Source organism: Chitinophaga sp. (assembly GCF_039596155.1).
Taxonomy (GTDB): domain Bacteria; phylum Bacteroidota; class Bacteroidia; order Chitinophagales; family Chitinophagaceae; genus Chitinophaga.
This window is the reverse complement of record NZ_JBCNKF010000015.1, coordinates 1-57,671: the sequence shown is the minus strand read 5'-3', so window position 1 is coordinate 57,671 and position 57,671 is coordinate 1. Positions and strand designations below refer to the sequence as shown.

Sequence of the window (57,671 nt, the reverse complement as noted above, 5' to 3'; positions counted from 1 at the left end):
TCAAACATACATTACCAAAGATCCAACGTACAACCGCGGAAATTTCGAACCTTCTCCATGGTTTAGATGCAGGTTATGTTCCAAGCGGTAGTTCTGGTGCCCCTACCCGGGGTAGAATGGATGTGCTGCCTACAGGGAGGAATTTTTATTCAGTGGATGTACGTGCCATACCAACACAGGCAGCTTACAGTCTTGGTGTAAAAAGTGCTAACCTGATCATCAATCGTTACCTGCAGGAGCAGGGAGACTATCCTGAATCAATTGGTTTATCGGTATGGGGAACCAGTACAATGCGTACCGGGGGAGATGACATTGCGCAGGCATTGGCATTAATGGGTGTACAACCTTTGTGGCAGGCTGCCAATAGGAGAGTGGCTGATTTCGAGATCATTCCCCTGATTCAGTTACGACGCCCCCGGGTCGACGTAATGCTCCGGATCTCCGGGTTCTTCCGCGATGCCTTCCCCGATGTGATCTCTTTGCTGAATGCAGTTGTAGAAAAGGTCGCATCACTGGATGAACCTCCGGCGCAGAATCCTATCCGGAAGCGATATCTGGCAGAAAAGGCAGAATGGATCAGCAAAGGATTGGATGAGGCGAAAGCACATAGAAGATCTCTCTTCAGGGTGTTCGGCTCAAAGCCCGGTGCTTATGGTGCCGGCTTACAGGCCGTGATAGATGAGAAGAACTGGCAGACCCGCGAAGATCTTGCTAAAATATATATCAACTGGAGCGGATATGCATATGGTGCAGACCGTACGGGTGAATCAGCACATGAAGTATTTGAACGGCGTTTATCCGATTTGCAGATTGTCATGCATAACCAGGATAACAGGGAACATGATATCCTGGACTCGGATGACTATTACCAGTTCCAGGGTGGACTAGCAAACGCTGTGAGAACTGTCAGAGGCGAACAGCCGTCTATATATTTCGGGGACCATGCGCGCCCTGAGACGCCGCGTATCAAGACCTTAAAAGAGGAATTGTTAAAGGTATACCGGTCAAGAGTAGTGAATCCGAAATGGATAGCGGGCGTGAAGCGGCATGGTTATAAAGGAGCGTTTGAAATGGCGGCTACAATGGACTACCTCTTTGCATACGATGCAACGACCAATATGGTGGATGACTTCATGTACGAAGGGATTACCCAGGAGTACCTGTTCAACGAAGAGAATCGTCAGTTCATTGAACAGGCAAATCCCTGGGCATTAAAAGATATGACGGAGCGCATGCTGGAAGCTATTCAGCGCGGTATGTGGCAGTCGCCAAAGCCCGCAACGCTGGAGAAACTGCAAAGCATGTTCGTAGATATGGAGTAACTCATTCAGGCTGTTTCTTTCTTTTGTAAAGGAACAGCTGCCATTTTTCTTCTGCCACCCCGGCTTTGTCCATTTCTGCTCTGGCAAGAATAAAGAACAGATCGGAGAGGCGGTTGATATAAGCTGGAATATAATCTTCGATCATATCTACCTTCATAAGGGATACGAGTCTTCTTTCTCCTCTTCTCAACTGAGTTCTGACTACATGACACAAGGCGGAGATTTCATTTCCACCTGGTAATAAGAAGTAATCTGACTTTGATGTCATGGCTGCTTCCAGTTCATCGATCCATTCCTCACAAAATGACGCGCCATCTGTTGGTTTCGGATTCGGGTTTTCCTTTTTACAATCAGAAGGACGGGCCAGGTGAGACATCATATCCATCATGTCTTTCTGGATTTTGTGCAGGCGGGGTTGCCATGGGTGTTCTGGCCCCAGTTTTGCTCTGAGCAGACCAATGGTAGAATTTACTTCGTCCAGTGTACCATAGCTTTCGACTCTTACATCGTCCTTATCGACACGACTTCCGCCGAACAAAGCAGTTGTTCCCCGATCTCCTTTTTTTGTGTAGATTTTCATAATAAGTTGAATGTATAAATTCCTCCGTAGGTAATTTTCTCTGACATGATTTCATGCAGGAGTTTATTTTCCAGCAGATGTCTTGCTGCACGAATGATCCCTGCGTGTGTGATGATAGCTATTTTATTATATGATGGCAGTTCCGATAAAAATGCCCGTAATCTATTTACTAAATCCAGCAAAGACTCGCCTCCTGGTGGACCTGACAGCATGTAATGCTCTCCCCAATGATCCATCAATGTCCTGTCAATCTCATCCCATTTCATTCCTTCCCATTCGCCGAAGTTTAATTCTTTTAACCGGGCATCTACGATATAGTTCTCAGAAAGCCGTGCTGCCAACAACTGGCATCTTTGCAATGGGCTGGTATATATTATGTCAGTTCGAGGTAAACCCGCAACGATCTGATCGTGTACAGCCTCGTATCCTTCCATCAAAGGCACGTCCAGTTGCCCATAACAAGTACCTGCCGCTACCGCTGTCTGCACATGTCTTATAAAGTATAATTCCATATTGCCAGTAAACACAGGTAAAAGATCAGTTCATTCACTTGTTGTGCAGCACCTAAGCAATCTCCCGTATATCCATCTATCCATTTCTGAAAATACCAACCTAAATACAGCGTCACACTTGCACAGGGTATCGCGCTGATCCATGCTGCTTCTACTCCTAGTATGGCCAGCGGTACAAAGCCAATGATCATAGCAAACACCAACGCTCCAGTACTCACCGGGCTATTCACTGTACCGATCTTACTGGTACCATCCAGTCTTGCATACGCAAGGAAGCGCATCAGAAACAGGGGAGTTACCCGGCTAATCGTATGTCCACATACGTAGATCAGGAAGAACTGGTCAGGCAGTAACATGCCCAGCTTTACGAGTACAAAGATCTTCAATCCTATGCTACACACCAGCGCCATCACCCCATAGGCCCCTGTGCGGGGATCCTTCATGATCTCCATTATCTTTTCTTTGGTCCATCCACCTCCGAATCCATCAGCTACATCTGCCAGGCCATCTTCATGAAAGCCACCTGTCATCAGCAAGGTGGCGACAATCGAGAGTACCACTGCCACATATGGATCTTTGAATAGCAAATGTCCAAGATAATACACCGCCGCCCCTGTCGCACCTACCAGTATCCCAATTAACGGAAGGTATCTGGCAGCATGATGTAAAGGTACTTGAATGTTATGCCCCGCCGGCAGACGGGTGAAAAACATCAATGCGGCCCTGAAGTACAGGATCTCTCTTTTGATCATGTTAGTCTTTATTTGAAACACCCGCTGACGCAAAGCTGGCCATTTCATTCAGGAAGGCTACCGCTGACTGTACCAAAGGGTATGCTACAGCTGCACCGGTACCTTCTCCTAAACGCATGCCCAGTTGCAATAACGGATCTGCTTTTAAGTATGCCAATAATTGCTGATGTCCCTGTTCGTTAGATTGATGAGCAAATACACAATAATCTACCACAGCAGGATGTAAAGCCGCTGCTACCAGCAGTGCCGATGTGGTGATGAATCCATCGACCAGTATTACCATTTTCAATTCAGCAGCTTTCATCATAGCGCCGCAGATCATGGCTACTTCAAAACCACCAAACGTCCTTAAGATCTCTAAAGGCGATTTGTCTGCCGGCGCTTGCGTACGCAGGGCTTCACTGAGAATCGTTTTCTTTCTCTCCAGTCCTTTATCATCCAGTCCGGTCCCTCTGCCTATGCATTGTTCCAACGGTAAATTACACAAAATGCTCATTAACAATGCTGCAGAAGAAGTATTGCCGATACCCATTTCTCCAAAACCGATCACATTACAGCCGTCTTTATGTAATTGTTCTACCAGCGTTGCTGCACGACTGATGGCAGTATTGCAATCTGCTGCACTCATGGCTGGTGCGTGCAGGTAACTCTGCGTACCTGGGGCGACCTTCAGATCAATGAGGTCAGGATGTGGGGCAAAGGTATAATTCACGCCGGCATCTACGACTCTGATTGCTATCTGGTGCTGACGGGCAAACACATTGATGCCCGCTCCGCCCTGCAGGAAGTTGTAAACCATCTGCCAGGTTACCTCCTGCGGATAAGGGCTTACACCTTCTTTTGCGATACCGTGGTCACCTGCAAAAACAACGATGGTAGGTTTTGTTAATACTGGCGAGAGCGTATTTTGAATTTTACCGATCTGTAAAGCTATTTTTTCCAGTTTACCGAGTGCTCCTAATGGTTTTGTTTTTAAGTTTATCTTTTCAGTCAATGCAGCCTCAAGGCTGTTATCCAGTGGTGTGATGTTAAAACCCGTCATGTCTTTTTAATTATAATGGGAAGGGCTGCTACCCTCCAGCCTGGCGGCTTTATTAGTAAATGGAGCTGGCGCTCCGGTTATTTTTATTTAATGGTAACTGGCAGTCCTGAAATCATCAGTGTTGCCTTATCCGCTTTTTGTGCGATATACTGATTCATCCATCCCTGCAGGTCTACAAACTTCCTACCCATCTCAGTATCCGCATGCACGCCCATTCCTATTTCATTCGAAATAATGATAAGGTTGAACTCCTGCGCCGCAAACAGGTCAAACTCAGCCTTCGCCTCTTTCAGCGCCATATCTATATTATAATGGGCATCCGTGAAGAAATTGGTCAACCACAACGTCACGCAATCAAATACCACTGTTCTGTTGGGTAATGACAACTTACTCACCTCTTTTTCTTCTTCAATATTTTCCCACTGATGATCCCGTTCTTGTTTATGCAGAGCAATCCTTGCCTGGTGTTCGGTATCCCAGATGCGGCTGGTAGCAAGGTAAACAGGGTTTGGTGACAGTTGCGAGGCTGTCTGCATGGCAAACTTTGTTTTGCCGGACCTTTGTCCGCCTGAAATGTAATGGATCATCTTTTATAAGTTTAAATAAGTAGCACCAATTATCTTTGCCAGTTCAGCTGCCCGGCCCAGTTTCACAAAACCGGTTTCAATATTCACCACCGTCGTCGTATGCAGGCTCCTGAGATGCTGCCTGAAATAACTGGCAGCTTCCTGCAAACTTCCGCCTGTATTGACCTTTCCATCCGTAAAGATGTAGAGTTGTGTCTTGTCAGATGGCTGCATTTGCTGTATTAGCTGTAACCCTGCCTTCAGATTTGTTTTGCCACCTGAAGATAACCGGCTGATGCTTTGAATAAATTTGCCCGTGTCCGTTGTATAATGCGAAACCAGTTGTGCATCACCCTGAGCAAGGGCTATAGCCCCGTAGCGAAGGCGCCGGTGCTGATGTTGTGTAATGGTTTCGGTTATGATGCCTTTTATATAAGCAATCTGCCGGTCTTTGATCATACTACCGCTGCTGTCAATTAAAAACAGCAATGACAGGCTCGCTTTTGATGCCTTTCGCTGGTATTTAATGTCAGTACTGCCTGTCATTAAGTGATTTGTCACAGTGCCGAGCAGATCACGTGTCTGGTAGTTATTGCCACTGACAGGTGTCGTTTTTACTGGTAACGGCAGGCCTTTTTTACGGTTATTGGCTCCGCCGGTCTTTAATTGCAACTTCTTCTCAGTCCCTGCGGTCTGTACCAGATAATTTTCTAAATGCGATTCACCTTTTTCGGCTCCCCCTCCTTATCACCTGCGCCGGAAGGCTTGCTCTCCCGGGAAGAAGGCTGTGAACCAGGTGTTTGCTTTGATCGGTGTGACAGTACAAATGCCTGTATAGCATCCACATCAGCCGTTGTCACCCTGGCTTGTCCGTGATATGCTGCATGTGCCCTGGCTGCTTTCATTAATAATATATCTGCACGCATGCCTTCCACCTGATGCTGTATGCACAATTCACTGACCACCTCATAAATATCGGGTAGGATCTTCACCGAAGCCAGCATTGTTCTTGCCGCAACAATCCTTGCCGACAGTAATGCTTCTTCATCCCTGAAGTGTTTCGCAAATGCCGCTGCATCCGTATCAAATGCCACTCTTCGCTGCACGATCTCCATACGCAATGCTTTATCTGTTGGTGTACTAATGTGCACACTCAATCCGAATCTATCCAACAGCTGCGGACGCAGATTGCCTTCTTCAGGGTTCATAGTTCCAACCAGGCAGAACCTGCTTTCCATCCATTGGGAAACGGTATCGCGTTCCAGGTAATATCCCCCTGTAGCAGCAGCATCCAGTAATACATCCATGAGGTAGTCGCTGAGCAGGTTCACTTCATCTATATAAAGTACACCATGATGGGCTGCGGCCAGCAAACCGGGTTGTATTTCCAGCCGCTTTTCATTCAGGAGTACGTCCAGTTTCACTGTGCCTAATACACGATCTTCAGTAGCGCCGATCGGTAGGTTTACAAAAGGAATGTCCTGCAGCAGATGACTCAGGCCTCTTACCGTCGTTGTTTTTCCCGTGCCCTTGTCGCCCAGTGCCAGTACTCCACCTAATCCCGGATCGATCATACACAGCGTCAGCGCCAGTTTAAAATCTTCCTGTCCGCAGATAGCGGTAAACGGATACGTGATCATACAAAACAATTATATATCCACACACAGCCTACTCCGATTGAAAATAGGCCAACAATAGCATTCATAGATTTAAATGCTACCTGATTTCTTTCTATAAAACGCGATACAGAAAATGCCAGCACACAACTATACGTGGTCATGGCAATGACAATCCCCAGACTCTGTAATACAATAATCCACATGGCTGTTCCTGCATCCTCTGCGGCCAGTATCAGGGCAATCGCACAGGCACCTCCTGTACCGGCTAATCCATGCAGCATCCCTACCCAAAAACTACGGCTCAGGGGATTCATGGCGATTTCCTGTCCCTGCTTTCCATGGATGTGCAAGGCATTCGTCAGATGTTCGTGTTCCGCAAATTCCTTGTGAGTTGCCATGAGCTTTTTCAACTGATGGTTTCTGCGGATTGCAGATATCCCCAGCCAGATCATGACAGGGCCGACCGCCATTTCTGCATAAGCAGAGATATTTACTGGTAAAGCTGATTTCAGTAATAAGGCAAAACAGCTGAACAGGATCAGGGAAACTGAATGTCCTAACGCCCACTGCGAAGAACGCCAGATGAGTCTGCGCAGGTTTAACCTGTTGTTTGCCTTTTCAGATGCCAGGACAGATACAGCCGCCATATGATCCGGTTCAAAAGAATGTTGCACACCTAATAAAACAGAATCCGTAAATAAAAATCCAATCATATTATATTATCATTCGCATCAATCAATAATATTTCCAAACTTACAGCCGGTATAATTGCTTTACATATAGCATAACACCGGTCCCTTAACTCGCTGTAAAATGGTTCCCCGGCATTAAAAGGAAACAACTCTGTCAGTCTCCTTGCCATGTTCAACGCCAGTATCGGTTGACACTGTTCTTCTGTATACCCACAACTCCTGGCCATTTCATAAATGAATTGCTTATCCCAGCTCGACTTACCGCTATGGGTATCCAACTCACCCTGTGCCAGTTTACATGCTTTCCCCAACATAATTCCCATCTTTACCTGCCGTAAGGGAGTCGTCTTAATTTTGTCCAGTGTTTCGCCAATCCAATTGCCATACTGTACAAAAGCAAACTCCGGCAGGTGGGCAAACCGTTTCCGCAATATCGTCTCAGATCGTCCGCCTGAATTGATCACCACCGTATCGCAACCATTGGCGATAGATACATCAATGCCCTGAGTAATACTGGCAATATAGGCAGCAGCACTGAATGGCTTTACTATTCCGGTTGTGCCTAAAATTGAAATACCTCCCAGAATCCCAATTCGTGCATTCAATGTCTTCTTCGCAATTTCTTCCCCGTTCACTACAAAGACCTTTACATCCACTCCCTGTGAAAGCTGATACTGGTGCCGGACAAAGTTTACTGCATCCTGCATCATCTTCCGTGGCACAGGGTTAATAGCGGGCTCACCGACGCCAATAGCCAGCCCTGGTAGTGTAACCACACCTACTCCTTCGCCTCTTAAGAAAACAACCTCGTTCCCCGTATTCAGCGAAACGGTGCTGCCGATAGTGGCTCCATGTGTAGCATCCGGATCATCACCGCCATCCTTAATGGTTGTACAGGTTGCATTTACCTGATTAAAAGAACAGGTGACCTTAAATAATACTTTTTGACCCAGCGGCAATGTGATCTCTATCTCTTCAACCGGCCGTTGCGTCAGCAGTGCCGTCAGTGCCGCCTTTGTGCAGGCTGTAGCACACGCTCCGGTGGTATATCCGGTTCTCAGTGACATACCACGTAGTCCTTTAAATGATTCAATAAATTATGCTCATTCACGGACACAAATTCAGCCGGCATGGCAGGTCTTGAAATAATGAAAATAGGAATACCTGCCAGCAGCGCTTCCCGGATCTTGACGGATAACAGACCGAATTCACCACTTTCTTTTGTCAGTATACCTGAAATGCCATGTGTGGCTATCAGGGCCGCTTCGTTGCCCGGCATCCCGCTGATCAGCTGTTCCGCAGGAAAGCCAGCTGCCAGTGCCTGTTCCATTGAACTCTCCCTGGGCAGGATCCTGAAAATGGTTTCGTGCTTTATCCAGTAGCTATTGAGTAAAGGGATGGTTTGTACACCGGTTAAGGCCAGTAACCTCTTTACCGGATGCTGGGATAAGTATGCTAATGCGGTATCATAATTATCAAAATAATGTACGAGCGGATGTGCTGTACGTACCGGGTATTCTCTTTCAAACCGCAATACAGGTAAGCCGGCATCTGCAATCGTCTGATGTAAAATGGTTGCAAACGGATGGCTGGCATGTACGATTACTTTGATTTGATGTGATGTACAGAACGCTTTCAATGCAGCCGCTGTCAATGCACCAGATCTATACGTACCATAAGTCTGCGATGGTATTTCAACTTCCGATTTAGTGGAATAACAATAGGGTAGGCCTGCCTCTTCCAGCAGTACCATTGCTTTTCTTCCCTCCGTTGTTCCTCCAAATAAGAGTATCATAATATATTAATTTATACCCTGATCGCTTTTCCGGTTCTAAACGTATGCTTCCATTCGGGACTGTATAAATGCGATCTGTTCTTCCTCGCTCCAATTGCATCCCCCACAATTACCAGCGTTGTCAGTGTCAGTTTATTATCCCGGATAATCTGCGCCAGGTCTTTCAGCTGACCGGTAAACACCGCCTCGTCTTTCCACGTGACCCTGTACAGTACAGCCACTGGTGTGTCTGGTGCGTAATGTTCCAGCAATTGTGCCTGCACTGACTTCGCGATGGTCGCGCTTAAAAAGATACACATGGTCGCCTTGTGTTTCGCCATTTCGTTCAGCTTCTCGTGCTCCGGCAATGGCGTCTTGCCAGCCCCACGTGTGAGAATAATACTCTGCACCACTTCCGGAATCGTAAACTCCGACTTCAGGTAGGCGGCCGCTGCCTGGAACGATGAGATGCCTGGCACAATAGAATAGTCCATTCCCTTCTCGTCAAAGATGGTCATCTGCTCCTGTATAGCTCCATATATAGATGGATCGCCGGATTGCAACCGCACAATGAGATGCCCCCTGGCATAATGTTCCTCCATCAGCAGAATCTGATCTTCCAGCGTCATACTCGCGGAGTTACGCACCACAGCACCTGCTTTCGCATAGTGTGTCAGCTCCTCCGGTACCAGGCTACCCGCATAGAGGATCAGGTCTGCTGCTTCCAGCAACTGCTTTCCTTTAATGCTGATTAACTCCGCGTCTCCCGGTCCTGCACCTACGATCACCACCTCTGCACTACGTACCGCCATCTTATCAATCGCAACCGCCAATGTATGTTTCTTACCAGAGCGAACTGTGATCTTTTGTTTCTCCAGCAATAAGCTGGTATTCCCGGCCAGCAGCATGGCAGATGCCTCAGATACACTATGTACACCTAATTTAGATCGCACAACTTCTGATCCGTTGGGCACCGTCTGCGTATTTAATTCTGCTGCTGTAAAGGTAACCAGCGGAACACGCAGCGCTGCCGCCAGATCGATAAATGCAGTTTCGTCTGCTTTAATATCAATAGACCCAATGGCTTTCAGCGCCGCTACTGCCAGGCCATGTGCCTGGAACTGCTCACGGAATGATTGTTCCAGCAGGTCACTTTCAATATCTCTTGAACATCCCATCCCGATATTCAATACCGGTGCATGATAATGTAATACCGGTATGGGGGCCTCATATATCTTATATGTCACTGCAATCAGTAGTGCATACTTTGAAAAGTCAATTTCCTCATAAGCGTAATAGATGTCAGCAAAGCCTGGCTTCGTTCTTTCCAGGTATTGCGTACCCTTATCCTTGAGATCTAATAAAATAGCTGTTGGCTGATTATTAACAAACAAAGAGATCAACGTATTATTAACGTCTGTCTTCCAGTTAAACCGGGTTGCCAGTGTATCTAATGCCCACAACTGTTGCAGATCGCTGCTGGTGGTAATGACAGCATGGCCTGCCGTAGCTCTCGCCAGTTTTGTAGCCAGTGCATTCGCACCACCTTCATGACCAGATAATACTGATTGTACAAATTGCCCGTGATCATCCAGATTAATCACTGCAGGGTCGCTATGCTTATCCTGTAAGTAAGGAGCAATACTCCTGACGCAAATTCCTAATGCACCTATAAATACGAAGGTGTCAAACTTTGTATAATTGTCCTGCAGGAAATGTGCAATACTTTGGATGTGCGTTGCCTGCTCATGTACGCGCGTACTTACCACTACAGCGTGAGGAAACTCCTGCCTGATGCGCAAGCCCAATTCCACGCCCCTGTCTGTACTGGCTATAATCGCTGTTTTATTCATGTTTATATTTTTTCTGCCGTCAGGACAGTTATTGGATTATGTTCATCTATTGTTATGTCTACAGGCGTATGCATACGATATCCCAATGCAGCTACGCCGTATTCAAATTGCTCCCTGCTTTCGGGTTTCACCGCATTCATGACGATACGTCCGCAATGTCTTAAGCAGGCATCTATTCGCAGGATCAATTCCTGTAGCCTGTTTCCGTGCCCACCAATAAAGACAGCATCGGGCAGGGGGTAAGCTGACAGCTCCTGCTCAAATATGTCGCCTATTACTTTAGTGATACCGGGTACCCCAAACCTGCAGGCATTTATATCCAGTATGGTATCGCACAGTGCTCTTTTCTCAAATGCGATTACCTGCAATGCCGGAAAGTTGTTCTTTGCTTCGATCGCAACAGATCCGGTGCAGAAACCAATATCCCAGAATACCTCCCGTTGGAACAGGTCTAATTGCGTCAGACTGAGTAACCGTACAGGCATCTTAGTGATCATATTAGGCCTGTTGGGCAAACCTTCAAAAAACATATCTGGTATACCCAAAAACTTTTGCCGTGGTATATTCTCAACCAGCAGTACGCAATTTAATGGATGAAATAACCCCTCCTTAGCGGCTGATAATGAGAGTTTTCTGATTTTCTCATCCACTCCCTCCAATGCCTCGCCTACGATCATTGTATAGTTGTCATACCCATATTTCAATAGCCTTTCTGCGATTGCAGCTGGTGTCTTTGTTCCATCCGTCAATACACCTATGAGCTTCTCTCTTTTGATCAGTGCTGTATCTAACTCATTCCATCCTCGTCCATGCACAGAGGTATTGTATAATCCTGCATATGCAATATTGCTCCGATGGCATAGCAACTGCAAACTATTAAAATAGGGGAATACCTGCATTCCAGCCTCCGGATCATACTTGCGGATACTATTTGCAAACCCATAAAATAACGGATCGCCCGAAGCAAAAATCACTATGCTATTATCCAGTTGCTGATATTGCCGTATCAATGCTGGAATGTCTCCCGTAATATCAATCCATTTATATCCTGCAGGTAGATGGTGTCGGACCCTTTGGTGATGTCGCTTACCTCCTGAAAAATATTGATGTTGTGTTAATAAGGATTTCGCTTCATCTGGTAAGATGAAATGTTCATGATCTGATATCCCTATAACTACATATTTACTCATAAGTAAATGCTGCGTTTACAATACTCGCCGCCACATTACTGCCGCCCTTACGCCCTTTGATGATCACGTAGGGAATCTGCTTCATTGCCTGTAATTTCAATTTAGACTCTACTACGTTTACAAAGCCTACCGGTGCGCCAATGATCCCTGCGGGTTTAAAATCCACATTATCCAGTTGATCACACAATTCAAATAATGCGGTCGGCGCATTTCCCACTACAAATAACGCCCCCGGATGCTTCTCTATCGCCAGTCTCATTCCTGCCTGGCTCCTCGTTAATCCCTCCCTGGCCGCAAGTTCCGATACTCCTTCTGCATTCAGGTAGCAATGCACCTGTGACTGGTATTTCTCTAAGAAAGATTTGCTAATCCCCGACTGTACCATCGTCACATCTGTTACGATCGTACCTCCCTGGTGCAGGTAGGCCTGCCAGCGACTGATCGCGTTCTCATTAGAATGATACAGCTCTTCATATTCAAAATCAGCTGTCGTATGTATACATCTCATTACCGCCCACCTGTCAGCAGGGGACAGGTCGGTACGCTGCATCTGTGCTGATATTTGTCTGAAACTTTCATCCTGGATCTCCTGTCCGCTTTGCGGCTTTCTGTCCAGGTACCCGCGCGGAGTCACGAGGAAGTTTTTAAACTGGTAAGTTTGAGAATTCCCTATCATGACCAATGAAAACATATCTACTGCTTCTACCGGAAGTTCTTTTAGTGTCGTTATCAGGATCTGCTCTTCCGGACGGGTTACCTGTCTGATAACTGCCACCGGTGTATCAGGAGAGCGATGTTCAAGGAAGATCTCCCTGAAGCGTTCCAGTTGCCAGAAACGTTTCTTACTTCTTGGATTATATAACGATGTTACGAAGTCCCCAAATGCAGCCGCTTTAATACGCTGCTCGATTGTAGTCCAGGGGGTCATCAGATCGGAAAGTGAAATACAACAGAAGTCATGGCCCAGTGGTGCACCTAATTTTCCCGCCGCAGCAATAAATGCGCTGATCCCCGGAACGGCCTGCAGTTCAATTTCCTTTTCAGGATGCCTGCTGGCGTATTGGTACACGAGTGATGCCATCGCGTAGATACCGGCATCACCAGAGCTAATTACGACTACATGTTTACCGGGAGCGCAGCTGTTAACTGCCAGTACAGCACGGGCTTCTTCTTCTGTCAGGTCTTTGCCGATGCATTCGCAGGCAGGTTTCAGCAAATGACTGATAAACTGGAAATAGTAGCTATATCCAATTACAATATCTGCATCCGCCAATACCTGTTGCGCGATGGGTAATATATAATCAGCACCGCCGGGACCTATGCCCACTACACTTAATCTCATAGTAATTTTTTAGGTGAAACCACAGTTACAATCTCTTCAATATAATCAGCGAAAAATAAGGTAACTCCCTGTTCCTGATGGCTTCTATATCCGTTGTAATAAACTGATCCGGTGTTCCCAACCGCTCACAATACATCATCCGCAACGCTTTATTATGCAGGACCGGCAGTAGTGTTTTGATGACACTTCTCACTTTAATCAATACCACGGTATCAAATGAATCCAGCAAATGCTCCAGCTGTCGCGCATTCTCCATTCTTGGCAAGATCGCAATTCTCTCGTTCAATACCCCCAGTGGAAAATGATGTGCAGCTGCCCCGTTCAGGAATGAAGGCACTCCGGCAATCACCTCTACATCCAGTTTATATTGCTGAATATGTTCCATCAGGTAGGCAAACGTGCTATAAAATGAAATATCTCCCTCACTCACAAACGCCACCTGCAATCCCATTTGATAATCTTCCCACATTTGCAAAAACGTGTTCGCATACGTAGCCGCCACCTCACGTCTATCATCACTCATCTTCAGGAACATTCCCCTAAGCTTATGCTCATCCAGCTGATGATACTGCAGGATACCCAGCGAATAACTGCTGGTGGTTCCATCCTCCAGCAAAGAGCCGGGATAATATATCCTGTCTGCTGCCTGCAATACCTGCAGCCCCTTTACGGTTATCAGTAAAGGATCGCCGGGCCCAAGTGATACGCCATATATTTTACCTTGCTTTGCCATAACTCAGCTTACCAGATCTTTTTAAAATTGGTAAATACAACTATCCATTCTTCACCTTCAGTTGACTTACACTGCTCAAATCCCCAGTATTTTTTTTACCTTCTTTATAACTTTACTGCCTCCCTCAATCTTTTCATCCTCCTCGAACAGGATACCTTTCACTGACAGGTGATGTCCGACCTGCTCTTTTCCAACTTCCTGCTCAAATCCTATAATCTGCGTTCTATATTTACACAACTGGCAATTCATCTCCGGTCTGCCGGTTTCCACCTCTTTAATCCGCTCATCAATCGTTTCCAGCAGCAACTCATCGCACTCAAATCCCGGCGTATACAATATTTCTTTATCTGTCTGTGCCCTATACTCATCCAGTTGCCCGTAAATCTTTTTCAGTAACACACCTGTAAACAGAAACACAGGTACTGCTATTACCCGTCTGAACGGTAGCAAATTCACCAACGGTAATGCCTCCTGCAGCAATGGCTTCGTGACGCCGATATATGCTGTCGTCGCAAATCCAAATCCCATTCCTTCCCACAACATCCGCGTCATCTTTGCCACATCTGCATTCGCATCCGGGTCAGAGGTACCTCTTCCTACTACCAGCAAACAGGTATCCGACAGATCTCCTGTTGCTCCTGCCTCTACAATCAGCTTCCGGGCCAGTTTCAATATCGAAGGCGTAATCCCGATATGTCTCCCCAGTCGAATGGTCAGTCCTTCATACTGACTTTGCAGCGTATTCATTTCATAAGGAATGTCATTCTTCGCATGTGCGCCGGCAAACAATATCGCAGGAATAGCAAGGATTTCCCGGACACCAGCCAGGTACATCCGCTCTACTGCCGCTGCATATACGGGATGGGAAAATTCCAGGAACCCGTAATCTACCATATAGTCCGGATACCGCTCTTTCAACAACGCCACCAGTTCCTTAAAACCACGTACCCCTTCCGGGTCCCTGCTGCCATGTCCGCATATTAATATTCCTTTCATAATAATGCCAGAGGATTTGGATATTTGAATGTATACTGCAAACGACGCTTGATCTTATCAGAATTGATGATCTTGAAGCATAATGGCTTGCCTTCCGCAAAGGTGGGTACTTCGAGTCCTGCTTTCTGTGCTGCCAGCGTATAGTAAACCTTGCGTGTAGGATGTTCGTCTGCTGCGGCATGGAAAATATCCTCCCAGACAGCTTGTTCTATCAGCGCACTAATCAGTCCTATACAATCATCCTGGTGAATGACATTGATAGGAGCATCTCCATTCTCGACATCCTTTTTACCTGCCAGGAAACGTGCCGGCATCCGGTCATAACCGATCAAACCGCCTAATCTGAGGATGGTAGTTGTAAATTTCGTTTGTGCCAGCAGTAGGTTCTCTGCCTGTATTAGCGCCTGCCCACTTCCTTTTGTAGGCGGCATGACGTCCTTCTCAGTTATCTCCCGGTTCAGGTCAGGATATACGGAAGTAGAGCTGATAAACAATACATGCTGCACTTTACTTGCTTCAATTGCCTTTATCAGCAATGCAATCTGGGCAGGGTGGTAGCTATTTATATCCGGCCTGCGGCTGGGAGGAAAGTTGATAATCAGGATATCACTATCCAGGAATCCCTGTATATCATCGCAGTCGATCGCCTGGTTCGTAATGGTCACCCGGTAGGGGAGTATCCCTCGTTCGAACAGGGCCGCCAGTTTCTCTTCACTGGTCACAGAACCCTTCACCCGGTACCCCTGTTGAACAAAAAGCCCGGCTAATGGTAAGCCGAGCCAGCCACAGCCTAATATGCTGATGGAGCGATCCTTTGTATACTCATTCTGTTCCATGGCTTGCTTTGCTATATTTGTGCCTCAAATATAAATCAGCATACAATGCAATGATGATACTTATGAAAATTATTCCCACAATATTGTTTTGTGTATCGCTCAGTTCCAGCGATGCATTCCATGTACTGAGGAGTTTGTAGATCGGAATGGCAAAACACATGATTGTGATCAGTACATTTAATTTGAACCGGTGACTCTGGATCTTTTGCTGATCAAATGTCCTGAGCAGCTTGCTCAGTAGCATGGAATCGCAGGTGCCCGTAAGGATCAGTCCCAGCGAGAACACCACGCCACCCAGGATAGCGTAGATCCATTGGTTCGATACAGCTACTGCATATCCAAAAGCCGCAATTTGCGAAGAAGTGTCGAAGATAAATCCGAAGATAATACCTGTAAGTACTACTGTAAAAGGATTCAGACTTTTTTCAAAGGATCTTGGAAGTAGTCTTTTCCGAATCCCTGTCATTTGTACCTGCCCTCTGCTCAAAAAGATCAGGTTTGATATACCCATAAAGAACAGCATCAGGGAAGCCGTCCACTCTACTACAATATCCAGCAATGGGGGAATATTAAAATTGTTCTTTAGTATACAAAGGAACAACGCGATGGCAGTCACCATGATGCCGTGACCAAATGTGAAAAGGGTTCCGACCCACCGGCTCCAGGTACTTTTGTTCATGTGAAGACGGTAGGTGTAACCATCAATCACCGTGATGTGATCCGGGTCCAGCCCATGGCGAAGACCGAGGACGGCCAATACGATAAATCCTGAAATATCGGTTCCCATAATTTGTTTGTTCTTCTGTATGAAAAAAGCCTTCCCGCTCCATATCATCCCCACAATGTCTCTCTCTTTGCAGGCGTCCTGCCTATCAAAAAAAGAGAGCATACCATTTGTCAAATGGTGTATACATGCTGCTGTAACGTAGCGTTAATCAGCTTTCGCTGCATTAAAAGTAACAGGTTGTAACTGCATGGCCTCTGCTTCGGGAAAGCAGAGCTGTGAGGGCAGTAATGTATTTTGTAAGAGATGTTGTGTTACAATATCGCGTGCCACCTCCGTGGTTACACCGCCATACCAGGCACCTTCCGGATGAATAAAAACAATTGGTCCATTCGTGCATTGGCCCATACATTTAGTACGTATAGTATGAATTTCATCATCCATACCATGTTGGGTGAGATGCGCCCTCAGCGCTAAGGTGTTTTCGTCAGCACCGCCTTTCGAACAGGTTCCGCCATTACAAATAAAAACCATCTTCTGAACTTTGGTCAGATCCTTAATAGCCATACGTTAAAACATTTAATACAGTTAATTACCCGTTAACGATTAAACAAGCAGACAGGTGAAAAAGCGGAAAGGACAAACACCACGCATGTTGTTTGCAATCCCTGTACTTTTTTCCCGAAAGCATTGGATAAGTAGTTATAGTTTTTGGCAGGTCTTCTGACTTGTTCCACTTTTAACGCCTTCCCGTTCCGGAATGAACAGTGGCTTTGCAGATGTTAAAAGCGATTGATGGAACTTACAGCAGCGGGAACTGTTCCGGATTTACACCGGATTCCCTTTTAATTTTAGCCACCAGGGAGGTGGATAAAAACCATAAACCGGGGTAAAAGTAGTAAATTAATTTAACATTGCTGTATCGGGGCTAATAATGTCACAGGCGGGTCCACACAATCAGTACAACTACAATGAACGTCACTGCGTGATTGATAAACATCACTTTCCGTAGTTCCCCGTGTTGAATTACCCGCTGCTGCCTGCCGATATAGGGTTTCTCCACCAGTACACCATGATACACATTGGGGCCGCCAAACCGGCAATTCAGGATACCTGCCAGCGCGGCTTCCGGATAGCCTGAATTTGGACTGGCATGCCGGTGCCCATATTTAAAGATATACTGCCATCCCCGCCGACTCCCGGCCACAATTACCATCAGGAATGCTGTAATACGAGCCGGTATAAAATTCGCCACATCATCCAGTCTCGCCGCAAACCGTCCATAATACAAATACCGCTCATTCTTGTAACCGATCATCGAATCCAGTGTATTGATCATCTTATACAACATCATCGCCGGCACACCCCCCACGGCATAAAAGCACAAAGGCGCTATTACCCCGTCACTCAGGTTCTCTGACAACGTCTCCAGCACCGCTACCCGGATCTGGTTTTCCTCCAGCTTCGAAGTATCCCTGCCAACGATCCAGGAGAGCCTCTTCCTGCCCGCTTCCAGGCCCTGTAGATATAATGTGTCATAAACGGCAGCACCTTCCTGTAATAGGCTCCTGTTAGCCAATCCGTAAAAGACAAAAACACTGTTGAATATATACCTGGCCCACATGGGTAATACTTCCTGCATGTAATAAAAGAATGCATACACACCCAGACATAACACCACGGTCATAATCGCTCCCTTCAATAAACGGTGACTTCCCTTATTCCACCTTTTTTCTCCCAGGGCGATCATATTTCCGAACAGCCGAACCGGATGGGGGAGCCATCTTGGATCGCCCAACAGCAAATCCAGCACATACCCAACCACCAGGGGAATCCAAATCATTTTGCCATCCATGCATTAATGCCTTTGATCAATAATGCGTTTTTATCCGGTGTCTGGGTCGCTACCCTGAAATGCTGTTCACCCAGGCTCTTAAAATTACTGGCATCTCTGATCAGTAAACCATGTTCTTCTATCAGGTATGCTTTTAATCCGGCAGCTGTACCTTTTGTCAGTTCGCACAGAAAGAAATTGGTTTTTGTCGGCATCACATTGACATGAATACTCAACGCGGCCATTAAAGCCGCTGTATCCTGTAATAACTCCCCGGGCTGGAATGTCAGTTGTTCCTTATGTGCAGTAATATACAAACCAGCTTCTATCGCCAGGGCATTGACTGACCATGGCATTTTGGAAGTAGTGATCTTCTCAATCGTTGCAGCATTACTCAATAAGTACCCCAGTCGTAAACCCGGTATTGCATAAGTCTTTGTGAGAGATTTTATAATAATTAAATTCGGAAGATCCTCCAGCGAAGCTACCAATGATGCTCTTTCCAGTGTAAAGTCTACATAAGCTTCATCAACCACAAACGTTACGTCGCCATTTTTCTGCAATAGTTGCCGCAGGAAATTTACTGTCAGTAAAGCTCCCGTTGGGTTATTAGGATTTCCTATGAACACCAGCTCCGTCCTGAAGGTGCTATCTTCTTTCAACTCGTTCCAGGGCAGGTAAGATATTGAAATGTCATTGATCCTGCAGGCATCCTCATACTCTGCAAATGCAGGAATCACAATCGTCGCCGTTTGTCGCCTCCACGCATGTGCTACCAGGTAAAATGCTTCCGTAGCGCCATTCGTCGCGAGTACACCCGCTGGTGTGATTCCGTGCCACTGCGCAAGGGCCTCCTGCAGACTCTTTGCGTTTGCTTCCGGATAGTTTTTTAATCTGAAAAGTTGCGTGCTCAGGTGTTGTACCAAACCAATGGAAAGTCCCTTGTAATAAACGTTCGAACTAAAGTCAGCAAGAATTTCCCGGGAATACAGATACCTGTCATCTCCATGACCTAATATCATTGTTCACTTTTTAATTGACTGTAAATGTAGGCAATATCAATATGTTCGCGCAAATGTGCTGCCAGTTTATTGTACTGCTCCTGTTTATATTTATTGTAATCGAAAGGCGCTGCCGCCGCCAGACTGAAGGGCGATAGCAGGTCGTCTATGACTACAGGGTTATCCAGAATTCCATGTATATAAGTGCCCCAGCAGCGATCGTTTAATAAATAACCGTCTACATGGCCGTGAGACATTGTATTGAGAGGCGTATTCACTATATGCAACGGGTCTTCCTGAACACTTGGCATTGTGATTCCCATATGAATCTCGTATCCCTCACAAACCGAAGCCATATTCTTATAGCGGAAACTGCATTGTTTTGTTGTTTTCTCTTCCGTCAGCACTGTCGTTACCGGTAGCAGGCCCAGCCCGGGCATAAAAGAAACAGTCCCTTCCACTCCCTTCGGATCTTCCACACGCTGTCCCATCATTTGATAGCCCCCGCAAATCCCAATCACAGTCTTCCCATTTTTAAACGCCTGCATGATGGCCGTTGCCACGCCATTGTTCTTAATATCTACAAGATCAGCAATTGTATTCTTACTGCCCGGTATGATCACAATATCTGCCTGCGCAATTTCAGCAGCATTATTACTGTAATATAAATGTACCCGTTCATCTTTTTCCAGCACTGTAAAATCTGTAAAATTAGACAACCGGTTCAGTAATACCACCACTATATTTACCTTTCCGCTGCCCGCCTGTTGTTGTTTACGTGCAAGCGCCACTGAGTCTTCTTCCTCTATATAGATATCTTTCCGGTAAGGAATGATACCCACGACAGGCACCCCGCAAAGTTCTTCCAGTAAAGTCTTCCCGCTTTCAAATAAGCGCGCATCCCCTCTGAATTTATTGACAATGATTCCTTTCAATAATGCTTTTTCTTCAGGAGGAAGAAGGGCAATTGTACCATACACACTCCCGAATATTCCGCCCTTGTCGATATCCGCAATCAGATACACATCAGCACCTGCATGCAGTGCCATCCTCATATTGGTAATGTCCCGGTGCTTCAGATTCAGCTCACTGATACTACCTGCACCTTCCATTACCACCGGGTTATACCGTGCCTGCAACCGGTCGAACGCTCCTTTGGCTGCATTGAACAACTCGAGCTTATTATTTCCCATGAAGTAGTCGTATGCTGACTGGCTCCCTACAGGCTTTCCCATCAGCACCACCTGGGAAGTTTTATCATTGGTAGGTTTCAGCAATACAGGATTCATATCTGCGCTGCAGGGCAACCCGCAGGCCTCCGCCTGCACTGCCTGCGCACGACCAATCTCCAGCCCGTCCGGTGTAACGAAGCTGTTGAGCGACATGTTCTGCGCTTTGAACGGCGCGGGTTGGTAACCATCCTCCCTGAAGATGCGGCAGAAACCGGTATTGATAAAACTTTTCCCTACGTCTGAAGCGGTGCCTACAAACATGATGGGTTTTAATTGCTGCATAGCGTTGGGCCTATAAGATAATTTTGCAAATGTACTATCTTTGGACAAATGAAGAAGCCTCAGTTTTTAATTGCAGCACCATCCAGCCATTCGGGCAAGACTACACTCACTTTAGGATTGTTGCACGCATTGCGTGAGCGGGGCATGCGGGTGCAATCCTTCAAATGTGGTCCTGATTACATAGATACCTTCCATCATAGCCAGGCTTCATGGCGGAGTGGTATCAACCTCGATACTTTTATGATGAGCGAAGCACATGTGAAAGAGATATACAGCTATTACAGCCATGATGCAGACGTTGCGATCGTGGAAGGTGTAATGGGCTTGTTCGACGGTGCTGTGAAAGCGGAGGGTAGCAGTGCTGCTGTTGCCATGCTGCTGGATATACCGGTGATACTGGTAGTGAATGCAAAATCAATGGCCTATTCTGTGGCACCGTTATTATACGGTTTAAAGCACTTCAACCCCGATCTGAAGATTGCTGGTGTGATCTTCAACTTCGTGAATACGGAGAGTCATTACCAGTTCCTGAAAGATGCCTGTGCAGATGTAGGGATTACCCCGCTGGGTTATATTCCCGTGAATGAAGAAATCAATATCCCTTCCAGGCATCTCGGTTTGATGATTTCCCCTGAAAATGATTATAAAGCCATTATCGCCCGGGCAGCGGCTCATATCAGTAAATCAGTCGATCTCGATCAGTTACTCGCAATGACGACTCAGGAAACGCCTGCATACAGGGATATATCCATACAGCCGTCCGGAAAATTAAAAATTAGTGTAGCCCGCGATCTCTCTTTTATTTTTACCTATGAAGAAAATTTTCGTGCACTGAAGCAACTCGGCAGCATTAATACCTTCAGTCCGGCAGATCTGTCCTCTTTGCCCGAGACGGATCTGCTCTACTTACCCGGCGGTTATCCTGAATTAAATCTATCTCTTTTAGAAGAGAATGTTTCAATGCGCAACGCTATCCGCGAATATTGTGCAAAGGGTGGTCGTGTAATAGCCGAATGTGGAGGTATGATGTACCTCGGAAAAGGGATCACCGATGCTGCCGGCCGGCGTTATGAAATGTGCGGCGTTCTTGATATCGAAACAAGTATGCAGAATAGTCGCCTTTCACTCGGTTACCGCAACGTACAATTTGGCAGTACCGTATTGAAAGGACACGAATTTCACTACTCACATGCTACAGAAAATACACCGGTTCCCACTATTGGCCAGGTAACGAATGCCCGTGGCAAGGCTGTAACAACACCCATTTATAAACAACAAAACGTGGTCGCTTCTTATATACATTTCTACTGGGGCGAAAACATTGAAATATTTTCATCACTATGGAACAGTTAAAACTCTTCATGATCCTGGCAGGATGCAAGCCTGCCGGCAGACATACTGAACAACATGACGTATTCTTCGGGATCGGTTCTTCCTTAAAAGAACTGGTACCCGCGCTGAAAGCCTTCTGGCCCGAAGCCAGGGGCAACCTGCACATTGACGGCTTCAGAGAAGTGACGTTGGTGGAAGATATGCAGGTACAGGTGATACCTCGTGAAGAAAAAGTAACAGGTGGTACACAACTCTACTTTATCAACCTCGGCGGGTACAAAGAAAATGAAATAGAAGAGTTTCATTACAAGCTTCTCTCTACCGGGAAGGAAAAAAATGAAGCATTAAAAAAAGCAAAGGCTACTGCATTTTTTAAGCATACCTCATTTCCCGGCGCTACCTCCCATATTGATGATAAGTATGGAGTAGATGTAGATGATTTTGCACTGATAGAAGAAATCCTTCCTGAAAATACCCGCGCAAAATATGCCCTGCAGTTATCACCCGCTGCCCCGGATGCAAAACCCGATCAGTTACACCTGGGATACTTCAGATTGGAACGCATTGTGAAAGGTGAGTACATGACTGACTAATGATTGGACAAAGAAAATGATCATAATATACGTACTGCAGGATTAAATAACAGCAATGAATGCATGCTATATTTAACCTTGACAATTCAATAGACCGCTGAGACGAATAAATTCGCTTTCAGCGGTTACATGTTGCTACCCTTTTCAGATAAAATAATAACAGGTGTAAGAATGAGCGGTGTTGGTCCAGAGCCTGTTGATGACTACCCGCACCTGGCATAAAGCAAACCTGCCCCTCTTTTAATCGTAGAATACCCCTTTGCAATAATTTTCCTGTTTTAAAATCCGCCGGAATTAATTTTCCGTATCTGATCATGTAGCCATCTACAATTGTCAAATAAGGAAGCTAATGGGCAATAACCCAACTCTTAATTAATTACATTTTATCTATGATAAGGAAAGCTCTTAAAATCCTGCCATGGGCAGGCGGTATCCTCGTGTGCCTGATCCTGGTGTTGGTCGTTCATATTTATCTCGTGACCAGACCTAAAGCACCTGACGCACATACACGTATCATGGCGAGAATGGATATTCAACAGGCGCTTACTCCTGAAGCAGGTGAGCAGATACAAGCGTGGTTGTATGCCCAGCCAGGTGTAGATCACGTTCTGGTAAATCCAACTTCACGTATTGCTGTATTTACCTATTCACCGCTGCAGGCCGATGCCAATGACATCATCAGCAGATGTAGCCAGTCTCTGCATTATACGACTACACGATTTGTGCCCAGCGCAGAAGATATGCAGAAAGGTTGTCCTGCAATGGCACAATCATTCACCGGAAAGATTTATCAACTCTTTCTAAGTAAAAGATAAATTTCATCAGTAAAAAATAGAAAATGAAAAACAACGCAGCACTGTTATTATTGGCTGGTATCTTCGGCACAGGCCTGTTCCTCACTTCCTGCAAGAAAGATTCAGACAAAACGGAAACAACAAAAACATTGTACGACTCTCTGGGAGGTTCTGTTATGGTGAATGACCCTGCTAACCCAGGTACTAAAATTCAACAGGGCCGTCTGGGCATTCGCTCGGTAGTAGATAGCACTATCTTCGTTATTGCAGCCGATCCGGAAATCAATGGTTTCTTTACAACCCTGCTGGCTGAAGTAACTGCCGGAAATACGAGTGGTTTCCAGGCTCTGAGCAAGAACCTGACTGATTTTGTATGCGTAGGTACCGGCTCTACAAGCTACACTTACGGCGGCAAAAGCATGACCGCAGCACATGATCCCGCTCAGAATTCACGCATGAATGGGAAAGCAGACAATGGCGATTTCGATGCTTTCCTGGCTGATCTCGTAAAAGGTGCAAAGAAAAATGGCCTGCCTGATCAGTTGATCGGTAGAGTAGGCGCCCTGGTAGAAAGTCTTCGTACACAAGTTGTACAGAAATAATCTGTTTTAATTAAACAAACAGGTGTCTCAACTGCGGTTGGGACATTTGTCGTTAAGGTCATCGGGTAGCTGGGAAGGCCTTCTCGCACGCAACATTTCCCGCTTACCCGAAGGTCCGGCTAATTTCTCTACTATAAAACCTGCTGCCAGCATCGCTCTTCTCACATCTCCCTTACTACAATAGGTAACCAATATCCCACCCGGCTCTAAAAATGAATATAATTTTTCAAATACCTCCTTCGTCCATAATTCGGGTTGTGCCGCTGGTGCAAATGCATCATAATAGATCAGATGAAAAGTTTGTAGGGGTGTTATTGCTAACAAAGATCCATGTGCTTTGTGTAAAGTAAACTGCTCAGAGATTTTTACATCCTCATTCCATGGATACTGATGCAAGGTATTACCATAACTTAACCCTGCTACTTCTTCGTCCGTCAGAGGAAACCGCTCTACCGAATAATAATATACAGGTGTCGTTGCATACTTCATCGTTAATAAGGCATTTAACCCTGTACCAAATCCCATTTCAAAAATTCTCACCAACGGTGCCTGCATTACCTGCAATCCTGCTTGTATAAATACATGCAGACTCTCCTGAATAGCACCGTGTGTACTGTGATACGTCACCTTCAGATCCGGAATAGCTATTGTATGTGATCCGTCTGCCGTGAGCAGTAACTCCCTTTTCATACCGTAAAGGTCTAAAAAAACGAGAAAAAACGATCTTCACATGTATTAAAAAATTCGCCACTATCCTCTTACTTTTGCCTCCGTCTATCGCCTTAAAAACCCCTTAAAAACAAACGCCTGCTATCCGTCCGCATTCCTACAGGTTAACTTCAGAATGACACGCTCATTATAACCTAAGAAAACCCAATCAAGCATGAAACACACTTACATCGGCGCCCTGATGCTCGTCAGTGCCCTTTTCTTTGCTGCGTGCGGCAAGGAGACCACCCAATCTGCCCCGGACACTCATTCCGCCACCTCCGCTATTGCTGCCACCGCTGATGCAGACCATACCGGTATGGTACTTACACCCGGCGGTTGGCGCCCATCCGAAAAAGTGAGCAGGATCGAACCCAACCAACACCTTGATGTTCAGGATGGCCGGTTAAGAGCCATCGACAACGCGACCGGCAAAGTGGCCAAAGACTTCGGCACTATCCACAGGGATGTCAGCGCTTTACCCGATTATCCCGGCAACGTGAACAGTGCTTCCCCCTTTGCCAGGGCGGTAAAACCCCTCAGCTCCGGCTGGATCGCTTATACCTACTGGAGTAACCCGGTGTCTACCCCCATTTCGTATTTCTCTACTACCTGGACTGTGCCGCCAGTACCGTCTACTTCTAATGGGCAAACCATCTTCATGTTTAACGGCCTTCAAAATAGTTCTTACATCCTGCAGCCCGTTTTACAATGGGGGCCTTCTGCCGCCGGAGGCGGCAATTACTGGGCCATTGCGAACTGGTACGTGGATGGCTCCAATGGTACCGCTATCTTTAGTAACCTCGTGAGAGTAAGTGCAGGCACTTCCCTTACAGGTATCATGACCCTCACCGGTAGTAATGGCAGTACTTACAGCTATACCTCCGCATTTTCCGGTTACCCCGGCATCAACATCTCTGTAAGCAATATCCAGAAGTTATACTGGGCTGCTGAGTCGCTGGAAGTATACTATCCCGTGGTTTGTACTGACTATCCCAATACCGCAAAGACCAGGTTCAGTAATATTCAGATCCAACTGCAGGGAGGTACACAGGCCGCGCTGTCATGGACAACAGCCAATGCCGTTACCGACTGCGGACAACATGCTACCGTTGTCTCCAACGGTACCCCCAATGGCATCGTAGATATCTACTATTGAGTCGTTAACTGAAAAGACGCCAAAGAGGGTGTACACGATCGTGTACACCCTCTTTTTTACCGGTAGAAGTTGTAACTCCTAACTAAAGACAGATCTAACCTCCTGTAAACCAATGTTTACTTATTTTTTCCCACTACGATTAAAACTTTTCCTTTTTGCGTAAATCAATACGCCTGTGTCTGGGTTAGTTTTGCTGGCCAAAAACCAAAGATATATAAACAGGACCCTTATGACGCAATCCTTTATTCGTTACACTTTTACTACAACACTACTCTTCTCGCTGCTACTCTGTTCCCTTGGGAACACGGCCAAAGCGGAAGAGTTCCTTTCCGCTATCAGGGGTAAAGTCATTACCGCCGACGGACAAGCTGCTCCCTTCGTTACAGTACAGATCAAGGGTACCGGTCGTGGTGTTGTAACAGATCAAAATGGCGAATTCATTTTCAAAAAAATAAAACCCGGCACATATACTGTACAGGTATCCCTGATCGGATATGAAACCGTAGAACAGGAGGTATTCGTAGAGGATGATAAGGTGGCACACGTTTCCATTCAGCTCAAAGCTACCAACCAGCAAATGAAAGAAGTGGTAGTTGTGGCGGATGCAAACAACTACAAGGTAAGCCAGCCTTCGCCGACACTCCGCATCACAACGCCCATCAAAGATGTGCCGCAAAGTATCGAAGTACTCACTGCCGATGTGATCCGTGACCAGGCAAGTTTTGATATGCAGGAAGATGTATCCAGGAATATCTCAGGTGGTATGCGCATCGGTCACTGGGACATTTATACTAAAATGCAGGCCCGCGGTTCCCAGCTTACCGCTTTTCGTAACGGGATGAACGTAGTGAGCAGTCCCTGGAGTCCACTCACCGAAGATATGAGCATGGTTGATCGTATAGAGGTGATCAAAGGCCCGGCCGGCTTTATGCTCTCCAGCGGTGAACCTGCCGGTCTTTACAACGTAGTCACCAAGAAACCTACCGGTTTGAGAGATAACAACGAAGTGTCACTCACCGTTGGTAGCTTTAACGCATATCGTGGCACACTGGACCTGGATGGCAAACTCTCGAAAGATGGCCGCCTGCTTTACCGCCTCAATGTAATGGGTACCCAGCGCGACTCTTACCGTGATTACGAATTTAATAACCGGTATTCTATCGCGCCGGTAGTAAAATACCTGATCGACGACAGAACAGCTGTTACGCTGGAATATAATCGCCAGTTTGTTCAGGAACAGGTAATAGGCAGCAACTATGCCTTCTCCAGGAAAGGTTATGCTGACTTACCCATTCACTTCACCACTGCCGATCCCAAACTGGATCCTACTAAAATTACTGACCAGAGCCTGACAGGTACATTCGAACACAAGTTTAACGACAACTGGAAATTCACCGCTCAGATCGCCTACCTGCACTACGATCAGAAAGGGCAAAGCATGTGGCCTTCCTATTTTTCCTCTTTTAATGACAGCCTGCTGCAAAGAAATATCGGTATCTGGGATGCACTGGCTATTAACCGTACCGGACAGATGTTCGTGAATGGCAGGTTCCAGACTGGTTCTATTACACACAACATACTTGCTGCTGTCGATATGAAGCGTAGCCAATATTGGGCAGACTGGAACCAGTCGCATGCACTTGGCGATACCAGCTTCAATATTTACAAGCCGACATATAATAACGTTACTCAACCTGTATGGGATCGTTCTAAGAACATCCGTGTTAGGGGTGTTGAATATGACTATGGTTATTATACCGAATACCTCCAGGATGAACTGGGTTTCCTGAACAATACCTTACGCCTTACTCTCGCCGGTCGTTACACCACCAACGTATATAATACACCTTACGCGATCACGAAAAATGAAAGCAAATTCACGCCGCGTGTAGGGCTGAGCTACTCTGTAAACAGCGGTATGAGCGCTTACTTCGTTTACGATGAAGTGTTTATGCAGAATGGGGGAACAGACTGGGAAGGTAAAACCTTCAAGCCTCTCACCGGTTCCAATATTGAACTGGGTGTGAAGAAGAACTGGTTCGGTGACCGCTTCAGCACAAACGTAGCTGTCTACCAGATCGTAAAGAACAATGTACTGGCGGCTGATCTGGAACATGAATCACCGACCGCAGGTTTCATCTATAGCCGCACCAATGGCCAGCAGAAGATCAAAGGCGTTGAAGTAGATGTAAAAGGACAACTGTTGCCCGGTTTGAATGTATTGATCAATTATGCTTACACCGATGGTCAGGTAACAAAAGATGCTTATAAGAACCTGGTAGGCAATTATATCTCCGGTACGGCGAAACATATCCAGAATACCTGGCTGAACTACCGCGTGAACAGAGGGGTAATGACAGGATTCTCCGTCTTCGCAGGCTATCAGTTACAGGTAGGCCGTATCGCAGGGCAGGTATATGATAAGTCTGAAAACTTCCTGCCTGACTATTTTCGTCTCGACGGAGGTATCGGTTATTCCATAAACAGGTTTGACATCAGGCTGAATGTAAATAACGTGCTTAACAAGTACCTGTATACAGGCGCACCTTCTTATGACAACAACGGCAACCATATATACTATTGGCAGGCCGAAGCAGGAAGAAATTTACGCGTATCCACAAGTTACCGTTTCTGATAACCATTTACTGACGAAGAAGAAAGTGTACTACGGTGCACTTTCTTCTTCAGTTTTAAAAGCAAACTCATGACCTTTAAGCAGATCTCTGGCAAATTACATTTATGGCTCGGGCTTGGTTCCGGGCTTGTTGTTTTAATACTGGGTATCACCGGTTGTTTGTATGCTTTTATTGATGAAATAAAACCGCTGGTCTATCATGACAGCATGTACATAACTGTACCAGCTAATGCGAAGCGCTTGCCCCTGGCTGACTTACAGGTCATTGCACAAAAAGCCATCGGCGAAGACAAAGCGCTGCAGGTAGCAGAAGTACCCACTGCACCGGATAGAACTGTTTACTTTCGTACGGTAAAAGTGAATGAAGACAAAATATTCTATAATAGTTCCCTCACTTACTTCTACAAAGTATATGTAAACCCCTATACGGGATCGGTGGTGAAAGTAGAGAATACAAAATGGGAATTTTTTAACGTGGTGGTCAACCTGCACGTAAACCTGCTGATGGGACCAAATGTTGGGAAAAAGATCATCTCCTGGAGTGTTGTCATCTTTGTGATAATGCTCATATCAGGGCTCATACTCTGGTGGCCAAAGAACAAGAGCGCTATGAAACAACGCGTATGGTTCAAATGGAAAAAGGATACTAAATGGAAACGTAAGAACTACGACCTGCATAATATCGCCGGCTTCTACGCAATGTTCATCCTGTTAATAATTGCTTTGACAGGACTGGTCTGGAGTTTTGAATGGTTTAACAAAGCGGTACAATGGACCGCTAATGGTGGTAAATCTGCACCGGAACTACCTGCACTGACCAGTGACACCCTGGACCTGCGCCCATATTCAATGGACAAAATCCTGCATACTGCTTTGCAACAGGATCCTACCGCAACGTCGCTGTTTGTAACTATACCTAAAAATAACAAAGCGGCTGTTTCCGTGTATGCCAGGAATGCCAACAAGCCCTATTTTACCAGTACAAGTACATTCTATGATCAGCATAGCGGGAAGCTGCTGAGAAGAAGTACTTTCAGTAGCCGGAACAACGGCGAGAAGGTACTGTCTTTTAACTATGATCTACACGTGGGTAGCCTGTTAGGTCTGCCCGGAAAAATGCTGGCATTCTTTGCCTCCCTCATTGCAGCTTCCCTGCCTGTGACCGGTGTATACATCTGGTGGGGCAGAAAAAACAAAAAGACGACAAAAAATAAAAAGCAGGCTCCCCGTAAAACGGCGATGAGCGTGCCTGCGTAAAACTATTTATCATGATGATTTTTGTTAACTTATTCCCTTATTATTAAGGGCCGCACTGCTGTATCCAGACTATTTTCCCGTCATATCTTTATCGGTTCAATAAGGTCATTATTTAACGTAACCAGAATAATGAACAAGACAGACATTATCCGTATCCTGCTGGCGGATGCACAGCCTGTGTACAGAGAAGGGATCAGAAGTCTGCTGGTTAGTCAGGAGAACGCCTATGTAATAAAGGAAGCGGGAAACACAGATGAGTTTCAAGAGGTGTTGCTATCATACTATCCTGATATATTGATCCTGGATTATAACCCGGCATTCTTCAATCCTGAAATAGTAAGTGCTGTGCCCGCAATGATTCCCTCATGCAAAGTGATCATAATTTCCAGTCAGCAAACGAAAGCACATATACTCCGCTCTCTGGAACTGAATGTATACTGCTATCTCACCAAAGAGTGCGGCAAGCAGGAATTGCAGGAAGCCATAACCGGTGCGTTAAAAGGACAAAAGAAATATGCTCCTTTCATAGTAGACCTGCTACTTGATGACAGAAGAAATCCTTCGTACAATACAACCATCCTTACCGGCAAGGAGACAGCTATTATACAGCACATCGCCGCCGGCAAAGCAAATAAGGAAATCGCAGCCGAAATGAATTTAAGCCCGCATACCATACATACACACAGAAAGAATATCATGAAGAAACTGAATGTACACTCAGCGGTAGGGCTTGCAAGTTTTGCCATCGAAAATAACTTAGTCTGAGAAAGACGGCCCATTATCCCGCTCATAAAGTTGCGCTTTTACCGAAAGGTGAAAGCGCTTTTTTTATTCCGCCTACCCTCAGGAGGGTATAGGGGTACCATATTTGTCTACCCTCATTTTACCCCACACAGGCGATTGCCAATCTATTATGGTATGCCTAGTTTTACATCACAGAAAAACTGCGCTTAACCCAGGATTTACCACATCAACAAAAACTATTTTATGAACACTGAAAAGGTATACGACTTTGCGGCTATCGGTGCAGGGCCCTTTAATATCAGCCTTGCCGCTATGACACAACCCATTAGCACATTGAATGGCATTTTTCTCGATCAGCGCGAAGGTTTCAACTGGCATCCCGGTATGCTGCTCCAGGATACCACCCTGCAGGTACCATTCATGGCTGATCTTGTCACGATGGCTGACCCTACCAGCCCGTTCAGTTTCCTGAACTACCTGAAAGAAGAAGGCCGCATTTACTCCTTCTATATCAGGGAGAATTTCAAAATCCTTCGCCACGAGTATAACAAATACTGTCAGTGGGCCGTGAAAAAGTTAAACAACCTGTACTGGAATACACGGGTAGATGATATCACCTGGAATGATAACCGGGACTACTATACGCTTGCGACAAACAGGGGGACTATTCATGCAAAGCGCCTCGTATTAGGTACCGGTACCGTTCCATACGTTCCTGCGATGTGTAAAGAACATATGAAGAACGCCATTCATTCATCTACTTACCTGGACAACAAAACGACCCTGCAAAGCAAGCGTAGTATCACCATCGTAGGCAGTGGCCAGAGTGCCGCTGAAATATACTACGATCTACTGCAGGACATAGACATCTACGGCTATCAACTCCACTGGATTACACGCTCACCACGTTTCTTCCCACTTGAATACAGCAAGCTGACCCTGGAAATGACGTCTCCTGAATATGTAGATTATTTCCATGCACTGCCTATGGAAAAGCGGGACCTGTTAAGCCGCAACCAACGCCATTTATACAAAGGAATTAATAACGATCTCATTGGCAGCATATTCGATCTGCTATATACAAAAAGGCTTCAACACGATATCACTGTATCATTGCGCACCAATTCAGCCTTGAAAAAAGTTGCCTACGATGATGGCTTCACACTGGACTTCTACCAGGAAGAAGTGGAGAAATATTACCGCCACCATACAGAAGGATTAATATTGGCGACTGGTTATCAATACAGTATGCCGGCTTTCTTAAATAACATTAAAGATAGAATTGCCTTTGATGAAAAAGGTAGATTTGATGTAGGCCGTAATTACAATATCGGCAAAGATATTTATGTACAGAATGCTGAACTCCATACACATGGGTTATCTACACCAGACCTGGGTATGGGTTGCTATCGCAATGCGATCCTGATTCGCGAGATGACGGGTAAGGACTACTATGCGATAGAAAAGAGAATAGCCTTCCAGCAATTTATGGTTACCGACGAAGAACAGATCCTGCATAATATTCCTGAACTGATGTAAATATGAAAGTGAGGAATTTCCTGATCATCATGACGCTGGTGGCGGTGGTGAGTGATTATCTATTGCATCCTTTTTACCCTCATTTCTTTAAATCCCAGTTTGGGATTACTGATCCCAAAGCTGTTGGCTTTTATTTCAGCACGGTTTGTGCAACCGTTATGGTTGCCTTCCCGATGTGGGCCTGGATCTCAAAAGGCCGGTCTGAATTACGGATTCTCGTATATACCCAGCTGATAGCAGGTGTATTGGCGGCCAGTTGCTTTTTTATTACGAGCTATGTACACTTCTGGATGGTGTCTTTATTGATCATTGTCTTTAAAGGAAGTTACCTGCTGGTATATCCATTTATTCTTCGCATTACAAAGAAGGAGGAACATACCAATATCATCAGCCTGCTGGCCGTGATCATTCACTGCGGCAGTGTACTGGGAGCTGTGTTTGGCGGCATGCTCATCGACTGGCTGTCTCCTGCATGGATCTTTATGGGGATGGCAACGGGTGACTTTATCCAGGCAGGCATGAGTTACTATTTGTTGCAGACTTCCGGGAACGAAGTTGTACCGCAGGCAACACCCGTACAGAAAGTCAGGACCAGTATCTGGCCGCAGGGCATGGTACTAAAGCTGGGTATTATTACATTGATTTTATACTTCAGTGATTTTATCATCCGGCCTTTCTTCGTAAGGTACTGGGAAAGTCTGACTACCAGCAACAGTAAGATCATTTCAGGTACTATATACGCCATTCCTGCTGTAGTGGCGATGATTGGCTTGTATGTAAATAAGAAGCGGCAGGGGCAGCGAAATGTATACCAGGGTATTATCTCCGCATTACTCTTCGGACTGGCCGGCTTGCTGCTGCAGGGCTATCCCATGGCAGGCGCCGTTTTTATTGGCCGCTGCATTTATGGCTGGTCCTTTTTTCAGGCAGCAGTACGCTTCGATGCATTGCTCTTCCATATAAGTGATCCTGTTGCGTATGCCATCGAGTACAGCAAGATCCACTTCTTTCAGAATATGGGCGTTTTAATCGCCAGTACAATGGCCGGGGTATTGGTAGACCAGTTTAGTCTGCGTATGCCTTTTATGGTCGCCTTTTCCGGCTTTGCCATCGTAACAATCCTCTATTATTATGTGGTCAGAACACAACCTGCAGATAAGGTTGTAATAGCACAAAACAATTAATTAATACCGCGCATTCCTCTTAATTAGCACACAATGAAAAATGATAGTATGAAACAACCCGCACAGGTAGTAGCCAATTTACAACCGTCATTATGGGCGCGTGCCAACCAGTTGCACGTCTGCAAAATTATCAGTGAATTCACCCATGAACTCCTGCTCGCCCCCGTATTACAATACCAGGAAAACGATTGGGGACATTACTCGCTCATCGCTCCTTCCGATGAAGAGATTGTATATACTTTCCGCGCCAGGATCTTAAGTTTAAATCACTGGTATATCGACAAAGCCTCTTTGAAGAAGTCTAAAGGGCAAATCGACAGCCTCCATTTTATCCTTGAATTTAAAGACGTGTTGAATATCTCCACAGAACAGTTGCCCAGCTACCTCGAAGAGATCACCAGCACACTTTACGGTAGCACCTACATGATGGCCAATCATACGCTCAGTGCAGCCGACCTCGTAAACGCAGGCTATCAAACCCTGGAGCATGCCATGAGCAGCGGGCATCCCTGTTTCGTAGCGAATAACGGTCGTATAGGTTTTGACGCAAATGATTACCGGGCATATGCGCCGGAAGCCGATGCCCCTGTTCACCTGATCTGGCTGGCAGGACATAAAAGCAGAACCGGGTATGCCGCTGTAGATAGCCTGCCTTACCAGTTACTCATGGAAAAGGAACTGGGGGAACGGACCCTTGCTGCTTTCAATAAAGTCCTGAGAGAAAAAGGCGTAGATCCCGCTGATTACTATTTCATTCCCGTACATCCCTGGCAGTGGTATAACAAATTGGCGATTGTATTTGCACCAGATATCGCCAATAACCTACTGGTTTGTCTCGGGGAGAGTCCGGACGAGTTCAGTGCACAACAATCTATCCGTACTTTCTATAATCTCAGCCACCCTGACAAGCATTACACCAAAACCGCAATAGGGGTGCTCAATATGGGATTCGTAAGAGGACTCACTCCATATTACATGGATAGTACACCGCCAATTACCGAATGGATCAAAACGGTAATAGCAGGAGATCCTTATATTAAGAAAATAGGATTCACCCTGTTGTGCGAAGTTGCGACCGTAGGTTATCGCAACTTCTATTACGAGCCGTTTGGCAAAACCTCCGCTTACAATAAAATGCTCGCTGCATTATGGCGCGAGAGCCCTGCCACAGTACTACAACCTGGGCAGCAACTGATGACGATGGCTGGTTTGCTGCATGTTGATTTCAATGGCAACGCTTTATTGCATGAATTGATCAAAGCTTCTGGTCTTAGTACAACAGATTGGTTAAGAAGGTATCTGCAGTGCTACCTCACACCTTTATTACATTGCTTTTACGAGCATGACCTGGTATTTATGCCACATGGAGAAAACCTGATACTGGTCATGGAGAACCATGTACCTGTCAGGGCGATCATGAAAGACATCACGGAAGAAATCGGCGTATTCAGTTACAAGGAGGAAATACCTGAAAAGGGCAGGAGGATCTGCGTGACAGTGCCGGAGGAGTTGAGGGCACTGAGCATCCTGACGGATATCTTTGATTGTTTCTTCCGTTTTGTAGGTCAGATCCTTGTAGAACATTGCGACTATGCGGAAGACAAGTTCTGGCAACTGGTAGCGTCTACTATACATGCATATCAGCAGGAGCATCCCAAACACGCGGAAAAGTTTGAACAGTACGACCTGTTCGCAGAAGAATTCATCCTGAGTTGCCTGAACAGATTACAGCTGCGGAACAATAAGCAAATGGTTGATCTGGCAGATCCGGCTGGTAGCCTGCAGTTAGCAGGAATGCTGAAAAATCCAGTGGCTGTGTACAAGCGGGCCGGGGTGCCGGTGTTGAATGCTTAACAAATGATGCATTACATGTATAATGACCACCTCGCATGTACTACCACAAAGGCCGCGTTACTTTCGGAGATCATCCGGAACCGGCGCAGCGTCTTTGCCGATTTCTATATAGACAAGCCTGTTCCGAAGCCGATTATAGAAGAAGTATTAAATAATGCCATTTGGGCGCCTAATTATAAAATGACCCAGCCCTGGCGCTTTATTGTCTTACAAGGCGAACAACTGGCGCAATTTGGCAGCTACCTCGCTGATTACTATAAGGCACAATATGACCGGCTATTACATTATCCTTCAAGAGCAGGCTGCATCATCGTCATCATTATGCGACGCAGTACAAAAGTGGTGATCGAAGAGTGGGAGGAACTGGCTGCCGTAGCCTGTGCCGTACAGAATATGGCACTCACCTGCACCGCCTACGATATTGGAGGATATTGGGACAGTTGTGCCGCCTGCATAGCATATGCCGCACGGTTTGGATTGTCAGAAAATGAAAGATGCCTCGGATTCTTTTACATGGGCTATTATAACCTGGCAACATATACTTCCAATAAACGCCGGACAGGGATTGAAAAAAAAGTGACCTGGTTAACATGACTACTTATCTTCCCATCTTACTCGGTAAACTACAGGGAGTGTTCGGCTATGTCGTCCTTGCCCTGGTAGTTATAGAATGGCTGCTACTGGTCATCAGCAAGAAAATGGAAAGCAACAGGGAAGGCTGGGTAAATGTCTTTTCTTATGTATTAGACAGTATTCCATACTTCTTCCTGGGCAAAGTATTGATTTTCGGCACCATGACCTGGCTGTATCAATACAGGATCGTCACACTGGGAGATGCCTGGTACATCTGGATACTCGCATACCTGGTATACGACTTTATGTTCTGGCTGGTACACTTACTGGGCCACCAGGTACGGTTCTTCTGGTGTATCCATGGGGTGCACCACACAGCCGAAGAAATGAAGCTGACAGTGGCCGTCCGCGGATCATTTCTTGGATTTCTACACATCCCCCTCACAATCATCTGGCTACCCGTTTTGGGCTTTGATCCATTCATGATTTTTATTTGTGAATCCATTGCCAGGCTCTATGGCTTGTACGAACATGTCAACGATCACTTTGACCGCTATGTGGGCAAACAACGATTGCTTGAAATCCTGTTCATCACGCCCTCTGTTCACCGGGTACACCATGCTAAGAATTATATCTATCTGGATAGGAACTATGGCGAGACCTTCTCCATCTGGGACAAACTCTTCGGCACGTTTCAGACAGAACTGGATGATATAAAGCCCGTATACGGCATCCTGAGTGAACAGATCAATTCAAAAAGTCTCTGGCAGGTACAGCTATTGCTATGGCGCGATCTCTGGACAGACATGCGGTCCGCGCCACGCCTGATTGATAAAATACGCTATGTTCTCAAACCTCCGGGCTGGAATCATATCGACGGTGGCAAAATGGCCGCCAGATACAGGGAGGAGGCCTGGGAAGAATATCAACATCCACTTTCTAAAAAGAAAAAATATGGAACCCAATACAGCGAACATGCCATTGATGGAACCCATGCATGATGTGTTGCTCTCTGTAACACGTAGCTATCCGCCAATGAGCCCACTCATTATAGATATCACACCTCGTGAACGTGCTGCAATTACCAGGCTGGGGGATATGCTGGCGCTGGCATTTGGCAGTTATGAAAATCCTGCATTTATTGCTGAATTGCATTTGCATGCATTTCAGTTGCTGCCGGAAAGAATTTCAAGAATATTAAGCAGTTTCGGCACAGACTTTTCGGCTTCGCAGTACGGCGCCATCGTACTAAGAGGGTTGGTGAACGTAGACCATGACCAGCTGGGACCAACGCCGCCTTCTTATAAACAGATGGATTATACAAAGATCAACCGGTATGGCTTTATCTGTGCACTCCTGCATGGTGCAGTACCTTCCAAACCTGTACAGTATTATGCGCAAAGAAAGGGTGGGGGATTGATGCATGCAATCATCCCTGATGAGAAGATGAGTTTTACCCAGACGGGTTCCGGATCAAGAACAGATCTGTTCGTGCATACGGAAGATGCGTTTCTCTTCAACGCGGCGGACTTTCTCAGTTTCCTGTTTCTAAGAAATGAGGAAAATGTACCGAGTTCATTGTATAGTATTCGTTCGCATGGCGTATTGGGAGAAGAGATGGAAGCACTGTTCCGGCCTATTTATAAATGCCCGAAAGATGCAAATTACGATACGGATATTGCGAAAGGAGCGGAGGTAACCTCGTCCGTCTTATATGGCAACAGGGAAAATCCTTTTATCCGTTTTGATGCAGCCGAACAGATTTATAACGAAGCGGCAGACCAAACGCCTGAAGCAATGGCACATCTTCGCCGTTTCTGGGAGGAGGCGCGGCAGCTGATTTACAATGATTTTATACCTGAATCAGGCGACCTTATTTTCGTGAATAATCACTTGTGTGCACATGGTAGAAATGCTTTCGTAGCAGGTTTCAGAAAGGAGAATGACAGGATGATCAGGTGTGAGCGTAGAATGATGCTCCGCATGATGAGCAAGACGAGTCTCATTGGGATCAGGGGCGTCACGCATACAGATGATCCTTATCTGATCATGGAAGAACATTATGGTAGTTTATTCAAATAGGATGCTCCTCCTGGTATCCTGAAAATGGGCTTTCATCTATCCAGGTAACTGATGTGTGCTAATCCGGACACATGCTTTTCTGCAAACAAAACCTTCTCCTCTCGTTAAACAATTAACAATATGAATCAACCGACCCTGGTGGCTGCTTCCGTAAAAGACCTGTTCTTTGAAGGTACAGCAGCAGAATATAACGCTGCTATCGCAGCAGCAACAGAACGCGTAACAGCTTTTCTTGAAAATACCAAACGGCCTTTTAGCGGTATCAGACCCGCGGCCTTACTGGCGCAATTCAGAGAAGTGGATTTTGATACCCCGCTTCCTGACTACGACAGTCTTTTTGAAGAAGTAGACCGCTTATATATCCAACATGCGACCGCCTTTCATTTACCTAAATATATCGCGCACCTGAATTGCCCTGTCGTCATTCCCGCACTGGCAGCCGAGGTGATCATCAGTGCGATCAACAGCAGTCAGGACACCTACGATCAAAGTGCGGGCGGCACATTCATGGAACGAAAACTCATTGACTGGACCGGACAGCAAATTGGCTACGACCTGCAATGCGATGGCGTATTCACTGCAGGAGGCTCTCAAAGTAACATGATGGGCTTATTGCTGGCACGTGACTATTATGCCCTGACCTATTTAAAGCATAATATCAAGCTCCATGGTCATCCCGTACAGGCAAACCGGTTTAGGATCTTCGTATCAGAAAAAGCGCATTTTAGTAACCAGAAAAACGCTTCCCTGATGGGCTTAGGTGAACAGGCCATTATAAAAGTACCGACCGATGAGCGATTCAGGATGGATACCGGTGCCCTGGAAGCAGCCATTCAAAAAGAACGGCAGTCAGGGAACATTCCTATCGCCGTAATCGCTACTGCCGGCACCACAGATTTCGGCAATGTAGATCCACTCGCTGCTATTGCGGGAGTGGCACAAAAGTACCAATTATGGTATCATATTGATGCTGCATATGGTTGCGGGTTGTTGTTAACAGATAAGTACCGGTATTTGCTGGACGGCATTGAACAGGCTGATTCGGTAACGGTAGACTATCATAAGTCGTTTTTCCAGCCAATCAGTTCCAGTGCATTTATTGTAAAGAACAAACTGCACCTGAATATTATCAGGCACCATGCGGATTACCTCAATCCAAAGGAGCAGGATTATGAGGCACTGCCTGCGCAGATCAATAAGTCTGTAACACAAAGTACCAGGCGGTTTGATGCCCTGAAACTTTGGTTTACGTTACGCCTGATGGGAAGGCAGCAGCTGGGTGCTTACACAGATACGATCATTGAAACTGCCGAAGAAGCTGCCTGCCTGATAGAAGAGCAGGAAGACTTTCAGTTATTAAGTCATAGTGATCTTGGTGTGTTGGTTTTCAGGTATTATCCCTCCGTATTAACGGAGTCGCCCTGTGAGTTGAATAAAAGGATTAAGGAAAAACTGTTTTTTTCCGGCGAAGTATTGGTCGCAAGTACCAAAGTAGATGGGCGGTTTTATTTGAAGTTTACGATCCTGAATCCGTTGACAACAATTGAGGATATTAAGGACATCCTGAATAAAATAAGATCAGTGGCATAGCAATAAGCTGCTGGCTGTATACAGCCAGCAGCTTATTTTTGTTTGTTGGTTCCCTGCATCGGACCACTTTACTTCCCCATCAGCGATACTCCCCGGCAAACTTCCTCAACTGCCCCTCCAGCAAAACAGCCGCCTTCTTACGGTAAGCATTAGCCGGCCATGTAATAGTAGCTGGTCGAACCATCTCCGCGCCAGCTATTTTAACAGCTTTTAACTTTGGATAGTTAAACACCGTCGTACTCATTAAAATCGTACACCATTTTCCTGTATCTACCAGTTGTAACAATGTATTGATATCATTCACCTCCATTTTAACATCGGCAATGACCTGGTGCTTCTCCAATATCGAATCAAGGATATTGCGGATGCTATACCCATTTGCTGGCAGCAATAAGGGGAGCTCCTCTAATTGTTTAAGATCCAGCTGCTTCTTTTTCGACAACGGATGACTTTCATGTACAATCAAAGAAAGATGTGATGAGAAGAGCTTTTCAGCAACATAAGTAGTAGTTTCCTGCACGGGCAAAAAAGACAGCATCATATCAATGTGACCGTTTCCTAATTTGGTAAGCAGCTCCTGCGTCGTGCCAAAACTGATATGCAGTTTGATATCAGGGCATTGTTCACTAAAAGAAACAATTGCTTTTGTCAGAAGATGGGTCAGCCCATAAGTCACGCCTATTGTAAGTGTGCCGGTCTGTAGGTTCATTAAATCTTTTAATATACTACGACCATCTTCAGCGTCTGCCGCGGTCTTTTTTGCATATGGCAGGAAAAGCTTCCCCGCTTCTGTGAGCCGGACTCTTTTCCCAATACGATCAAATAACGGGATACTTAATCCATCCTCCAGTTGCTTGATCTGCTGTGATAAAGTACTCTGTGTAATATACAGTGCAGCAGCAGCGTCCGTGAAATTTTCCAGTTCAGCTGCTTTAATGAAGTATTTCAATTGCCGTAGTTCCATGTTAAAAGCGATAGCCAAAGATAGTTATAAATCGAAAATATCGATCGATTATATCGAAATAATGAGTTTACGCGATTAAGGAAAAGTACTGACCTTTGATTTATCAAAACAAAATCAAAAACAATGGAAATTCTGCAAACACCCGAAAACGCTTTGTCACACTCAGTTGTAAATGCTATTATTCATGCGCCGATAGAGAAAGTTAATATTGCTGATTGGCTGTTGAACCTTCCTGATGAGGAATACCAGAAATGCTCTGTTAATCATATTGCTGCCGGGGTAACAACGACTTATGATGGTCAGCCGATGTCTATTAACGTTGAAATGATTGGCAATGCGCTTGTCATTCAGCATTACGTTGCGACCGTACATCGCCCTGATTATTGCCGGATGTTGTCCGTTTCTGATACGATCACTGCAAATGGCCGAAGTAAAGTGCAGGTACTCTGGGAACTAAAAGTGACCGCGCTGGACGAAAATACCTGTGAGTATACGAACGAAATACATGCTACCGCTACTCCGGAATTTTTTGCATTCATAAAAGAACATGGTATTACGCTTGCACAGGCAGCGGCAGCAAGGCAGGAAGCATCTGATATACATAACCATGAGGAAACTCCCTTATTTGCAAAAAGTATAGAGAAGAAAGCCCTGACCGGTACGTATGGTATTTAAAAAAGCATCCGCATAAAAAAAGGATCAACTCAAGAGAGATGATCCTTTTATTTTGTGACCTCGTCTGGATTCAAACCAGAAACCTTCTGATCCGTAGTCAGATGCTCTATTCAGTTGAGCTACGAAGCCATTCCCGTTTGGGGAGTGCAAAGATGCACAATTATATTTAATTACCAAAAAAAGTTTAAGATTTTTTTAATGTCTGGTAATGGCCAGGACCACCGCTATAAAAAAAGAGTCTGTATCGGGAAATGATACAGACTCTTTTTCAATCACCTGACGGGAATGGTATCGTGGTGATACAATCCATCACTGATTCGCACTCCCCGTACAATTTACAAATGCTTCGGATAATTCATCAACTTTACGCTATAGATCTTAAACCCTTGCTGGTCTTGAATGTAGTTTGCCGCGAAGCCCACCGTTACCTTTGTCTCCGTGGCCAGTGTAAACGTTATCTTCGGACTACTAAACAACGTATACTGTATCGTTGTATTTCCGTTCACATCTCCATAATCCGGAATTGTGTCCAGCCCCGGTGCCACTACTATATAAGTCGGATCCTTCGTTCCCTGCCAGTCCAGGTCTGATACATCCAGCGTATAGGTTCCGGCCGGCAATGCAGTACCCGTGGTCTGCCAGATCTTACCGTTATGAATGGCAGGAGATCCCCAGCCGCTTTCCATATCTATTGTTCCCCCTTCGTCGCTCGCGTACCCGCCGAAACCATCATGGCTTTTAGCCGCCGTATTGGTGATCCAGTCTGAGAGCGTTCCCCAGCGACCACCGGGATGCATGCCGGCTACTTTAAACGGGGTAGAAGTATTTTTGAGATACTGAGACGTAATGTCTTTGGAAGGACCAATCACCAATGCATCTACGTCTACTATCACGATGGTGACAGCTGCATTGGAAGCAATTTCATATTTCCCCGCATTTTGTAACCGAACCGCCAGTGCCAGTTTTTTACCCTGGTAATCTGCAGACTTCAACTGGTCAATGTCGAGAGACAAATAAAAAGTCGCCTCACTTTTACCCGCTGGTACAGTCACTGTACCAGGCAGGGTGTAAATAGACGTTGGCATCAGTATCGTTTTGTTGTCAAGGATATTATTAAACTTCAACAGGTTAATAGTATCTGCATCTGTGACGATATTGGCCGTAAATCCTTCGGATTTATAGGTACTGGCCTGAGCCACGCCCAGGATAATATTGAGCTTCCCGGCCGATGCATCAATGTGATAATTATAAGTCGAAGAATCTGTACCTGTCGGTACAGCATAATTCGCATTGATACCACCAGAAACATTAAGCGCCTGCGGCATGTAGATATTGGCAATGCCATAATTATCTTTGTCCTTTTTACAAGCCCAGAGCGATAAAAGTAATATGATGATGATTGACTGTTTCATAAACTAAATAATTTAAAAGCGTGAATAGTGAACCAGGATGCTACAATCGCGCTCCTGATTTGATTGCGCAGTATGGAAGTTACCAACCCGGATTTTGCACTAACACCCCTTTAGAAATACTGATCTCTGTCTGTGGAAACGGATAATAATACATTTTACTGGCATCAAAAACACGATTCTCCACCGTAAATGTTGTATAGACCCCATTCGCTACTTTCACGCCTGTTAATGGCATGTTCAGCACTGTTGCTGCATCCTTCCATCTCAATAAATCCCAGTACCTGTAATCTTCGAATGCCAGTTCTATCCTCCGCTCGTGCTTCACCGCTGTCCGGAAATCATCCTGCGATGCTGCCGTCACTGCCGGCATATTCACACCGGTACGTGCCCGCACTTTATTAAGCGCCGCCCTCGCTGTTAAGCCATACCCATTGTCATTGTCCGGGCCATAGGCTTCATTCATGGCCTCCGCATATTCCAGCAATACCTCTCCATATCTCATAATCACCCAGTGATGGGTCACTGTACCTCCCTGCACCAGGTTCAACCCATCATTCACAAATTTCTTCAGATAGTAACCTGTCTTACTCGCATTTGTATTAGCCATATCATCCGTACCGCCCGGCGCTTCATTTATCACCCTGCCATTCCATGTACTGCCGTTGGTTACGATACTCATCGCTAACCTGGGATCCCTGTTCGCGTAAGGATGGGCTGCATCCGGTGTGCCTGTGTATTCATAATCCGCCACCAGGTTCTGCGATGGGGTCACCCCGCTCAATCCGCCAGATGTACTGATAGGATAATTTTGCCTCTCCATCACATTATCGGCTGACTGTCTGAATGCAAGTATCGTTTCAGCACTGCTTAACGTATTACTTTGTAAAAAGTAATTCCTGTAATCTGACGACAAACTATACAATCCCGTTGCGATCACATCATGCGCCGCTGCCGCTGCGCGTTGCCATTTGCTCACGTCGTTGGTGGTATTGTGTAACGGACTTGCCTGGAAGAGCAATGCTCTTGCTTTCAACGCCAGTGCTACACCCCTGGTAAACCTGCCGTCGTAGTTAGAGAAAGAAGAAGTCTTCCAGTTTACCTGCAAACTGTCTTTATAAGTATCTACCTCGTTGATCACAAAGTTGATCACACTATCATACGGAGCTGCCGGCATGATTGTATTTTCAGTCGCATTGATCACTTTCGTTACCAATGGGACGCCTCCGTACCTTTTAGATAATTCAAAGTAAAAATAGGCTCTTAAAATATGCGCCTCTGCCCTGTACCATGCTACATTGGTGACATCATTCTGATAGGCAATTGCCCCGGCTGAAGAGATGGTATCCCTGTTGGTCCCCAGGAACACTTTGTAATTCACAGAATGTTCCAGGAAGTAATTAGCCGCCCGTATGCCCATATAGTAATTTGCATAGAAGTTATCCGGGTTAGTTGTCGCATTCCAGCTTCCCTGGTTAAATAACTGTGCATTGGAACTGGCGGATGTTTGTTCCGCCTCGTCCGTCGCTGCTGCAAAGATGTTGTTATCCAGTGCAAAAAATCCACTTCTGATATATGCATATGGTGCATTACCGAGTGAAATCAACGTAGTATAATCCGAATTGAGCGTCTTATCTGTTTCCGCTGAATCGATCTTCGTATTCAGAAAGTCTTTTGAACAGGCACTCAGCACCAGCAAAATGAGTATATAAATAGTTAGTTTCTGCATGATGATCATTTTATTAGTTAAATGAAACACTGAGTCCACCGATGTACGACTTCAGTCCAGGGTAGCCTGTAGGTGTTTCCGGATCAAAGTTGTAATCCCTTAAGAGTTTGCTGATCGTAACAGGATTTGTCGCACTCATAAACAGGCGTAATCTGGTGAGATGTGCCCTTTTCAGGAAAGCTTCCGGCAATGAATATCCTACTTCTATATTCCTGATCCGCAGGTAATTATTCTTCTTGATCCAGAATGTTGAATTCCTGTAGTTGTTGGTATTGGCCAGTGTGGTCAATCTTGGATAAGTGGCACTGTTGCGGGTGTCTATACCTTCGGAAGGATAGTAGGCCCAGGCACCTTTTGCCATTGGAAAGGCATTGCCATTATTTACAAAAGCCATTGTCTGAACAGAAGCATTTAATAAATTAAAGTCAGCACCTGCACTACCCTGGAATAATACCGACAGATCAAAACCCTTATAATCAAGAGATGCATTGAAGGAGTAATAAACTGACGGATAGGATGGGCGGCCTATCTTAGTGACATCATTCTGATCGACGAATCCGCTGTTGTCAAGGTCTTTGTATTTGATATCACCTGGCTGTACAGCACCAAACACGGGCACCGGTTGTCCGGCTTTCAGCGAACCATCTGCATTGAAATCATCTATCTGGTACAAGCCTTCAGATATTAATCCCATTGGGGTACCATATGATAACCCGGTTGTTTTATTGAATCCGTTTACAGGGGGAATTTCCGCCTTGTAATCTATTGTGTTCTTGTGGTAAAGTACACTACCGCCTACACGATAGCCAAGTCCTTTCCAGCTATCATGGTAATTAGCCGTGAATTCAATCCCCCGGTTCGTCATCTTTCCGATGTTCTTAAACATCAGCGGCGTACCAATTGTCGCTGCATAACTGGCCTGGTCGTAGGTAATGATCCCGCCACGTTTATCCATGTATGCATCTGCTACGATATCCAGCTTTTTGAACAGTGTCATGTCAAAGCCAACATTGTACTTCATGCTATGCTCCGCAAAGATATTCGGATTGGCAATGTAAGTAGGAGAAACGGCCGTATTGGAATTTAAACTGGTCACACCGGTATAAAAGGCGGTAGACGTTCCATAATACTGCTGGAAAAGATACCTCCCCTGCTGGGAATTTTCATTTCCTGATTTACCCGCAGAGGCCCTGATTTTCAGGTACAAAGGATCGGTTAGTGCAATCCATCCTGCAGAGATGGCAGGGTAGAAGCCATGGTTATGGCCCGGGGCGTAGTTGTCAGAGCCACTATATCCAAAGCCCAGACCCAGCATATATTTTTCACGGTAAGTGTAATCAATAGTACCGCCCAGGTTCGTATAATGGTGGAAGATATTGTTGCCGGTATTGTACCCGCTACCGTTAAAAGTACCATTCCAGTCTTCAATATAGTTACTGGCGAAATAGTTGACCAGGGCATGTACGGCATGTAGGCCGAAGGTACGATCGTACCCTGCACTCAGGTTCGCCTGTTTCCAGTCATACTGGTTGCTCGGCGCACTATTACTCGCTACGATATCGGTGGTGATATCCGTCGTTGTTTTTATGCCATTGTAGTACCGGGCGTAGGTAGCCGTTTTGCTGGCTGCGTTCCTGGTCCATGTATTGAAACTTACGGCTTCATTCAGGTATAATCCAGGTGTAATGAAGTCCAGTTTTTGTTTCAGGTTGAAGTTTGCCTGCAGTGTTCTGTCATGTGTGGATGCCCAACCCAGTGCTTTGAGTGATGCAACCGGATTGTTCGGGTAAATGGTCGTACCGGACCAGTTGCCTGATTCATCTTTTACCGGGTAGATATTGGACGGGTACATCGCCATGTTATTCCAAAGAGAAGGGCCGTTGAAGTTTGGATAACGTCTGTCTTCAATACGCCCCCCGAGGTCTACCTTTGCTTCGAAGATCTTAAAAAAGCTGAAGTCCAGGTTTGCCCGCAGGTTGAAGCGCTGGATCTGTGCATTGGAAGTGGTCGCATTGGTAGCCACATTATATAGCCCCTGGTTCTTCATGTAGTCCACTATCAGTGCATAGCGGGTACTGGTGTCACCGCCACTGAAAGTGATATTTGCATCTCTGTAGATGGCGTTCTTTTTCAGTACTTCATCGAACCAGTCTATATCTGTACCTGTACCATTTTTGTAGGCGTCCAGTTGTGTGCTGGTATACTTAGGTGTATAAATATACTGGTGGTTATTCACTGCGTACAGGTCATTGCTCACTGCCTGGTTATAGAGGCGTGCATAATCGTAAGAGCGTAGCGGCTTGTTGATATTTTCAGCCTGTTGTACGCCGTTCCTGACCTGCACCTGTACGGTAGGTTTGCCGGCATGGCCTCTTTTCGTGGTGATCCAGAGTACACCATTTGCCCCGCGCATACCAAAGGTCGCGAGTGCAGCTGCGTCTTTGTAGAGTTTTACATCTGCAATTTCAACGGCGGATAAATATTGGAAGTAAGTGTTATTCACCTGAAATCCATCCACAAAAATAGCGATGTCGTTATTGTCGTAGGTGCCAATGCCCCTGATCACAAAACTTGCGTTGTCATACCCTGGTTCGCCGCTGGCTTGTTGGGTGATGATACCTGGCAGCCGGCCATAAAAGGTATTGGTGATGTTTGCAGCCGGTGTCTTGTAGAGTTCCTCTCCGGTCACCTTTGACATGGAAGCCGTAGGTATCGAATCAGGAACTGATTGCGCCAGCACTTTACCGGAAAAGGCCAGCATATATAAAAGCGTTCTGTAGCGCATGTGTAGTTAAATTTTAAAGCGTAATTAGTAGCCGGGATTCTGAATCAAAGTACCCTTGTTGATCTCCGTTTGTGGGAAAGGATTCAGGAACTGACGGGGTGCCCAGAAACCGAGGTAGAGCTGACCGTCATAATAGTCCGTATTTCCGGTCATCTTTCCTCCGCCATCACTATTGAAATGCAGCGTGCGGATCACACCACCGATCAGGCCATTCCCGATATCATCCCGTTTCCAGTGTTTGATATCGTGCAACCAGTAATTCTCATCAAAGAACTCGGCGGCCCATTCCCGTTGAATGATCTTACGGAGTTTCGCCTGGTCAGTTTCGGTGATGGCAGGTAAACCGGCACGGAGGTGAATCACATTGAGTTTGGCAAGTGCATTGGCGGATTGCCCCATTTCATTATATGCTTCAGCGGCAGACAGGTAATAAGCAGCCAGGCGGAAGATGGGGAACTCAAACCAGCTACGGGTACCAGCTTTATAATAGAACTTTACAGGAACTGCGGCTACGTTCATGGCCCATTGGTAGAGATTGGAATTTGCCCATGTGTTGTCGTTCGGGTTATTCCATGTATCTATCTGCCATGCTTTGAAGCTTGCTTTAAAACGTGCTTCCATAGACTGCATACGGGTGAGGTAATCAGAGAACGCAGTGGTACTGGTAGGCCATGCCTGGTCAGTGCCATCTGCTTTGTAGTAGTTCTCCAGATAGCTGGTCGTCAAGCCATTTCCGTATGCCTGCCAGTTATGCATATTATAAAAGGTGTTCATGGAGTTGCCGCCATTATCCAGTTTAAATGCGAGGATCACCTCTGCGTTACCTGGTGTGGAGGTAGCATTGCCATAGTCATCCAGTGGATTACCTGTGTTGATGATCTTGATACCGCCATTGATCTCAGCTTCTTTGATCACGGCTTCTGCAGCGGTAGCAGCGGTTTGCCAGCGGGAAGCATCCGCATTGCCCATGCAGATCAGGTTATTGTTGGCACCCAGATCAAGATAGGGCGTAGCGGTATTAAAAAGTGGACGTGCTGCATGTAACAGGGCTTTTGCCTTGATCGATAAAGCAGCAGATTTGGTCATGCGGCCAGTCCAGGTAGCGGTCCATACAGAGGGGAGTACGGCGGCAGCAGCGTCACACCAGCTTGTGATGGAATCCATCACCTGTGATACCGGTGCACGGGGAATGTTCAGGTTATCGGTCACCGCCAGCGCTTTGCTTACGATCGGTACGCCGCCGTACATAATTACCATTTGTTCGTACCGGTATGCAATGAGTGCAGTCATTTCTGCTTTCACGATCGCCTTATCAGCATCGGTCATATCCGTCACCTTGTCGATGTTTTCTTTGACAAGGTAGGCCTGCCTGATAGCGGTAAAGTTATATTCATAGCCATCCATGTCTTCCGTGTTACCGGTAGCCGTCAGGCCGGTACTGGTGGCAATACCATACCCCCAGGTCCAGGAAAAGCCATAGTTAAGAGCACCTGATATATTGTCCTGTATCAGGGAGTTCCAGTTACCCTGGTAAGGCAGACCCTGGCAAAGCGCTTTTTTATAGGCGTTAGCGATGGCCCCCTGTGCCTTGATACTTGTCGAGAAGATCGAGTCGGTGGTAGTTGTATTGGAGATGGGCATCTGCAGAAAGTCTTTCTGGCAGGCAAACAGCAGTAGCACCATGCTTATAATATAGTAAGGTTTCATTTCAAATGATTTAGGTGTGAAGGAGTACGCATCAGAACTGGATATTTGTACCGAAGTTGAATGTGCGCGTGAGCGGGTACATATATCCCATACTGTTCTTGCCATCATCTGCCAGCTCAGGATCTATTCCTTTCATCACTTCCTTGCTCCATGTAATCAGGTTATTACCGTTGGCATAGAAGCGGATACTGCCGATATGTGCCCTGGTGAGCAACCTTCTGTCCTGTATACTATAACCTATTTCCAGGTTCTTGAGGCGCCTGAAATTGTTAGATTTTAACCAGAAGTCACTGAACAGGTTATTAGGTCCGGATCCACTGAAAGAGAAGGAAGGATAAGTAATTTTTTCACCTTTATCATATTTCTCCTGCGTCCAGTGACCATCGTAATAAGGCTGGAACACAGCTCCTACGTTCTTGGCAAATGGTGTACTCAGTACATAACCCGATTGAGGGAACGACCCCTGTGCCGTACCGATCAGGAGGGCAGAGATGTCGAATCCTTTGTAAGAGAAGCCAAGGGTCAGGTTGTAGGCAATACGTGGCAGGTTGGAGTAGCCGATGGGCACCTGGTCTTTGGTATCTATGATACCGTCACCATTGATGTCCTTATAGCGGATATTACCCAGCCTGGCCTGATTCCCATTCGTATTATACGGACGGTTATTCAGTTCATCGGTAGTATTAAAGAATCCATCCCATACATATCCTTTGTATTGACCAATGCTATAACCGGTCTGGTTCATCCATGGATACTGGTAGGATGGCTCTGCCATATAGTCGATCTTATTCCGCGCGTACGAGAAGTTGGCACGCATGAAATAATTGAGTTTGCCGATATTATCATTATAACCTAGTTCTATTTCATATCCCTGGTTGCTCACGCGGCCAATGTTTGCCGGAGGTACAATAGAGGAAGATACGCCATAAGTGGCCGGGATCGTTTGCAGGTTAACGAGGATGTTATTTCTCTTTTCCCTGAAGATGGTACCGGATACGGTGACCTTATCTTTCCAGAAGCGCAGGTCAGCAGCGATGTTTAGCTTTTTCGCCCTTTCCCAGGTCACATCCGGGTTGCCAAGTGATGTTTCACTGGCGCCGGAAAAATAAGGGTTGGCGCTGCTACCATTGCTGTTACCGAAGTAATAACCGCTAGCGTTGGATGCCCATGAATTGGGCAGATACAGGTAACGGCGACGGGCGAGCTGATCACTACCTACCTCGCCGTAAGAACCGCGGAATTTGAGCCAGGTGAGGATGTCGTTTTTCGGGAAGAATGGTTCTTTTGTCACCACCCAACCGGCAGATACAGCCGGGAAGTACCCGAAGCGGCGGTTGGGAGCGAAGTTTTCAGTACCGTTCAGACCCATATTGAACTCAAAAAGGTAGCGTTCACTAAAATTATAGGTTACACGGCCTACAAGTCCCATCAAACCGGACGGCGTATTATAGGCGAGATTGTTGGCGGTATATTTCTGCGCATTACCAAGGAATAGCGCAGTTACATTGTGTCTGCCAAAGCTATGTGCATAGTCGATAGATGCTTCCAGGTATACTTTACGCCAGGAACTATTGCCCCAGTTATCAGAAGTATAGTCAGGATTGAGCTGACCACCAGCCAGCACGATGTTGTTCGGATCCTTAGGATCTCGCATGGCTTTGTACAGCGGGATACTGGTAGCCTCGTAGAATCCTTTCGTGTAGCTGTCATCATAAGCGATCTTACCACTCAGGTTCAGGCCTTTGGTAATGTAGTCCATCTGGTGCTTCAGGTTGACAGTGCTGGTCAGTGTGGTGATGTATTGGTTCACAACACCGGCGCCCAGGAAGTCGCTGATAGGAGAGACACCGCTACCACCTTTGTCCACGAGTGGGTTAATGCCATCACCGGAGGTACCGATAAAGCCATTCACCAGTTTGCCGTCGACAAAGTTGGGTCCAACGAACGGGCTGCTTTCAAATATCTTCTGGATAATGAGCTGGTAGCGATCGCCCTGGTCATTGGCATCATAACCGCCGGAGGGCAGGTGTGCTACGGTGGACTGGCCAGCCAGGTTCACACTGATCTGGAAGTTTTTGAAAACGTCGATGTCGAAGTTGGAACGGAAGTTATATCGTTTAAAGTTAGAATTCGTATTGGCACCGCCGTAGTTGTAGTCGTTGAGGATACCTGCCTGGTGGTAATAACCGAGAGAGGCAAAATAACGTACCTTATCAACACCGCCGGAAATATTCATATTGTATTGCTGTTGCTGCCCCTGGCCCCCGAAAATTTCCTTGTAATAGTTGTGGGAAGTGTAGTACAGCGCCGGGCTGTTTGCCAGTGCCTGCCTGTCTGCATTTCCGATTTGCAGGTTATTGATCTCATCCGGCGTATAGTCCCGGTTGTTTTTAAACTTCCAAAGATCATTATCGGTAAAAAGCAGGTTGTCGAAACTGCTGTTGCCGGCAGCTTCGGCATTGCGGATACCTTCGTTGCGGAACAGGGCGTACTGGTACGAGTTGAGTATAGGCAGCAAAGAGGTGGCGTTAGTAAAGCCTCCATTGGCAGTAAAGCCAAATTGAGGCTTGTTAATCCGTCCTCTTTTGGTAGTAACGATGATGACACCGTTAGCGCCCCTGATCCCGTATACCGCAGTGCTGGAGGCATCTTTCAGGATAGAAATACTTTCGATTTCATTTGCGTCCATAGCATTGAGTACGACATAGGGCTGCTCAGCCGGTTGTTGTATACCATCAATAACGATCAGTGGATCCTGACCGTTTAAGGTAGCAATACCGCGTATGTGAATGGTCGCGGCGTTTTGTCCTGGTTCACCGCTGGCTTGCACAGCGCTGATACCGGAAGCCCGGCCAACGAGCATATTCGTAATATTAGAAACCGGGGTGGATACAAGCTCCTTACCGCCTACAGTAGCGATAGCACCTGTAACGGTGGGTGCTTTTTGTTTGCCGTAGCCAACTACAACCACTTCCCCCAGTGCTTTATCTTCGTTGACGAGGGTAACGTTGATGACTGGCCGTGCGTTGACACTCACTTCCTGTCGGTGGTAGCCGATAAAAGAGAAGACGAGGATGGCGTTGTCAGGTACAGTGAGTTTGAAGTGACCGTTTTCGTCAGTTTTGGTTGCGACATTGATATTATTTTTCTGGTAGACGCTCACGCCTGGTAAAGGTTCGGCTGAGGAGCGTACGGTACCGCTTACAGTGACGGCTGTTTGCCCGAGTGTGGTGGGTAGTCCTATGATTTGGAAAAATAGGAGCGCTACCGACCATTGTAAGAGTAGTCGATGGATCATGCTGAGATGATTTAAAGAATTGATTTACAAATTGGAATCCCCTTTTAACAATTTTGTGCGCTTATAGCGTCAGTCGATATAAAAATGATTGGTTTGGAACGTAATCGTTTACATTTTAGTTCATAATTAAGCAGTTTTCCATGTGGTGGAGAATACGGATTTTGCCCCTCGAAGTAATCGTTTACATTTATTTTCATAACTATAGTTGGGTGATGCGGGTGGAAAAATATAGTGAAAAAAGGAAAGGGGGTTTACGGGAATTAGCAAAGTATAGCAGGATTTTAGCAGAAGGTTAGCTAAACGGATTTAGTAGATTAAAAGAGTGATATTTTTAGCGCATATACCCATGATTGTTATGTGTATCATTCATTTGTAGCGTTATTTACTGGGGGTAAAGGGGGGGAGCTGACATTCGTCCTCTCCGCTTTTTTCCTATTTGCCAGCGGCTTGATTGAGGGGGACAGGGTATCTGGCTAAAGGACCTTATCCATCGTCTCTGCTTTTTCATTAATCACTGGCCTAGGGGGTACAGGGTATTGGGCTAGGGGACCTTATTCATCTTCCAGCTTCTTCATTTAACCACTGGCTTGATTTTGGCCGTTTTGGATATATGGCCAGGGGACCTTATTCATCTTCCAGCTTTTCATTAACCACTGGCTTGATTTTGGCCGTTTTGGATATATGGCCAGGGGACCTTATTCATCTTCCAGCTTTTTCATTAACCACTGGCTTGATTTAGGGGGTACAGGGTATCTGGCTAAAGGCCCTTATTCATCTTCCCGCTTTTTTCATTTAACCACCAGCTTGATTGAAGCCATTCTGGCTATATAGCTAAAGTATACTATTACTCCTATCCGCTTTTTTCATTCACCGCCTGCCTGATTGAACCCGCCGGGGCTATATAATTAACAGTACACAAAAAGGGTACTATAAGTACATCATAAGGGCATCTCTATATCAAATCGATATTGAGGTGATCATTTAGTGGCGTATTAGTACTCATTTGATGCAATACTGGTGTTATCACTAAAGCATATTCGCTATATTGGTACATGAACTCCAAAAATTGTTTGTTATGGCACTTGTAAAAGACAGCTTACTCTTATATGCCGTTCGTGGTACGCTTGGTGATCAGATTACGATATACGAACGGAATGGCCAGATTATCATGGCAAAAAAACGCACGAAATCAAAAAAGAAGCCTACAAAGAAACAGCTGGAAGCCAGGGATAGAATGAAGGTAGCGGCAGCATATGCGAAGAGTATTTTAAAAGATCCTGAGCTCAAGGCTTATTACAAGTCCAAAGCCGGACCGGGACAAAATGCCTACAATATGGCAGTAAAAGATGCATATAATTCTCCCGGGGTGCAGAATGTACAATTGAAAGATGATACGGTTGTCGTGACTGCCAGGAATGAGTTTAGGGTCGCAGAAGTGGTAGTAAATGTGTTGGACGCTGCGGGCAATGTAAAGGAGAGGGGAAACGCGGTTGTAGGCAGGAATGGGGTGGATTGGTATTACAAGATGGCTGGTATGCCGGTTGGCGGAATGGTAATAAAGGTGGTAGTGGTTAATCTGCCCGGGAATGAGACGATCAAAGTGGTGCAGTTGGAATAAAATTAGGAAAAACGGATACTTTCTTTTTTATCCTTTGAATATAATTCCTTCAACATGGAAATTCATGAGGGCCACGTAGTAAATGGGCTTATCCGTAAATTTGAAGAATAGGGGTCTTTTAATGTAAATTGCCTGAATGAAACGACAATACTACTCAGCACCTATCCTCATTACCGTTATAGTTATATTACTTTGTGTTGGCAACTGGTACTACGATAACACATTCGTTCTTCTTAAACCTGTGCTGGCAAAACAAACAGGAGAACCGGTTATTGTTCCTTATACAAAAGAAATGATAGAAAACTTCCCTTATGTTTTGAACGGGTATGGGGTTGCCTACAAAACGAGCGACTCAGGCCATTTTCTGATCAAAGCTAAGTACATGCGTAATATAGATTATATTTTAACTTTTACAACTGCTGCGACGGATACTAACCTGGTCAGACAGATTAAAAGCGGCAGGATGCGCCACTTAAAATGATATCGCGCGTCAATCTGATCGCTAACTATTGCAAAAATGTAAAAAACGGAGAATACCAATATTGTACTCCCCGTTCCTGTGCAATAAATTCAATTAACTAATTACAGTCCCCGTCAGGCGTACATACCGCACCTGCCTGTATATCGAGCAAACCATCATTATTCTTCTTCCACTCCGCATACGCCTGCTCAATCGCCCCAAGCATCACATCTGGCTTCTGCGCACCAGAAACCCCATATTTCCTGTCAATTACAAAAAACGGCACACCTCTTATCCCTAAGGCCTGTGCTTCATTTACCTCAACCGTCACTTGTTGCGCATACCCTGGATTCGTCATCGCTTCATTCACTTCAGCTGCAGTTAGCCCAATTTCGATACCTAATTCAGTGAGCACAGCAGTATCATTGAGATTCTTTCCCTGTGTAAAATACGCCAGGAAAAGCCGCTCTTCTGCTGCGTCGCCCAGGCCTTTTGTTTTTGCAAACTGTATCAGCTTATGTGATTTAAGTGAATTTGTAATCAATACCTTATCGAAGTTGTATGCCAGCCCCGCGTCTTTTGCCATCTGCGTTACATCATCATGCATCCGCCTGGAATGCTCATATGACAGACCTTTTCTATCAGCCACGTACTTATATATATCACCCTGCTGGTCCGGATTTTCCGGGATAGAGGGATCCAGCAGAAAACTCTTCCATTCTACCTCAATTTGATCCTTATCCGCAAATTTAGATATTGCCTGTTCGAAGTTCCTTTTACCAATATAGCAAAACGGACACATGATGTCACTCCATATTTCTACTTTCATTATATACGTCTTTTATTTTCCAAACCTTATGTGTTCTATGTCAGAACTACAAATTTAGGCATAATTAGTAACCAAAAGATACTAGTGTACGACAGGTAACTGGTTTCCTCGAAGAAACCACATTGATAGCTGCCGGAACAGTAGTCTGGTAATTTCCACTTTCTAGCACAAGATTTGTACTTTTGCAATAGTGGACCAAATCAAATTACATATAGGCATGCTGATCATGATCTGTCTGGGGACTTTCTTTACCCCTGCTATCAGCTATGCATGTAGTTCACATACATCGCATCATGAAAGTAAGTGCGGAGGCGAAAACTCACGGCTTGTTCACGCGGATAAATCGCATCACACTTGCGCAGACTTTCACAAGCAAAGCAAGGTCGCGCGTAACCATGGTCAATGTCCCTGTGGTCAGGGATGTGATGGCAATTGTCAGGGTCGCTCCTGTAAATGCGATGCGTGCGGTTGCAGCGCTGGTGTGGTCATCCCGCTTCTTTTTAAATCTTATCAGGAGTTCCCTGTATATAGAAAATTACTGTTCCCCACTCATCAGGCCTACGTCTGCTCAGGCTTTAATTCCATTTGGCTACCGCCTAAAATAGGCTAAATGAATGGCTCAACAGCCATACTTGTCTCTTGTCGATGGCACTGCCATCGGTATGATCATGCATTTACGTACTAAATAGGCAACAATTAAAAAACAAATAATGAAAAATATACTTTTTGTATGTATGATGATGTTGGGTAGCTATACTGCATTTGCTCAACATACCAATAAATTAGTGAACGATTATATAGTGATAAAAAATGCCCTGGTGAATGGAGATAGTCAATCTACATCCTCCGCTTTATCTGCATTTGAACAGGACCTTACAGCAGCCGGCGATTTCTCCGGCAGGGACGCCCTTGTAAAAGCCACTGCTACGATGAAAAAGGCCACCAATGTTGAAGAACAAAGAAACGCATTGAATGATTTGTCTACCAGCTTGTGGTCTGTTGTTAAAGCGTCAGATAAGTTAGATACATCCTTCTACTATCAGTATTGTCCCATGAAAAAGGCATACTGGATCAGCGAGGTACCGGCAATCAAAAACCCTTACTACGGCACCGGTATGCTTACCTGCGGGAAGATAGTTGAAACTAAATAAACCTTTGAGGAAAGGTACCACCTGGTACCTTTCCATTCAGTCATTTTTCATCATGCCGTTTTATTACAAAGGGTTTACACATGAGAACACTAATATTTATTCTTTCTTTTGTTACTATACACATTTTTGCGCAGGCTCAATCTGATCATCCTCCTGGTGTAGTCAGTTATAAAACATCATTTAGTCCGGGTGGACCGCCGCATAAAGTGCACTACGAATTATTTGTAACTGATACTTTAGTAACCTACGGTGGTAAAAAGAAACATGCAATAGCTGTCAACGGTCAGATTCCCATGCCGACCCTTGAATTTACAGAAGGTGATACCGCGGAGATTGTTGTACACAACCTGTTAAAAGAAGGTACATCCTTACACTGGCATGGTGTGTTTTTGCCAAACAAAGAAGATGGTGTGCCTTACCTTACCCAGCAGCCAATTCCTCCGGGTGCCACTTACACGTACAGCTTCCCGGTCATTCAGCATGGCACGCACTGGTATCATTCTCATTACGGATTGCAGGAGCAAATTGGTATGTATGGTAGTTTTATCATGCATAAAAGACAGGAAGATACAACCTTTAGAAAGGGGATTGATGATCTGCCGGCTATTCCAATCGTCATCAGTGAGTGGACGAACTTACGCCCCAATAATGTACAGCGGATGCTGCACAACGCTACCGACTGGTTTGCTATCCGTAAAGGGGCCACTCAAAGCTATACAGAGGCCATTCGTGCCGGTCATTTCAAAACTAAGTTGACGAATGAATGGAAGCGTATGCAGGCGATGGATGTCAGCGATGTTTACTATGATAAGCTCCTGTTAAATGGCCAACAGGACAGCGACCTTAAAACTATTGATGGTAGCCGGCTGAAAGCTGGCGACAAGGTAAGGCTGAGAATTGCAAATGGAGGTGCGTCTTCTTATTGCTGGTTACGCTACGGCGGTGGTAAAATGACGGTAGTTGCAAGTGACGGCAACGATGTAGTTCCTGTTGAAGTCGACCGGTTGATTATAGCAGTTTCAGAAACATACGATATCGTGGTCACTGTACCGGAAAATGGAAAGGCATTTGAATTCATGGCAACTACGGAAGATCGTACACAGTCTGCCGGGATTTATATTGGCAGTGGCTCCCGTCAGCCGCTGGCGCCTATGGGGCGCCTGAAGTATTTTGAAGGCATGAAGATGATGAACGGTATGATGAAGATGAATGGTGATATGAATGATATGGGGATGGGTATGACGCTGAACAAGATGGACATGAATGCAGTCATGTACCCAGAGGTGACAGGAGAAGCACCTAAAAAGAAAGGCAGGCGTCATAGCCAAAGTGATACTACCAGGATGATGGACATGGATCATGCTGCCAACATGAAGATGGTTCATGATACTATGAAGATGGATGACAGTGCTACCATGAAAATGGGTCATGATGCCAACATGAAGATGGATGACAGTGCTACCATGAAAATGGGTCATGATGCCAACATGAAGATGGATGACAGTGCTACCATGAAAA

Annotated in this window: 51 protein-coding genes, 1 tRNA gene and 1 riboswitch (1 of these 53 running past the window's edge); of the genes, 22 read left to right on the top strand and 30 right to left on the bottom strand. The window is 45.8% G+C overall.

Features of this window, described 5'->3' with window-relative positions:
• On the top strand, positions 1–1,322 hold the end of the coding sequence (cobN, locus tag ABDW33_RS15815; protein ID WP_343691047.1) for a cobaltochelatase subunit CobN. Its footprint begins 2,350 nt before the window's first position; only the last 1,322 of its 3,672 coding nucleotides appear in the window; its start codon lies beyond the left edge, outside the window; the stop codon is at positions 1,320–1,322.
• 1 nt (position 1,323) lies between these two features.
• Here the strand turns inward: cobN and ABDW33_RS15810 are convergent, their stop codons facing one another.
• The 21 genes from ABDW33_RS15810 to ABDW33_RS15710 form a co-directional block, all read right to left on the bottom strand.
• A complete protein-coding gene (locus tag ABDW33_RS15810; RefSeq protein ID WP_343691046.1) occupies positions 1,324–1,902 on the bottom strand; it encodes a cob(I)yrinic acid a,c-diamide adenosyltransferase in 579 nt (192 codons plus the stop codon).
• The gene (locus ABDW33_RS15805) at positions 1,899–2,414 is read right to left on the bottom strand and encodes a histidine phosphatase family protein (protein WP_343691045.1); all 516 of its coding nucleotides are present in this window, start codon (positions 2,412–2,414) and stop codon (positions 1,899–1,901) included. Before ABDW33_RS15805 ends, ABDW33_RS15810 begins: the two co-directional genes overlap by 4 nt.
• Positions 2,396–3,166 carry an adenosylcobinamide-GDP ribazoletransferase gene (cobS, locus tag ABDW33_RS15800; protein WP_343691044.1) on the bottom strand — a complete coding sequence of 257 codons (771 nt, stop codon included), beginning with the start codon at positions 3,164–3,166 and terminating at the stop codon, positions 2,396–2,398. Before cobS ends, ABDW33_RS15805 begins: the two co-directional genes overlap by 19 nt.
• Position 3,167: 1 nt before the next feature.
• Positions 3,168–4,208, bottom strand: coding sequence for a nicotinate-nucleotide--dimethylbenzimidazole phosphoribosyltransferase (cobT, locus tag ABDW33_RS15795; protein WP_343691043.1), 1,041 nt, complete (start codon positions 4,206–4,208; stop codon positions 3,168–3,170).
• A gap of 83 nt (positions 4,209–4,291) precedes the next feature.
• Positions 4,292–4,795, bottom strand: coding sequence for a bifunctional adenosylcobinamide kinase/adenosylcobinamide-phosphate guanylyltransferase (locus ABDW33_RS15790; protein ID WP_343691042.1), 504 nt, complete (start codon positions 4,793–4,795; stop codon positions 4,292–4,294).
• Between the two features lie 3 nt (positions 4,796–4,798).
• Complete coding sequence (locus ABDW33_RS15785) at positions 4,799–5,446, bottom strand: VWA domain-containing protein (protein WP_343691041.1); 648 nt, start codon at positions 5,444–5,446, stop codon at positions 4,799–4,801.
• 38 nt (positions 5,447–5,484) lie between these two features.
• A complete protein-coding gene (locus ABDW33_RS15780; RefSeq protein WP_343691040.1) occupies positions 5,485–6,414 on the bottom strand; it encodes an AAA family ATPase in 930 nt (309 codons plus the stop codon).
• Positions 6,411–7,106: a hypothetical protein gene (locus tag ABDW33_RS15775; protein ID WP_343691039.1), complete on the bottom strand. Its 696-nt coding sequence runs from the start codon at positions 7,104–7,106 to the stop codon at positions 6,411–6,413. The genes ABDW33_RS15780 and ABDW33_RS15775 overlap by 4 nt, the downstream gene beginning before the upstream one ends.
• Positions 7,103–8,152 carry a cobalt-precorrin-5B (C(1))-methyltransferase gene (locus ABDW33_RS15770; protein WP_343691038.1) on the bottom strand — a complete coding sequence of 350 codons (1,050 nt, stop codon included), beginning with the start codon at positions 8,150–8,152 and terminating at the stop codon, positions 7,103–7,105. Before ABDW33_RS15770 ends, ABDW33_RS15775 begins: the two co-directional genes overlap by 4 nt.
• A complete protein-coding gene (locus ABDW33_RS15765; protein ID WP_343691037.1) occupies positions 8,143–8,880 on the bottom strand; it encodes a precorrin-6A/cobalt-precorrin-6A reductase in 738 nt (245 codons plus the stop codon). Before ABDW33_RS15765 ends, ABDW33_RS15770 begins: the two co-directional genes overlap by 10 nt.
• Before the next feature lie 11 nt (positions 8,881–8,891).
• On the bottom strand, positions 8,892–10,712 hold the full coding sequence (gene cobM, locus ABDW33_RS15760; RefSeq protein ID WP_343691036.1) for a precorrin-4 C(11)-methyltransferase: 1,821 nt from the start codon (positions 10,710–10,712) through the stop codon (positions 8,892–8,894).
• Between the two features lie 2 nt (positions 10,713–10,714).
• Entirely contained in the window at positions 10,715–11,902 is a 1,188-nt protein-coding gene (gene cbiE, locus ABDW33_RS15755; RefSeq protein WP_343691035.1) for a precorrin-6y C5,15-methyltransferase (decarboxylating) subunit CbiE, read from the bottom strand.
• A complete protein-coding gene (cobJ, locus tag ABDW33_RS15750; RefSeq protein WP_343691034.1) occupies positions 11,895–13,244 on the bottom strand; it encodes a precorrin-3B C(17)-methyltransferase in 1,350 nt (449 codons plus the stop codon). Before cobJ ends, cbiE begins: the two co-directional genes overlap by 8 nt.
• Before the next feature lie 25 nt (positions 13,245–13,269).
• A complete protein-coding gene (cobI, locus tag ABDW33_RS15745; protein ID WP_343691033.1) occupies positions 13,270–13,977 on the bottom strand; it encodes a precorrin-2 C(20)-methyltransferase in 708 nt (235 codons plus the stop codon).
• Between the two features lie 75 nt (positions 13,978–14,052).
• The gene (locus ABDW33_RS15740; protein ID WP_343691032.1) at positions 14,053–14,973 is read right to left on the bottom strand and encodes a sirohydrochlorin chelatase; all 921 of its coding nucleotides are present in this window, start codon (positions 14,971–14,973) and stop codon (positions 14,053–14,055) included.
• Complete coding sequence (locus ABDW33_RS15735; RefSeq protein WP_343691031.1) at positions 14,970–15,809, bottom strand: SDR family oxidoreductase; 840 nt, start codon at positions 15,807–15,809, stop codon at positions 14,970–14,972. The genes ABDW33_RS15740 and ABDW33_RS15735 overlap by 4 nt, the downstream gene beginning before the upstream one ends.
• Positions 15,796–16,596, bottom strand: a complete 801-nt coding sequence (locus ABDW33_RS15730; protein ID WP_343691030.1) for an NAD+ synthetase — start codon at positions 16,594–16,596, stop codon at positions 15,796–15,798. Before ABDW33_RS15730 ends, ABDW33_RS15735 begins: the two co-directional genes overlap by 14 nt.
• Before the next feature lie 144 nt (positions 16,597–16,740).
• Complete coding sequence (locus ABDW33_RS15725; protein WP_343691029.1) at positions 16,741–17,100, bottom strand: (2Fe-2S) ferredoxin domain-containing protein; 360 nt, start codon at positions 17,098–17,100, stop codon at positions 16,741–16,743.
• Between the two features lie 128 nt (positions 17,101–17,228).
• Positions 17,229–17,430: riboswitch (cobalamin riboswitch) on the bottom strand.
• A gap of 40 nt (positions 17,431–17,470) precedes the next feature.
• Positions 17,471–18,376 carry an adenosylcobinamide-phosphate synthase CbiB gene (cbiB, locus tag ABDW33_RS15720; protein WP_343691028.1) on the bottom strand — a complete coding sequence of 302 codons (906 nt, stop codon included), beginning with the start codon at positions 18,374–18,376 and terminating at the stop codon, positions 17,471–17,473.
• Complete coding sequence (locus ABDW33_RS15715) at positions 18,373–19,389, bottom strand: aminotransferase class I/II-fold pyridoxal phosphate-dependent enzyme (protein WP_343691027.1); 1,017 nt, start codon at positions 19,387–19,389, stop codon at positions 18,373–18,375. Before ABDW33_RS15715 ends, cbiB begins: the two co-directional genes overlap by 4 nt.
• On the bottom strand, positions 19,386–20,882 hold the full coding sequence (locus ABDW33_RS15710) for a cobyric acid synthase (RefSeq protein WP_343691026.1): 1,497 nt from the start codon (positions 20,880–20,882) through the stop codon (positions 19,386–19,388). Before ABDW33_RS15710 ends, ABDW33_RS15715 begins: the two co-directional genes overlap by 4 nt.
• 48 nt (positions 20,883–20,930) lie before the next feature.
• Between ABDW33_RS15710 and ABDW33_RS15705 the strand changes: the two genes are divergently transcribed.
• The 4 genes from ABDW33_RS15705 (at position 20,931) to ABDW33_RS15690 (ending at position 24,203) form a co-directional block, all read left to right on the top strand.
• Positions 20,931–22,235 (top strand): cobyrinate a,c-diamide synthase, encoded by a 1,305-nt coding sequence (locus ABDW33_RS15705; protein WP_343691025.1) that lies wholly within the window; start codon positions 20,931–20,933, stop codon positions 22,233–22,235.
• Positions 22,223–22,807, top strand: coding sequence for a DUF1543 domain-containing protein (locus ABDW33_RS15700; RefSeq protein ID WP_343691024.1), 585 nt, complete (start codon positions 22,223–22,225; stop codon positions 22,805–22,807). The genes ABDW33_RS15705 and ABDW33_RS15700 overlap by 13 nt, the downstream gene beginning before the upstream one ends.
• A gap of 389 nt (positions 22,808–23,196) precedes the next feature.
• On the top strand, positions 23,197–23,622 hold the full coding sequence (locus ABDW33_RS15695; protein ID WP_343691023.1) for a hypothetical protein: 426 nt from the start codon (positions 23,197–23,199) through the stop codon (positions 23,620–23,622).
• Positions 23,623–23,645: 23 nt separating this feature from the next.
• On the top strand, positions 23,646–24,203 hold the full coding sequence (locus ABDW33_RS15690; protein WP_343691022.1) for a group 1 truncated hemoglobin: 558 nt from the start codon (positions 23,646–23,648) through the stop codon (positions 24,201–24,203).
• Between the two features lie 27 nt (positions 24,204–24,230).
• Here ABDW33_RS15690 and mnmD read toward each other — a convergent pair whose 3' ends face one another.
• Complete coding sequence (mnmD, locus tag ABDW33_RS15685) at positions 24,231–24,893, bottom strand: tRNA (5-methylaminomethyl-2-thiouridine)(34)-methyltransferase MnmD (protein ID WP_343691021.1); 663 nt, start codon at positions 24,891–24,893, stop codon at positions 24,231–24,233.
• A 193-nt stretch (positions 24,894–25,086) separates the two neighbouring features.
• On the opposite strand from mnmD, the gene ABDW33_RS15680 reads away from it, so the two are divergent.
• From ABDW33_RS15680 to ABDW33_RS15630, 11 genes are all read left to right on the top strand, one after another.
• Positions 25,087–26,070 (top strand): hypothetical protein, encoded by a 984-nt coding sequence (locus ABDW33_RS15680; RefSeq protein WP_343691020.1) that lies wholly within the window; start codon positions 25,087–25,089, stop codon positions 26,068–26,070.
• Positions 26,071–26,299: 229 nt separating this feature from the next.
• Entirely contained in the window at positions 26,300–28,705 is a 2,406-nt protein-coding gene (locus ABDW33_RS15675) for a TonB-dependent receptor (protein ID WP_343691019.1), read from the top strand.
• 69 nt (positions 28,706–28,774) lie between these two features.
• Positions 28,775–29,962 carry a PepSY-associated TM helix domain-containing protein gene (locus ABDW33_RS15670; protein WP_343691018.1) on the top strand — a complete coding sequence of 396 codons (1,188 nt, stop codon included), beginning with the start codon at positions 28,775–28,777 and terminating at the stop codon, positions 29,960–29,962.
• 129 nt (positions 29,963–30,091) lie between these two features.
• Complete coding sequence (locus ABDW33_RS15665) at positions 30,092–30,727, top strand: response regulator transcription factor (protein WP_343691017.1); 636 nt, start codon at positions 30,092–30,094, stop codon at positions 30,725–30,727.
• A 222-nt stretch (positions 30,728–30,949) separates the two neighbouring features.
• The gene (locus ABDW33_RS15660; RefSeq protein ID WP_343691016.1) at positions 30,950–32,245 is read left to right on the top strand and encodes a SidA/IucD/PvdA family monooxygenase; all 1,296 of its coding nucleotides are present in this window, start codon (positions 30,950–30,952) and stop codon (positions 32,243–32,245) included.
• Positions 32,246–32,247: 2 nt separating this feature from the next.
• Positions 32,248–33,429, top strand: a complete 1,182-nt coding sequence (locus ABDW33_RS15655; RefSeq protein WP_343691015.1) for an MFS transporter — start codon at positions 32,248–32,250, stop codon at positions 33,427–33,429.
• A gap of 33 nt (positions 33,430–33,462) precedes the next feature.
• Positions 33,463–35,283: an IucA/IucC family siderophore biosynthesis protein gene (locus ABDW33_RS15650; RefSeq protein ID WP_343691014.1), complete on the top strand. Its 1,821-nt coding sequence runs from the start codon at positions 33,463–33,465 to the stop codon at positions 35,281–35,283.
• Positions 35,284–35,298: 15 nt separating this feature from the next.
• Complete coding sequence (locus tag ABDW33_RS15645; protein WP_343691013.1) at positions 35,299–35,877, top strand: nitroreductase; 579 nt, start codon at positions 35,299–35,301, stop codon at positions 35,875–35,877.
• Positions 35,874–36,857 carry a sterol desaturase family protein gene (locus tag ABDW33_RS15640; protein WP_343691012.1) on the top strand — a complete coding sequence of 328 codons (984 nt, stop codon included), beginning with the start codon at positions 35,874–35,876 and terminating at the stop codon, positions 36,855–36,857. The genes ABDW33_RS15645 and ABDW33_RS15640 overlap by 4 nt, the downstream gene beginning before the upstream one ends.
• On the top strand, positions 36,811–37,938 hold the full coding sequence (locus ABDW33_RS15635) for a taurine catabolism dioxygenase TauD (protein ID WP_343691011.1): 1,128 nt from the start codon (positions 36,811–36,813) through the stop codon (positions 37,936–37,938). Before ABDW33_RS15640 ends, ABDW33_RS15635 begins: the two co-directional genes overlap by 47 nt.
• A 120-nt stretch (positions 37,939–38,058) precedes the next feature.
• Positions 38,059–39,528: an aspartate aminotransferase family protein gene (locus ABDW33_RS15630; RefSeq protein ID WP_343691010.1), complete on the top strand. Its 1,470-nt coding sequence runs from the start codon at positions 38,059–38,061 to the stop codon at positions 39,526–39,528.
• Positions 39,529–39,607: 79 nt separating this feature from the next.
• On the opposite strand, the gene ABDW33_RS15625 is transcribed toward ABDW33_RS15630, so the two are convergent.
• Positions 39,608–40,492, bottom strand: a complete 885-nt coding sequence (locus ABDW33_RS15625) for a LysR substrate-binding domain-containing protein (RefSeq protein ID WP_343691009.1) — start codon at positions 40,490–40,492, stop codon at positions 39,608–39,610.
• Between the two features lie 123 nt (positions 40,493–40,615).
• Between ABDW33_RS15625 and ABDW33_RS15620 the strand changes: the two genes are divergently transcribed.
• Positions 40,616–41,167 (top strand): hypothetical protein, encoded by a 552-nt coding sequence (locus tag ABDW33_RS15620; RefSeq protein ID WP_343691008.1) that lies wholly within the window; start codon positions 40,616–40,618, stop codon positions 41,165–41,167.
• A 55-nt stretch (positions 41,168–41,222) separates the two neighbouring features.
• Here ABDW33_RS15620 and ABDW33_RS15615 read toward each other — a convergent pair.
• The 6 genes from ABDW33_RS15615 to ABDW33_RS15590 all read right to left on the bottom strand — a co-directional run bounded on the left by ABDW33_RS15615 (position 41,223) and on the right by ABDW33_RS15590 (position 52,095).
• Positions 41,223–41,296 (bottom strand) — tRNA-Arg (locus tag ABDW33_RS15615).
• 206 nt (positions 41,297–41,502) lie between these two features.
• Positions 41,503–42,579, bottom strand: coding sequence for a DUF5013 domain-containing protein (locus ABDW33_RS15610; protein ID WP_343691007.1), 1,077 nt, complete (start codon positions 42,577–42,579; stop codon positions 41,503–41,505).
• Positions 42,580–42,658: 79 nt separating this feature from the next.
• Positions 42,659–44,305 (bottom strand): RagB/SusD family nutrient uptake outer membrane protein, encoded by a 1,647-nt coding sequence (locus ABDW33_RS15605; RefSeq protein WP_343691006.1) that lies wholly within the window; start codon positions 44,303–44,305, stop codon positions 42,659–42,661.
• A gap of 13 nt (positions 44,306–44,318) precedes the next feature.
• Positions 44,319–47,090, bottom strand: a complete 2,772-nt coding sequence (locus ABDW33_RS15600) for a SusC/RagA family TonB-linked outer membrane protein (RefSeq protein ID WP_343691005.1) — start codon at positions 47,088–47,090, stop codon at positions 44,319–44,321.
• Positions 47,091–47,114: 24 nt separating this feature from the next.
• Positions 47,115–48,797, bottom strand: coding sequence for a RagB/SusD family nutrient uptake outer membrane protein (locus ABDW33_RS15595; protein ID WP_343691004.1), 1,683 nt, complete (start codon positions 48,795–48,797; stop codon positions 47,115–47,117).
• Positions 48,798–48,828: 31 nt separating this feature from the next.
• Positions 48,829–52,095 carry a TonB-dependent receptor gene (locus ABDW33_RS15590; protein WP_343691003.1) on the bottom strand — a complete coding sequence of 1,089 codons (3,267 nt, stop codon included), beginning with the start codon at positions 52,093–52,095 and terminating at the stop codon, positions 48,829–48,831.
• Positions 52,096–53,170: 1,075 nt separating this feature from the next.
• Between ABDW33_RS15590 and ABDW33_RS15585 the strand changes: the two genes are divergently transcribed.
• Together ABDW33_RS15585 and ABDW33_RS15580 are read left to right on the top strand one after the other, a co-directional pair.
• Positions 53,171–53,713, top strand: a complete 543-nt coding sequence (locus ABDW33_RS15585; RefSeq protein ID WP_343691002.1) for a hypothetical protein — start codon at positions 53,171–53,173, stop codon at positions 53,711–53,713.
• Positions 53,714–53,849: 136 nt separating this feature from the next.
• Positions 53,850–54,194, top strand: a complete 345-nt coding sequence (locus tag ABDW33_RS15580; protein ID WP_343691001.1) for a hypothetical protein — start codon at positions 53,850–53,852, stop codon at positions 54,192–54,194.
• A 97-nt stretch (positions 54,195–54,291) separates the two neighbouring features.
• Here ABDW33_RS15580 and ABDW33_RS15575 read toward each other — a convergent pair whose 3' ends face one another.
• The gene (locus tag ABDW33_RS15575; protein WP_343691000.1) at positions 54,292–55,002 is read right to left on the bottom strand and encodes a DsbA family oxidoreductase; all 711 of its coding nucleotides are present in this window, start codon (positions 55,000–55,002) and stop codon (positions 54,292–54,294) included.
• Positions 55,003–55,268: 266 nt separating this feature from the next.
• Between ABDW33_RS15575 and ABDW33_RS15570 the strand changes: the two genes are divergently transcribed.
• From ABDW33_RS15570 to ABDW33_RS15560, 3 genes are all read left to right on the top strand, one after another.
• Positions 55,269–55,607, top strand: a complete 339-nt coding sequence (locus ABDW33_RS15570) for a hypothetical protein (RefSeq protein ID WP_343690999.1) — start codon at positions 55,269–55,271, stop codon at positions 55,605–55,607.
• A 105-nt stretch (positions 55,608–55,712) separates the two neighbouring features.
• Positions 55,713–56,153 carry a DUF3347 domain-containing protein gene (locus ABDW33_RS15565; protein ID WP_343690998.1) on the top strand — a complete coding sequence of 147 codons (441 nt, stop codon included), beginning with the start codon at positions 55,713–55,715 and terminating at the stop codon, positions 56,151–56,153.
• An 80-nt stretch (positions 56,154–56,233) separates the two neighbouring features.
• A partial coding sequence (locus ABDW33_RS15560; protein ID WP_343690997.1) for a multicopper oxidase domain-containing protein occupies positions 56,234–57,671 on the top strand: 1,438 nt, incomplete at its 3' end.

Bases quoted from the DNA above. Each gene is read 5' to 3' on its own strand.
- ABDW33_RS15655 (WP_343691015.1), top strand. From the start codon at position 32,248: ATGAAAGTGAGGAATTTCCTGATCATCATGACGCTGGTGGCGGTGGTG.
- ABDW33_RS15705 (WP_343691025.1), top strand. From the start codon at position 20,931: ATGAAGAAGCCTCAGTTTTTAATTGCAGCACCATCCAGCCATTCGGGC.
- ABDW33_RS15725 (WP_343691029.1), bottom strand. From the start codon at position 17,100: ATGGCTATTAAGGATCTGACCAAAGTTCAGAAGATGGTTTTTATTTGT.
- ABDW33_RS15715 (WP_343691027.1), bottom strand. From the start codon at position 19,389: ATGATATTAGGTCATGGAGATGACAGGTATCTGTATTCCCGGGAAATT.
- ABDW33_RS15635 (WP_343691011.1), top strand. From the start codon at position 36,811: ATGGAACCCAATACAGCGAACATGCCATTGATGGAACCCATGCATGAT.
- ABDW33_RS15680 (WP_343691020.1), top strand. From the start codon at position 25,087: ATGAAACACACTTACATCGGCGCCCTGATGCTCGTCAGTGCCCTTTTC.
- ABDW33_RS15575 (WP_343691000.1), bottom strand. From the start codon at position 55,002: ATGAAAGTAGAAATATGGAGTGACATCATGTGTCCGTTTTGCTATATT.
- ABDW33_RS15620 (WP_343691008.1), top strand. From the start codon at position 40,616: ATGGAAATTCTGCAAACACCCGAAAACGCTTTGTCACACTCAGTTGTA.
- ABDW33_RS15775 (WP_343691039.1), bottom strand. From the start codon at position 7,106: ATGATTGGATTTTTATTTACGGATTCTGTTTTATTAGGTGTGCAACAT.
- ABDW33_RS15670 (WP_343691018.1), top strand. From the start codon at position 28,775: ATGACCTTTAAGCAGATCTCTGGCAAATTACATTTATGGCTCGGGCTT.
- cobS (WP_343691044.1), bottom strand. From the start codon at position 3,166: ATGATCAAAAGAGAGATCCTGTACTTCAGGGCCGCATTGATGTTTTTC.
- mnmD (WP_343691021.1), bottom strand. From the start codon at position 24,893: ATGAAAAGGGAGTTACTGCTCACGGCAGACGGATCACATACAATAGCT.
- cbiB (WP_343691028.1), bottom strand. From the start codon at position 18,376: ATGATTTGGATTCCCCTGGTGGTTGGGTATGTGCTGGATTTGCTGTTG.
- ABDW33_RS15565 (WP_343690998.1), top strand. From the start codon at position 55,713: ATGAAAAATATACTTTTTGTATGTATGATGATGTTGGGTAGCTATACT.
- ABDW33_RS15665 (WP_343691017.1), top strand. From the start codon at position 30,092: ATGAACAAGACAGACATTATCCGTATCCTGCTGGCGGATGCACAGCCT.
- ABDW33_RS15690 (WP_343691022.1), top strand. From the start codon at position 23,646: ATGAAAAACAACGCAGCACTGTTATTATTGGCTGGTATCTTCGGCACA.
- ABDW33_RS15645 (WP_343691013.1), top strand. From the start codon at position 35,299: ATGTATAATGACCACCTCGCATGTACTACCACAAAGGCCGCGTTACTT.
- ABDW33_RS15790 (WP_343691042.1), bottom strand. From the start codon at position 4,795: ATGATCCATTACATTTCAGGCGGACAAAGGTCCGGCAAAACAAAGTTT.
- ABDW33_RS15805 (WP_343691045.1), bottom strand. From the start codon at position 2,414: ATGGAATTATACTTTATAAGACATGTGCAGACAGCGGTAGCGGCAGGT.
- cobI (WP_343691033.1), bottom strand. From the start codon at position 13,977: ATGGCAAAGCAAGGTAAAATATATGGCGTATCACTTGGGCCCGGCGAT.
- cobT (WP_343691043.1), bottom strand. From the start codon at position 4,208: ATGACGGGTTTTAACATCACACCACTGGATAACAGCCTTGAGGCTGCA.
- ABDW33_RS15780 (WP_343691040.1), bottom strand. From the start codon at position 6,414: ATGATCACGTATCCGTTTACCGCTATCTGCGGACAGGAAGATTTTAAA.
- ABDW33_RS15630 (WP_343691010.1), top strand. From the start codon at position 38,059: ATGAATCAACCGACCCTGGTGGCTGCTTCCGTAAAAGACCTGTTCTTT.
- ABDW33_RS15610 (WP_343691007.1), bottom strand. From the start codon at position 42,579: ATGAAACAGTCAATCATCATCATATTACTTTTATCGCTCTGGGCTTGT.
- ABDW33_RS15640 (WP_343691012.1), top strand. From the start codon at position 35,874: ATGACTACTTATCTTCCCATCTTACTCGGTAAACTACAGGGAGTGTTC.
- ABDW33_RS15675 (WP_343691019.1), top strand. From the start codon at position 26,300: ATGACGCAATCCTTTATTCGTTACACTTTTACTACAACACTACTCTTC.
- ABDW33_RS15660 (WP_343691016.1), top strand. From the start codon at position 30,950: ATGAACACTGAAAAGGTATACGACTTTGCGGCTATCGGTGCAGGGCCC.
- ABDW33_RS15595 (WP_343691004.1), bottom strand. From the start codon at position 48,797: ATGAAACCTTACTATATTATAAGCATGGTGCTACTGCTGTTTGCCTGC.
- ABDW33_RS15580 (WP_343691001.1), top strand. From the start codon at position 53,850: ATGAAACGACAATACTACTCAGCACCTATCCTCATTACCGTTATAGTT.
- ABDW33_RS15570 (WP_343690999.1), top strand. From the start codon at position 55,269: ATGCATGTAGTTCACATACATCGCATCATGAAAGTAAGTGCGGAGGCG.
- ABDW33_RS15605 (WP_343691006.1), bottom strand. From the start codon at position 44,305: ATGCAGAAACTAACTATTTATATACTCATTTTGCTGGTGCTGAGTGCC.
- cbiE (WP_343691035.1), bottom strand. From the start codon at position 11,902: ATGAGTAAATATGTAGTTATAGGGATATCAGATCATGAACATTTCATC.
- cobM (WP_343691036.1), bottom strand. From the start codon at position 10,712: ATGAATAAAACAGCGATTATAGCCAGTACAGACAGGGGCGTGGAATTG.
- ABDW33_RS15695 (WP_343691023.1), top strand. From the start codon at position 23,197: ATGATAAGGAAAGCTCTTAAAATCCTGCCATGGGCAGGCGGTATCCTC.
- ABDW33_RS15625 (WP_343691009.1), bottom strand. From the start codon at position 40,492: ATGGAACTACGGCAATTGAAATACTTCATTAAAGCAGCTGAACTGGAA.
- ABDW33_RS15600 (WP_343691005.1), bottom strand. From the start codon at position 47,090: ATGCGCTACAGAACGCTTTTATATATGCTGGCCTTTTCCGGTAAAGTG.
- ABDW33_RS15730 (WP_343691030.1), bottom strand. From the start codon at position 16,596: ATGGGAACCGATATTTCAGGATTTATCGTATTGGCCGTCCTCGGTCTT.
- ABDW33_RS15650 (WP_343691014.1), top strand. From the start codon at position 33,463: ATGAAAAATGATAGTATGAAACAACCCGCACAGGTAGTAGCCAATTTA.
- ABDW33_RS15585 (WP_343691002.1), top strand. From the start codon at position 53,171: ATGGCACTTGTAAAAGACAGCTTACTCTTATATGCCGTTCGTGGTACG.
- ABDW33_RS15740 (WP_343691032.1), bottom strand. From the start codon at position 14,973: ATGAAAGGAATATTAATATGCGGACATGGCAGCAGGGACCCGGAAGGG.
- cobJ (WP_343691034.1), bottom strand. From the start codon at position 13,244: ATGAGATTAAGTGTAGTGGGCATAGGTCCCGGCGGTGCTGATTATATA.
- ABDW33_RS15700 (WP_343691024.1), top strand. From the start codon at position 22,223: ATGGAACAGTTAAAACTCTTCATGATCCTGGCAGGATGCAAGCCTGCC.
- ABDW33_RS15765 (WP_343691037.1), bottom strand. From the start codon at position 8,880: ATGATACTCTTATTTGGAGGAACAACGGAGGGAAGAAAAGCAATGGTA.
- ABDW33_RS15810 (WP_343691046.1), bottom strand. From the start codon at position 1,902: ATGAAAATCTACACAAAAAAAGGAGATCGGGGAACAACTGCTTTGTTC.
- ABDW33_RS15590 (WP_343691003.1), bottom strand. From the start codon at position 52,095: ATGATCCATCGACTACTCTTACAATGGTCGGTAGCGCTCCTATTTTTC.
- ABDW33_RS15735 (WP_343691031.1), bottom strand. From the start codon at position 15,809: ATGGAACAGAATGAGTATACAAAGGATCGCTCCATCAGCATATTAGGC.
- ABDW33_RS15710 (WP_343691026.1), bottom strand. From the start codon at position 20,882: ATGCAGCAATTAAAACCCATCATGTTTGTAGGCACCGCTTCAGACGTA.
- ABDW33_RS15770 (WP_343691038.1), bottom strand. From the start codon at position 8,152: ATGTCACTGAGAACCGGATATACCACCGGAGCGTGTGCTACAGCCTGC.